Raw genomic sequence first — 51870 nt, forward strand, 5'->3', positions numbered from 1 at the left:
GGTCCCGGTCGGGTAGCCGCGGGCGGCGCGGTCGGGCAGGGTGGGCGGATGAGCACCCCGCACCAGTCCGACGAGACCTCGGTGATGGAGTTCGGGGTGATCCACGTCGAGCACGACGACCGGGTGCTCCGACCCCGCCCGTGGACCCGCCTGCAGTCCGAGTGGGCCGCGGAGCTCGCCCACGACCTGCCGGCCGGGCCGTTCCTGGAGCTCTGCACCGGCGCCGGCCAGATCGGCCTGCTGGCCGCGGTGCTGTCGGGGCGGCGCCTGGTCGCCGTCGACGCCGACTCCTCGGCCTGCGAGCTCGCGGCCCGCAACGCGGTCCGGGCCGGGGTCGCCGAGCGGGTCGAGGTGCGCGCCGGTGACATGCGCACGGCGGTCGCGGCCGGGGAGGCGTACGCGCTGGTGATCGCCGACCCGCCCTGGGTCACCACCGCCGAGGTCGGCCGCTTCCCGGAGGACCCGCTGCTGGCCATCGACGGCGGCGCGGACGGCCTGGCCGTGGCCCGGCTCTGCCTCGAGGTCGCCGGCGGCCACCTGCGGCCGGGCGGGCTGCTGCTGGTGCAGCTCGGTGACGACGCGCAGGCCGACGACCTGGCCGCCTCGGCGGGGTGGGTCGAGCGGGGCCGGCGCCACGGCGAGCGCGGCCTGGTCCTGCTCCTGGCTCCCGCCTGACCGGGCCGGCTCAGACCGGGCGGTCGGCCGCCGGCAGCAGCTTGTGCGTGGCGTCGCACCAGGGCGCGATCGCCGAGCGCCCGCAGCGGCAGAGCGCGCTGACCGGGCGGGTGGTCGCGTGCCGCACCCCGTCGCTGGTCTCCACCACGGCGGCGCCGCGCAGCAGCAGCGGCCCGCCGGCGCAGGGGAGGCGTACGGGGTCGCCCTCCACGACCCGCGCGGTCGGCTCGGCGTCGGCGCGGGTCACGCGGCGCCCCACCGGGTGAGCAGGTCGAGCGCGGTGCGGGCCTCGAGGTCCAGGCAGGTCCAGGCACCCAGCGCGACGTCGGCCAGCAGCCCCGGCTCCTCGTCGACCAGCGCCCCGCACACCCCGACGAGGGCCAGGTGCTCGTGCACGGCGTCGGCCTCGACGTGCTCGTCGTAGTAGCCCGCCATGTCCTCGCCGACCTCGAGCCGGCGCAGGCCCTGCGCGAGCTGGCGCGAGGGCACCGAGCTGGTGGCCTCGAAGGCGGCGAAGTGGCCGACCGCCGCCCCGCGCAGGCGCCGGTGCAGGCCGAACATGCTCACCGCGTTGTTCTGCTCGAGGATCGGCAGCGTCGCCTCGGCGACGTAGTGGCCGTACTCCGCCTCGAGCCCGGCAGCGGTCATGCCCCGCTCGAAGATCCGGTGGTGCAGCCGCTCGGGGTCGCCGGCGCCGTACTCGTCGGACTGCACCTCGACCAGCGCCGCCTTCGGCCGCGCGGTCAGCCGGGGGACCACCCAGCTCGTGGGGTCGGCCTCCTTGAGGTGGTAGAGCGAGCGCTGCCGCAGCAGGGCCAGGGCCTCCTCGCGCGTGCCGCGACGCTGCAGGTGGCGGGCCAGCGACGGCGCGTCGTCGGCCTCGATGATCCGCTGGACCAGGGCCGTGACGTCGTCGGCCGGGTCGACCGGCTCCCACCCGGCCTCGAAGCGGTCGCGCAGGCGCCGCTCGAGGTCCTGCTCCAGGGCGCGGCGCAGCGGCATCAGCTGCGGCGACCACTCCCAGGCGTCGTCGACCTCGGCGAAGCCGCGGTAGTGCAGCTCGTGCAGGACCCACAGGCACTGTGCCGCGTCCTCGGGGTCGGCCGCCGCCGGGTCCAGGGCGGAGGCCAGCCCGGCCGGCAGGGTGGCGTCGGCGTGCGCGGGCGCCGGGGTGAGCAGCAGCGCGTGCAGCGCGGTGCCCATCGGTCCGCGGGCGGGGGGCAGGAGCATCAGCGCGCTCCGGGTCGGGTGGTGCGGGAGGTGTGGGGCATCGCTTCCATCGTGGGGCCCCGACCCGGCGGCGGGACCCTCCGCAGGGGTTGATCTGCCCGGGTGCGCGCACCCGGCCCGGGATCCTGAGAGACTGGGCCCGTGACTGACGAGCAGCAGCCGGTGACCACGCCCGACCTGGTGGACCTCCACTGCGAGGCGACCGACCAGTCGACCGTGGTCGACGCCCTGCTGGGGCTGCTCGAGGGCGCCGGCCGCCTGCGGGACGCGGACGCCTGCCGGACCGACCTGATGGCCCGCGAGGCGATCGGCTCGACCGTGATCCCGGGCGGCGTGGCCATCCCGCACGCTCGCACCGCCGGGGTCGACGTGCCCACCGTGGCGGTGCTGCGCCTGAGCGAGCCGGTGGCGTGGTCCGCGGGCGCCGGCCCGGTCGACGTCGTGCTCGGCCTGTTCACGCCGGCCGGCGACAGCGACGGGTACCTCAAGCTGCTCGCGGCGCTGACCCGCTCCGTGGTCGCCCGGCTGCCCCGCGACCTGCGCGACGCCGGCTCGGCCCGCGAGGCCGCCGCGATGGTCCAGCGCGGGGTCGGCAAGCTCTGACCAGGTGACGCGCGCGGCCAGCCCAGATGACGCTCGCGGACAGCCGAGATGACGCTCGCGGACGGTCGAGGTGACGCTCGCGGCGCCCCGCCCTCGCCCGCATCGCCTAGGGTGAGCCGCACACGTCTCGTGGAATCAGGAACCCGGTGCGACTCCGGGGCGGTTCCGCCACTGTGACGCCCGGCCCGGCCCTCCGACGAGGACCGGACGGGCACAGCCAGACACTGGCCACGGGACTCCGCCGACCAGGGGCGAGAACCCCGAGGAGCCACCGTGAGTCGACCCGTCGACCGTCCCGCGCGCATCGCGCTGCTCTCCACCTCCGACACCGACCTGCGCTCGGCGCGGGCCTCGCGCACCGACTGGGTGTGGGCCAACCCGAGCCGCCCCGGGCACCAGTCGATGGCCGCCACGATCGAGGGCTGCGACCTGGTCGTCGGCCGGATCCTCGGTTCGCCCGACGACCTGTGCTCCGGCTTCGCACGGATCCGCGCGACCGGGATGCCGATGGTCGTCCTCGGCGGCGAGCAGCAGCCGGACGCGGCGCTGATGGAGCTCTCGTCGGTGCCGATGGGCGTCGCGGCGCAGGCCCACCGCTACCTCTCCGAGGGCGGGCCGGCCAACCTGGCGCAGCTGCACGCGTTCCTCTCCGACACCGTGCTGCTCACCGGGGAGGGGTTCGAGCCGCCGGTCGAGGTGCCCCTGTGGGGGATGCCCGCGCGGCCCGCTGCTGCGACCGACCTGCCGCGGGTCGGCATCCTCTACTACCGCGCCCACGAGGCCAGCGGCAACGCCGGCTTCGCCCACGCCCTGGCCGACGCCGTCGACGCCACCGGCGAGGCGGTCGGCGTCCCGGTCTTCGCGGGCTCCCTGCGCTCCGCGCCCGACGCGTTGTACGACGCCCTCGGCTCGCTCGACGCCCTGGTCGTCACCGTCCTCGCCGCCGGCGGCAGCGCGCCGGCCGGCGCGAGCGCGGGCGGCGACGACGAGGCCTGGGACGTCGAGCGGATGCGCGCCCTCGACATCCCCGTCCTCCAGGGCCTGTGCCTGACCTCGAGCCGCGCCGAGTGGGCGGCCAGCGACGAGGGCGTCACGCCGCTCGACTCCGCCACCCAGATCGCGATCCCGGAGTTCGACGGGCGGATCATCACCGCCCCGTTCTCCTTCAAGGAGGTCGACGAGGACGGCCTGCCGCAGTACGTCGCCGATGCCGAGCGGTGCGGCCGGGTCGCGCGAATCGCGGTCAACCACGCACGGCTGCGGCGTACGCCCCCGGCCGAGCGCAAGGTCGCGCTGATGCTCTCGGCCTACCCCACCAAGCACTCCCGCGTCGGCAACGCGGTCGGCCTGGACACCCCGGTCAGCACGATCCGGCTGCTGCGCCGGATGCGGGAGGCCGGCTACGACCTGGGCGCGCCCGGCGACGTCCCCGGCCTGGACCTGTCCGACGACACCGAGGCCGGGGACGCGCTGATCCACGCGCTGATCGACGCCGGCGGGCAGGACGAGGAGTGGCTGACCAGTGCCCAGCTGGGCGAGGCGCACGTCCGGATCCCGGCCGCGGCCTACCGCCGGTGGACCGCCGACGTGCCGGACGACCTGATGGGCGACGTGGTGGCGACGTGGGGCGAGGCGCCCGGCTCGCTGTTCGTCGCACCCCCCGCCGACGGGCGCGGCGAGGGCGAGATCGTGCTGGCCACGATCTCCGCGGGCAACGTCGTGCTGCTGATCCAGCCACCGCGCGGCTTCGGGGAGAACCCGGTCGCGATCTACCACGACCCCGCCATGGCGCCCTCCCACCACTACCTGGCGGCCTACCGCTGGCTGGCCGCGGTGCCCGACGACGGCGGCTTCGGCGCCCACGCGGTGGTGCACCTCGGCAAGCACGGGTCGATGGAGTGGCTGCCGGGCAAGAACGCGGCTCTCTCGGCGTCCTGCGCGACCGACGCCGCGATCGGCGACCTGCCACTGGTCTACCCGTTCCTGGTCAACGACCCGGGCGAGGGCGCCCAGGCCAAGCGGCGCGCGCACGCCACGATCGTGGACCACCTGATCCCGCCGATGGCGCGGGCGGAGACCTACGGCGACATCGCCCGCCTCGAGCAGCTGCTCGACGAGCACGCCAACATCGCCGCGATGGACCCGGCCAAGCTGCCGGCGGTGCGCGGGGAGATCTGGCAGCTGATGAAGGCCGCCGAGATGCACCGCGACCTCGGCCTGGACGAGCGCCCCGACGACCAGGAGTTCGACGACTTCCTGCTCCACGTCGACGGCTGGCTCTGCGAGATCAAGGACGCCCAGATCCGCGACGGGCTGCACGTGCTCGGGCAGGCCCCGGCCGGCGCGGGGCGGGTCGACCTGGTGCTGGCGATCCTGCGCGCCGCCCAGGTCTGGGGCGGGCAGACCGCCGCCGTGCCCGGGCTACGCGCCGCGCTCGGGCTCAAGGAGGGCGCCGAGGCCACCACCTCGGTCGACGAGGTCGAGGCCCGCGCCCGGGCGCTGGTCGAGCACATGGAGGCCGCCGGCTGGGACCCCGCCGCGGCCGCCGGCGCGCACGACGACCCGGAGGTGCAGCGGGTGCTGGCCTTCGCCGCCGAGCAGGTCGTGCCGCGGCTGGGCCGCACCACCGACGAGCTCGACGCGGTGCTGCACGCCCTCGATGGGGGGTTCGTCCCCGCGGGGCCGTCCGGCTCGCCGCTGCGCGGGCTGGTCAACGTGCTGCCGACCGGTCGCAACTTCTACACCGTCGACCCGCGTGCGGTGCCGTCCCGGCTGTCCTGGCAGACCGGGTCGGCGATGGCCGAGTCGCTGGTCGCGCGCTACGTCGAGGACCACGGCACGTACCCCGAGTCCGTCGGCCTCTCGGTCTGGGGCACCTCGGCCATGCGGACCTCGGGCGACGACGTCGCCGAGGTGCTCGCGCTGCTCGGGGTGCTGCCGACCTGGGACGAGGCGTCGCGCCGGGTCTCGGACCTCACCGTGGTGCCGCTCGAGGACCTCGGCCGGCCGCGGATCGACGTCACGATCCGGATCTCCGGGTTCTTCCGCGACGCCTTCCCGCACGTCGTGGCCATGCTCGACGACGCCGTCCGGATGGTCGCCGACCTCGAGGAGCCGCTCACGGAGAACTTCGTGCGCGCCCACGTGCTCGACGACCTCGCCGAGCACGGCGACCACCGCCGGGCCACGACGCGGATCTTCGGCTCCAAGCCGGGGTCGTACGGCGCGGGCATCCTGCAGCTGCTGGAGTCCGGGTCGTGGCGCGACGACGCCGACCTGGCCGAGGTCTACACGGCGTGGGGCGGGTTCGCCTACGGCCGCGGCCTCGACGGGGCGCCGGCCGCCGACGACATGCGGACCAGCTACCGCCGGATGGCGGTGGCCGCGAAGAACATCGACACTCGCGAGCACGACATCGCCGACAGCGACGACTACTACCAATACCACGGCGGGATGGTGGCCACCGTGCGCGCGCTGACCGGTGCGGAGCCGGCGGCGTACGTCGGGGACTCGACCTCGCCGGACCAGGTCCGCACCCGCACGCTCCAGGAGGAGACCAACCGCGTCTTCCGGGCCCGGGTGGTCAACCCGAAGTGGATCGGGGCGATGCAGCGCCACGGCTACAAGGGCGCCTTCGAGCTCGCCGCCACGGTCGACTACCTGTTCGGCTTCGACGCCACCACCGGCGTCGTGCACGACTGGATGTACGCCACGCTCGCCCAGGAGTACGTCCTGGACGAGACCAACCAGGAGTTCATGCGCCGCTCGAACCCGTGGGCGCTGCGCGGGATCGTGGAGAAGCTGCACGAGGCCGTGGACCGCGGGCTGTGGGAGGAGCCGGACCCGGACCTGCTGGCCCGGATGCAGGCGGTCTACCTCGACCTCGAGGGCGACCTCGAGGACCGCCACGATGGCTGACCCGGCCCCGGTGGTCGAGGAGCGGGCGCCGGCGAGCGTCCCGAGGCCCCGGCGGGTCGTCGTGGTCGGGATCGGGATGGGGCCCCAGCACGTCACGCCCGAGGCGGTCGCAGCCCTGGCCCGGGTCGACGTCGTGCTGGCCTTCGCCAAGGACGGCGAGGACGGGTCCGAGGACCCGCTGCTCGCGGTCCGGCGGGAGGTATGCGTCCAGCAGGGCCTCGACCTGGTCGTCGTGCCCGACCCGCCGCGGGATCGGCACGAGGACGTCGACTACGCCGCGGCCGTGGAGGCCTGGCACCGCGCCCGGGTGGGGGCGTACGAGCGGGTGCTGGCCGACCACGCCGGCGTGCTCGGCCTCCTGGTGTGGGGCGACCCCGGGCTCTACGACTCGACCCTGCGGCTGCTCGACGCGGTCGGCGAACGGGTGCCCCTGGAGGTGGAGGTCGTGCCCGGGATCGGCAGCCTGCCGCTGCTCGCCGCGCGGCACCGCGTGGTCCTGCACGACGTCGGCCACCCGCTGCACGTGACCACCGCGCGGCGGCTGCCCGAGGCGCTGGCCCAGGGCCAGCGCAACCTGGTGGTGATGCTCAACCGGCGCCTCGAGCTGGACGGGCTGGAGGACTGGTCGATCTGGTGGGGTGCCAACCTCGGCGGGGTCGGTGAGGCCCTGGTGGCCGGACGGGTCGGCGACGTCCTGCCCACGATCGAGGCCGCGCGGGCACGGGCCAAGGAGGAGGCCGGCTGGGTGCTGGACCTCTACCTGCTGCGGGCACCGGACGAGCAGGCAGCAGGGTGACGCGGCCGGACCGCGACGTGATGCTCTGCCGCGACTGCTGCTGCGGCGACCCCGGCAAGCACCCGGCGACCGACCACCGCGCCCAGCAGGAGGCACTGCTGGCCTGCGCCGGGGTCACGGGCCGCGGCGAGCGGGTACGGGTCCGCGTCGTCGACTGCCTCGGGCAGTGCGACCGCAGCAACGTGGTGCTCGTCCGCGACTTCACCCGCGGGCGCCGCCCGGTCGACACCTGGCTCGGCGACGTGCACGACGAGGACCTGACCTGGCGGGTGGCGGGGTGGGCCGAGCAGGGCGGCGAGCTGCCCGAGGACCTCGCCGCGCACCGGTTCGCGCCGTTCGTCCCGGGGCGCGGCTGATGGCCGGGATCCTGGTCGCCGGCACCACCTCGGACGCCGGCAAGTCGGTGGTCACCACCGGGCTGTGCCGCGCGCTGGCCAGGCGCGGGGTGCTGGTGGCGCCGTACAAGGCCCAGAACATGTCGAACAACTCCATGGTCTGCACCGCTGCCGACGGCACGGCCGCCGAGATCGGCCGGGCGCAGTGGGTGCAGGCCCTGGCCGCGCGGGTCGAGCCGGAGCCCGCGCACAACCCGGTCCTGCTCAAGCCGGGCTCGGAGCGGCGCAGCCACGTCGTGGTGATGGGACAACCGGCCGGGTCGGTCTCCTCGGCCGACTGGGAGCACGGCCGCGCGCACCTGGCGCGCGCGGCGCACGCGGCGTACGACGACCTCGCCGCACGCCACGACGTGGTGGTGGCGGAGGGGGCGGGGAGCCCGGCCGAGATCAACCTGCGCGCCGGTGACTACGTCAACCTCGGTCTCGCCCGGCACGCGGGGATGGCCACCGTCGTGGTCGGCGACATCGACCGGGGCGGGGTATTCGCGGCGATGCTCGGGACGCTGGCCCTGCTCGAGCCGGCCGACCAGGCGCTGGTCGCCGGGTGGGTGGTCAACAAGTTCCGCGGAGACCGGGCGCTGCTGGCGCCGGGCCTCGACCAGCTGCACGCGCTGACCGGGCGGCCGGTGCTCGGGGTGCTGCCCTGGCGCCCGGACGTGTGGCTGGACAGCGAGGACGCGCTGGACCTGGAGGGGCGCCGGGCGGGTGCGGGTGCTGCAGGGTCGGGGGGTCCCTGCCTGGTCGGCGGGGGCGGCGGCGGGTCGGGGGGTGCTGCTCACGGCAGGTCAGCCTACCGGTGCGTGAGCCAACCCCTCGATTCGAGCGACTCGCGCAGGTGCTCGGCCCCGACCTCCTCGACGACCAGCTCGACCAGGCCGACCGGGCGGCCGGGGTCGTGGTCGATGCGGACGTCCTCGATGTTGACCCCGCTGCGGCCCGCGTCGGCGAAGAGCCGGGCCAGCTCGCCGGGGTGGTCGGGCACGGAGACGTGCACGGTGCGCACCGGGCGGGCCGGGCCGCCGTGCTTGCCGGGGATGGCGCGGGTGCCGGCGGCCCCGCGGCCCAGGACCTCCTCCAGCCCGGGCCGGTCGGCCCCGGCCACGGCCGCGATCACCCGGTCCAGGTCGGCGCGCACCTCGCCCAGCAGCGCCACCACCGCGTCGGCGTTGGCGCTCACGATCTGGCCGTACAGCACCGGGTCGCCGGCGGCGACGCGGGTCACGTCACGCACGCCCTGGCCCGAGAGCGCCAGGTGGGAGCCCGGGGCCTCGGCCAGCCGGGCCGCCACGACGGAGGCCAGCAGGTGCGGCACGTGGGAGGTGCGGGCGACGGCCTGGTCGTGCTCCTCGGGCGTCAGCCGCACCGGGACCCCGCCGCAGAGCAGCGCGAGCGCCTCGACCACCGCGGTCGCGTCCGGCGCCGAGGCCGGGTGCGGCGCGACCGCCCACGGGCGGCCGTCGAAGAGGACCGCGGTCGCGGCCAGCGGGCCGGAGCGCTCGCTGCCGGCCATCGGGTGGCCGCCGACGTACCGGGCGAGCCCGGGGTGGGCGGCGAGCGCGTGCAGCGGGCCGGACTTCACGCTGCCGACGTCGGTCACCACCGCGCCCGGGACGTCGCGGACCCGGTCCAGCGCCCGTCCGACCTCGACGGCGAGGTGGTCCGGAGGCACCGCCACGACCACCAGGGCAGGCACGTCCCCGGGCCGGACCGCGCGGCCCGCCCCGAGGCCCGACGCGGTGCGGACGTGGTCGTCGTTGACGTCGCGCAGCAGCACCTCGAGCCCCGCCCGGCGGCAGGCCAGGCCGATCGAGGCGCCCAGCAGGCCGACGCCGACGACCTCGACGGGCCCGGGCACCCCGGCGACCACCGGCGTACGCGTGCCGGCGCCGCCGTCCTCACTCATCGGGGACGGAGCGCACCCGGCTGAGGTCACGGCGCAGGGCCGCGGCGCCGTGCAGGTAGACGTGGGTCAGGTCGGCGCGGGGCAGGTCGGTCTCGACGTGCGCCATCATCCGCACCACCCGCGGCATCGACCGCTCGATCTCGAGCTCCCGCGCGCACAGCAGCGGCACGTCGGAGAAGCCCAGCTGGCGGGCGGCGTAGGCCGGGAACTCGCTGACCAGGTCGGAGGTGGCGGTGAAGATGATCGAGATGAAGTCGTCGACCTCGAGGCCGTTGGAGGCCATCACGTCGCGCACCATCTCCTCGACCCGCTCGAGCATGTGCTCGCGCACGTCCTCCTCGAGCTGCGTGGCCCCTCGGACCGCCCTGACCGACACCGTGCCTCCTCCGCTCGCCACCTCTGGACGGGTCACAGGCTAGCGAGGGCAGGGGTCGGGGGTGGCGGGTGTCTCAGGCGCGCGGCCGGACCCGTCAGTCGTCCAGCGCGTCCAGCTCGCTCAGCGCCTGCTCCCAGCGCTCGCGCCGCTCGTCGTCGGACTGCTCCCACCACGGGTCGCCTCGCTCCCCCAGGCCGTGCTTGGCCAGGCCGGTGCGGTGACGGGCCGCGGCGACGGCCTCGTCGTCCCCCCGCTTGCGGGCGGCCCCGGTCCCGCTGCGGCCCCGGCCGAGGTGGGACTTCAGGCGCGCGGCGACGTCCTCGGGCAGCGCCGGGTCCTGGCGCCGCCACCGTCGTCCGTCGACGACCAGCCAGCGCTCCTGCTCGACCTCGTCGAGGTCCTCGGGCTCGGTCACCGCGCCCGACACCCCCGGGCCGGGGCGGCCTGCGTGAGTGCGAACCGGCCGGCCGAGACCGTGCGGTCCCGGCCGAGGTACGTGGTGGGGACGTCGACCAGCTCCCTGATGGTCAGCAGGCCCCCCGAGGGGCCCCCGTTGCAGCCCGACTCCCGCCAGACGACGTCCACCTCGACCATGAGCTCCCCGCCGGCCGCCAGGGGCCGGTCGAGCGGCACCGACGCGTCGCTCTCGTCGCGGTCGAACCCGTCGACCGCGACCTCCGTGCCGTCGACCTGCGCCGTGTCGTCGGCCCGGACGACGGCGCCTCCCTCGCGACCGAAGGACGTCAGACGCACCTGCCCGACCTGCACGTCGACGGGCCCTCGGTTCCGGATCGTCACCCGCACCCGGCAGTCCATCCCCGGGCGGGCCTCGACGACCCCGCGCGGCGTGATCGCGGTGCCCTCGCAGCGGGGAGCGCCGACGGCGACCTCGACCCGGCCGACCGCGTAGGTCGTCCAGGCGACGTAGCCCGCGCCCGCGACCAGCACGAGGACGATCAGGCCGGCGAGCACCCGCGACGCGCGGTCCACGTGGTCACATCTCCGCGCGGTCGAGCAGCGCGCCGAGCTCGTCGTGCGTGAGGTCACGCAGGGCGCCGACCGGCTGCTTGCCCAGGCGTACGGGCCCGATCGCGGTGCGGGTGAGGCGGCGTACGGGGTGCCCCACGTGGTCGAGCAGGCGGCGCACGATCCGGTTGCGGCCCTCGTGGATGGTCAGCTCGACGATGGACTTGCCCTGGGAGTCGTGCCGGGGGTCGCCACCGACCACGCGCGCGGCGCTGACGGTGACCGGGCCGTCGTCCAGCTCCACCCCGGCGATCAGCTGACGGACCGTACGGATGTGGACCTCGCCCTCGACCTCGGCGACGTAGGTCTTGTCGACCTCGTAGGACGGGTGTGCCATCCGCTGGGCGAAGTCGCCGTCGTTGGTCAGCAGCAGCAGCCCGGAGGTGTCGGTGTCGAGGCGTCCGACGTGGAAGAGCCGCTCCGGGCGGTCCTCGACGAGGTCCGAGAGGGTGCGTCGGCCCTGCGGGTCCGACATCGTCGAGACGACGCCGGTCGGCTTGTTCAGCACGAGGTAGACGTGCGGGGAGACCGGCGGCAGCCGGCGCCCCGAGACCCGGATCACTGCGGTGGTCGGGTCGACCTTCGTGCCGAGGCGGGTGACCACCTCGCCGTCGACGACGACCTCGCCCCCCAGCATCAGCTCCTCGCACTTGCGGCGCGAGGCGACCCCGGAGGCGGCCAGCAGCTTCTGCAGGCGCACCCGGCCGTCCTCGTCGACGGGCACGCCCTCGGGCAGGTCGCTCATGGGTTCTCCTGGGAGGCGTCGGGGGGCAGGTCGGGGGTGGAGGCCGGGCCGACCGGGTCCGGCGCGCGGCCGGTGAGGCCGGCAAGCTCGTCCTCCATGTCGGCCATGTCGGGCAGGTAGGGCGCCAGGTCGGGCAGGTCGTCGAGGCCGGTGACCCCGATCCGCTCGAGGAAGTAGCCGGTGGTGCGGAACAGGGTGGCCCCCGACTCGTGGTCGGCGCCGGCCTCCTCGACCAGGCCGCGGGTCAGCAGGGTGCGCATCACGCCGTCGACGTTGACCCCGCGGATCGCCGAGACGCGGGCCCGCGCGATCGGCTGGCGGTAGGCCACCACGGCGAGGGTCTCCAGCGCCGCCTGGGTCAGCCTCGCCTGCTGTCCCTCGAGGACGTAGGCCTCGACGACGGGGGCGTACTCGTCGCGGGTGTAGTAGCGCCAGCCGCCGGCGACGTTGCGCAGCTCGAAGCCGCGGCCCTGCTCGTCGTACTCGGCGGCGAGGTCGACCAGGGCCCCGGCCACGTCGTCGGCGGGGTGGCCGACAGCAGCGGCGAGCGTGGGCTCGTCGAGCGGCTGGTCGGCGATCATCAGCATCGCCTCGAGCGCGGGTCGCAGCGCGGCGACGGGGACGTCGAGCGCCGGGTCGTCGGTACGGGGGGCGTCAGTGTCCATCGGGGCCATCCTCTCGCGGGGCCGGCGGGTCCGCCTCCGGCGGGGCGCCGTCGAACTCGTCGGTGATCTCGACCTCGGCGTCCTCGGCGCCCGTCCACCGGATGCTGAGCTCGGCCAGCGCGCTGGCCTGCTCGAAGACGACCACACCCTCGCGGAAGAGCTCCAGCAGCGACAGGAAGCGGGCCACCGTGGTGAGGGTGTCCGGGGAGTCGCCGCAGAGCGTGCGGAAGGTCAGCGTGCCCTGCGCCCGGAGCCGGGAGACCACGAGCGCGCCCTGCTCGCGGACGCTGACGGTGCTGGTGTGGATGTGGTCGAGCGAGACCTCGACGACCGGCTTGGGAGCCAGCGCCCGCGCCGCCAGCGCGGCGAACTGCTCCAGGCCGATGCCGATCAGCACCTCGGGCAGCAGGGAGGCGTACCGGTCCTCGAGCCCGACGGCGCGCGGGTGGCGCCGCGACTCACCGGCGAGGCGCTCCCCCATCCGGGCCGCGACGAGCTTGAACGCCCGGTACTGCATCAGCCGCGCGAAGAGCAGGTCGCGGGCCTCGAGCAGCGCCAGGTCCTCCTCGTCCTCGACCTCGGCCTGCGGCAGCAGCCGGGCGGCCTTGAGGTCGAGCAGGGTGGCGGCGACCAGCAGGAACGACGTGGTCTGCTCGAGGTCCCAGACCGTGCCGCCGGCCTTGACGTGGGCGATGAACTCGTCGGTGACCCGGGAGAGCGAGACCTCGGTGATGTCGAGCTTGTGCTTCGAGATCAGGCTCAGCAGCAGGTCGAAGGGGCCCTCGAAGTTGTCGAGGTGCACCGCGAACGCCGGGGTGGGGTCCGGCTGCTCGCTCATCCCTCGGCGAGCCGTCGCACCAGCGCGCTGTCGGCACCGTTCGCGTCGTACTCGGCCAGCACGAGCGCCAGCGCCTCGCGCACCAGCCGGCCGCGGTCGACGGCCAGGCCGTGGCTGGCGCGCAGGGTCAGCCGGGTGTGCTCGATGCTGAGCAGCTCCTCGGCGGTGACGTAGACGGTCATCTTCTCGTCGTGACGGACCCGGCCGCTGGGGCGCCGCTGGGCGGGGGCGGTCTCGGTGGCGTCGTCGGGGACGGCGCGCACGGACCGTGGCTTGCCGGACCCCTTCGGCGCGCCCTCGGCGGCCTCCTCGGTCGGGCGGAAGAGGTCGTCGGCCGAGGGCAGGCTCACGCGTCGTGGCACCGGACCAGCACCTCCTTGGCCAGCTGGCGGTAGGCCGCCGCGCCCGGGGAGGACGAGGCGTAGGAGGTGATCGGCTCGCCGGCCACGGTGGAGTCGGAGAACTTCACCGTGCGGCGGATGACGGTGTGGAAGACGGTGTCGCCCCAGGCCTGGACCAGGCGCTCCATGACCTCGCGGCCGTGCAGGGTGCGGCCGTCGTACATCGTGCCGAGCACGCCGTCGATGGACAGCTTGGGGTTGAGCCGCTCGCGGACCTTGTCGATGGTGGTCTTGAGCAGCGCCACGCCGCGCAGCGCGAAGTACTCGCACTCGAGCGGCACGATCACGCCGTCGGAGGCGGTGAGCGCGTTGACCGTCAGCAGGCCGAGCGAGGGCTGGCAGTCGATGAGGATGACGTCGTAGGCCTCCATCGCCGGGCCGAGCACGCGCTGCAGCGTCTGCTCGCGGCCGACCTCGTGGACCAGCTGCACCTCGGCGGCCGACAGGTCGATGTTGGAGGGCAGCAGGTCCATGCCGGGCACGCCGGAGGGGACCACGACCTCCTCGAGGGTCACGTCGGACTGCATCAGCAGGTTGTAGATCGTGAGGTCCATGCCCTGGGGGTTCAGCCCGAGGCCGACCGACAGCGAGCCCTGGGGGTCGAAGTCGACCAGCAGCACGCGGCGGCCGTACTCGGCCAGCGAGGCGCCCAGGTTGATGGTCGTGGTGGTCTTGCCCACCCCGCCCTTCTGGTTGCACATCGAGATCACGCGCGCCCGGCCGCCCTCGGCGACGGGCCCGGGCTCGGGCAGGAACGGCATCGGCCGGCCGGTGGGGCCGATCTCGACCTCGTGCGCCGCCTCGGCGGGGGCGGCCGGCTCGGCAGGCTCGGCCGCCTCGGGGCGGGCCGGGCGCTCGAAGGGCAGCGGCTCGCTGGTGCCCACGGGCGCCTGCGGTGCGCGCGGCGGTGCCGGGGTGCGCACCATCGGGGGCATCTCGCCCGCAGCCGCACCGCTCTGCCAGCCACCGCCCGGGAAGGTTCCTGCGTCGGTCATCTGCCGCACCCCTGTCGTCTCGTGCCGCCCACGTGGGCCGTACCCCGACAGCATCGTTTGTCGACACGGCGACATTGCGCAGGCGCGCCGCGTGTCGGCGACCTGTCGGCGCCATGCGGGGAGCGGGGACTCGGGGCCGCGGTGCGCGCCCGTGTGACGCGTGGTGCCGGTGGTGCGGATGTGGTTCGTGCACCCGGACTTGACGGGCAAGTTTCGAGCTTGTCGGCCTTTGCAAAGGCCGACAAGTTCGGAAGTCCCCGGCCGACCGGGGACTTCGCGGCCCGGCCCCCGCCGCCCCGGCGTGTCACGGTCAGCCGGCGGCCAGTCGGCGGTCAGTCGGGGAGGACGTCCTGCTGGTCGGGGTGCCGCGCGAGCCACTCGGCGACGAACGGGCACTCGGCGACCACGCCGAACCGTCCGCCGCGGCGGACGTCGTCGAGCGCGCCGCGCACCAGCACCGAGCCGACGCCCTGGCCCTCGAAGCGGTCGGCGACCTCGGTGTGGGTGAAGGTGATCCGGTCCCCGTCGACCACGTAGGCGGCGAAGCCGGCCCGCTCGCCGGCGGCCCACACCTCGTACCGGTTGTCCTCGGGCGTGTGGCGCACCTCGAAGGCGTCCGTGGTGGGCTGTCCGGCACCGTCGGTGGGCTGCTGCGTCATGTTCCTCACCCTACGGGCGGGAATCAGACGCCGGGGGTGAGCGCTGAGGTGGTCGTACTTTCACCCATTCCCCCGACGAAAGGACATTCCGTGTCCCGTGCGTTCGAGCCCATCTCCGTGGGGTCCTGGACCCTCCCGCAGCGCTTCGTGATGGCGCCGCTGACCCGCAACCGCGCCGGCGAGGCCATGGCCCCCACCGACCTGGCGGTCACCTACTACGGCCAGCGGGCCGGGGCCGGCCTGATCATCAGCGAGGGCACCCAGCCCAGCGCCACCGGCCAGGGCTACCTGAACACCCCCGGCATCCACTCCCCCGAGCAGGTCGAGGGCTGGCGCAAGGTCGGCCAGGCCGTCCACGACGGCGGCGGGAAGATCGTCGTGCAGCTCATGCACGTCGGCCGGATCGCGCACCCGGACAACAAGCAGGGCCTGGAGACCGTCGCCCCCAGCGCGCTCACCGCGCCGGGCGAGATGGTCACCGCCGAGGGACGCGTCCCCCACGTGGAGCCCCGCGCCCTGGAGACCGACGAGATCCCCGGCATCGTCGAGGAGTTCGTGCACGCCGCGCGCTGCGCGGTCGAGGCCGGCCTGGACGGCGTCGAGGTCCACTCGGCCAACGGCTACCTGCTGCACCAGTTCCTCGCCCCGAGCAGCAACACCCGCACCGACGGGTACGGCGGCTCGCCCGAGGCCCGTGCCCGCCTCACCGTCGAGGTCACCCGCGCGGTCGCCGAGGCGATCGGCGCGGACAAGGTCGGCATCCGCATCTCCCCGGCCCACAACATCCAGGGCTGCCTCGAGGAGGACCCGGCCGACGTCGAGGCCACCTACACCTCGCTCGTCGAGGGCATCGCCGACCTCGGGCTCGCCTACCTCAGCATCCTGGCCGACCCTCGCAGCCAGCTGGTCAGCGACCTGCACAAGCGCTTCGGCGGCCCCACCATCCTGAACTCGGGCTTCGCCGACGTCACCCAGCTCGCCGACGTCGAGTCCGTGCTCGACGAGGGCCTGGGCGACCTGGTCGCCGTGGGCCGCGAGTACATCGCCAACCCCGACCTGGCCGAGCGCTGGAAGCAGGGCGCCGAGCTGAACGAGCCGAACAGCGACACGTTCTACGGCGGCGGCGCCGAGGGCTACACCGACTACCCGTTCCTCGGGGAGTCCCGCTCGGCCTGAGACCGGGCTACAGCCGGCGCATCGAGGTGGTGGCGAGCACCAGCTCGCCCACCTCGTCGCCGGCGTCCAGGTCCGCCACAGCCTCCACGACCCAGTCGTGGTGGTCGGCGGGGTCGTGGATCGTCTGGGTCACCCGCCACAGACGGGCCTCCACGTCCTCGTCGGCGCCCGCGGGCGTCCCGACCGCCTCCGTGACCCGGAGGAGGTCGGGCCCGCGGGCATCTCCGTCGGTCCGCACCTCGTCGTGCTCGGCGAAGTAGGCCTCGATCGCCTCGTCCCACCGGCTGCGGGTCATCACCACGCTCCGTGCGGGGTCCAGCCGGTCGGCGGCCGCCCGCTCCAGTGTCATCAGGCCGTCGAGGTCGTCGCGGGCCACCAGCTCGACCCGGCGCCACATCGCGTTGCGGACCATCACCTCGAAGACGCGACCCTGCTCCGACAGCGGTCGCGGCGGGCGGGCGCCGGTGGTGTCGGTGACGGTGCGGGCGACCGCGTCGGGGTCGGTCATCGCCTCCCACTCGTCGAGCAGGGAGGAGTCGGTCTGCCGCACGGTCTCGCCCAGCCATGCCTCGAGGTCCTCGAGCTCGGGGCTGCGCGCGGCCTCCGGCACGGTCTGGCGCAGGAACCGGTAGGCGTCGGTGAGGTAGCGCAGCACCAGGCCCTCGGAGCGTGCCAGCTGGTAGCGCGCGACGACGTCGGTGAAGCTCATCCCCTGCTCCCACATCTCGCGCACCACCGACGCGGGTGACAGCGCGTCCTCCGGCAGCCACGGGTGGGCGCCCCGGTAGAGCTCGTAGGCCGCCTCCAGCTCCTCGCGCAGCGGCTGCGGCCAGGTGACCTCGTCGAGCAGCGCCATCCGCTCGTCGTACTCCAGGCCGTCGGCCTTCATCTCGGCCAGCGCCTCGCCCTTGGCCCTGTTCTGCTGGGCGAAGAGGATCTGGCGGGGCACCTCGAGCACGGCCTCGGCCACCGAGACCACGTCGAGGGCGTGGTGCTCCGCGTCGGGGTCGAGCATCGCGATCGCCTCGAGCGCGAAGTGGGCCAGCGGCTGGTTCAGGGCGAAGTCCAGCGGCAGGTCGACGGTCATCACGTAGCGCCGCCCGTGCTCGTCGACCTCGTCGAGCCGGGTCAGCACGCCGGAGGCCACCAGGCTGCGGGCCAGGCGCAGCGCCCGGCGGCACAGCCGCAGCTGGCTGCGGCGGTCCTCGTGGTTGTCGGTGAGCAGCCGCCTCAGGACGACGAACGCGTCCTCCTCGCGCGACAGGACGTTGACGAGCATCGCGTTGTCGACCTTCATCCGCGACACGAGCTTCTCCGGCACGCCCGCGACGAGCTTCTCGAAGGTCTGCTCCGACCACACCACGGCGCCCTCGGGGGGCTTGCGCAGCTGGGCCTTGCTCTTGCGCTTGGCCTGCTTCTCCTCGCTCATCGCGGCGTTCTTGGCGTCGGCCTTGGCCTTGGCCTTCTCGTTGTCGATGACGTGCTCGGGCGCCTGGACGACCACGGAGCCGGCGGTGTCGAACCCGGCCCGTCCGGCCCGCCCGGCGATCTGCAGGAACTCCCGGGTACGCAGCACCCGCTGGCGGCGTCCGTCGTACTTCGCCAGGCCGGTGAACATCACGGTGCGGATCGGCACGTTGATGCCGACCCCGAGCGTGTCGGTGCCGCAGATGACGGCGAGCAGCCCGGCCTGGGCCAGCTGCTCGACCAGCCTGCGGTAGCGCGGCAGCATCCCGGCGTGGTGCACCCCGACCCCGCGGCGCAGCAGCTTGGACAGCGTCTTGCCGAACCCGGCCCCGAAGCGGAACCCGGCCAGCCGCTCGGCCCGGGTGGCGGCCTGCGCCTTGGCCTCGTCGCTGCGCGCGGTGAGCCAGGAGGCGTTCAGCAGGTTGCTGGCGTGCTCGACCGCGGCGGCCTGGGTGAAGTGGACGACGTAGACGGGGGTCTGGTGGGTCTCGACCAGCTCCTCCAGCGTCTCGGGCACGTGCGTGGTGGCCCAGGTGAAGGTCAGCGGCACCGGCCGCTCCGCGTCGTCGACGACCGCGGTCGGGCGCCCGCTGCGGCGTTCGAGGTCCAGCGCCAGGTCGGTGACGTCGCCGAGCGTGGCCGACATCAGCAGCACCTGGGCCTGGGGCAGCTCGATCAGCGGCACCTGCCAGGCCCACCCCCGCTCGGGCTCGGAGTAGAAGTGGAACTCGTCCATCACGACCAGGCCGACGTCGGCCGAGGCCCCCTCGCGCAGCGCGATGTTGGCCAGCACCTCCGCGGTGCAGCAGATGATGGGGGCGTCGGGGTTGACCGCGGCGTCGCCGGTCAGCAGCCCGACGTCGTCGGCGCCGAAGACCTCGCAGAGCTCGAAGAACTTCTCGCTGACCAGCGCCTTGATCGGGGCGGTGTAGAAGCCGACCCGGTCGTCGGCCATCGCCGCCATCAGCGCCCCGACGGCGACCAGGGACTTGCCGGAGCCGGTCGGGGTGGCCAGGACGACGTTGCTGCCCGAGAGCAGCTCGATGACGGCCTCCTCCTGGTGCGGGTAGAGCTCGAGCCCCCGCCCGGCGGCCCAGGTGACGACCTGGTCGAGGACCGCGTCGGCGTCGGCGCTCATCCGCGGGCCCGGGGGTGCGCGGTGGCGAAGACCTCGCGCAGGTTGTCGACCGTGACGAGCGTGTAGACCTGGGTGGTGGTCACCGAGGCGTGTCCGAGCAGCTCCTGGACCACGCGGACGTCGGCCCCGCCGTCGAGCAGGTGGGTGGCGAAGGAGTGCCGCAGGGTGTGCGGGGAGACCTCGCGGGTGACCCCGGCCCGTTCGGCCGCCTTGACCAGCACCGCCCAGGCGGACTGGCGCGAGAGCCGCCCGCCCCGGGCGTTGAGGAACAGTGCGGGGCCGGCCCGCTCGACGAGCGCGGGGCGCCCTCGGACGAGGTAGGCCGCCAGCGCCTCGCGGGCGTACGACCCGACGGGCACCAGGCGCTCCTTGCCGCCCTTGCCGCGCAGCAGCAGGGCACCCTCGCCGGGGGCGAGGTCGACGACCTCCTGCACGTCGTCGACGTCGAGACCCACCGCCTCGGAGATCCGGGCGCCGGTGCCGTAGAGCAGCTCGAGGAGCGCCCGGTCCCGCAGCGCCAGCGGCGTCCCCGGCGCACCGGCCGCCTCCACGATCGCCTCCACGTCCGACAGCGGCAGCGCCTTCGGCAGGCGCTTGCCCGGCGCCGGGGGTCGTACGGCCGCCGCCGGGTCGTGCGCGGCCAGCCCGTCGGCCAGGGCGAACCGGTGGAACCCGCGGACCGCGACGACCGTGCGGGCCGCCGAGGCCGCCGCCAGCGGGGGGTGCTCGGTGTCGCCCTCGCGCAGCCGCGCGAGGAAGTCGGTGACGGTGGCCTCGGTGACCGCGTCGAGGTCACCGACCCCGACGGCCTCGAGGTGGGCGAGGTAGCGCCGCAGGTCGCGGCGGTAGGAGCTCAGCGTGTTGGCCGCCAGGCCCTTCTCGACCGCGAGGTGGTCGAGGTAGGTGCGCACGGCCACCGCGGCCCGTCCGGTGACGGGGCCGGTGGCGGGGTCAGTTGCGGGGTCCGTGGTGGGGTCCGTGGCGACGGCGCTCACCTCTCGCTCAGGCCAGGACCTCGTCGAGCGGGACGGCGGGGATGTCCCACGCCTCGCCGACGGGTCCGTTGGTCAGCGCACCGGCGTGGGTGTTGAGGCCCAGCGCCAGGCTGCGGTCGGTGCGCGAGGCGTCGGCCCAGCCCTTGTTGGCCAGCGCCACGGTGTAGGGCAGCGTCGCGTTGGTCAGCGCGTAGGTCGAGGTGCTGGGCACGGCCCCGGGCATGTTGGCCACGCAGTAGAACGTCGAGCCGTGCACCGCGAAGGTGGGGTCGTCGTGCGTGGTCGGTCGGGTGTCCTCGAAGCAGCCGCCCTGGTCGACGGCGATGTCGACGAGGACCGAGCCGGGCTTCATCTGCGCCACGAGGTCGTTGCTGACCAGCGTCGGGGCCTTGGCGCCGGGGATCAGCACCGCACCGATCACCAGGTCGGCCTGCATCACCTGCTGGGCCACCGTCAGCTGCGAGGAGGCCAGGCCGTGGACCCGGTTGTCGTAGCGCCAGAACGACATCCGCAGCTTGTCCAGGTCGGTGTCGAGCAGCGTGACGTCGGCGCCCATGCCGAGCGCGATGTTCGCGGCGTTCTGGCCGGAGACGCCGGCACCGATCACGACGACCTTGGCGTTGGAGACGCCGCCGACGCCACCCATCAGCACGCCGCGCCCGCCCTGGGCCTTGAGCAGCGCGTGCGCCCCGACCTGGGGTGCCAGGCAGCCGGCGACCTCGGACATCGGGTAGAGCAGCGGCAACGAGCCCGATGGCAGCTGGACGGTCTCGTAGGCCAGCGCGGTCACCCGGCTGCTCATGAGCTCCTCGGTCAGCGGGCGGTCGGCGGCGAGGTGGAGGTAGGTGAAGAGGGTCAGGCCCTCGCGCAGGCGGTGGTACTCCTCGGCGACCGGCTCCTTGACCTTCAGCAGCAGGTCGGCGGCGCCCCAGACCTCGTCGGCGTCGGGCACCATCGTGGCGCCGGCGGCGACGTACTCGGCGTCGGGGATCGAGGACCCCTCCCCCGCGCCCTGCTGGACCTGGACGGTGTGGCCGTGGGCGACGAGCTCGTGCACGCCGATGGGCGTGATGGCCACGCGGTACTCGTGGTTCTTGACTTCCTTCGGGACGCCGACCTTCATCGTGCTCTCTCCTTCGCAGGTCCGGGTCCACCACGCTGTGGACCGGGGGCGCGACGACCCTAGCGGGACCCTCCGACGAGCCCGCGGGCGTGGGCCGCCAGCACCGCGACGACCAGCGGGCCGTCGCCCACCCGCCCGTCGAGGACGGCCTCGACGAGGTCGGCGAACGGCACCCACCCGGCGACCATCTCGGCCTCCTCGTGGGCCGGCTCGAAGTCGCCGCGCCCCACGTCGGTGAGCCCGGTGGCCAGGAAGTGGTGCATGACCTCCTCCGAGATCCCCGGGGACGACCAGGTGGTGGTCAGGTGCGTCCAGCCGGTGGCCTCCAGCCCGGTCTCCTCGCGCAGCTCGCGGCGGGCCACCTGCTCGGGGGTCTCGTCGCCCTCGTCCATCAGCCCGGCCGGGAGCTCGACGAAGAGCCGGTGGGCGGCGTGCCGGTACTGCCACAGGCACCGGACCCGGTCCCGGTCGTCGACCGCGAGGACGATCACCGCACCGGGGTGCTCGAGGACCAGGCGGCGGAACGGCTCGTCCTCCGGGTGCCCGGGCCTGCGGATCCGGTCCTCGCGCAGCGACATCACCCAGTGGTCGCGGTGGAGGTCGCGGGTGGAGTCGACCGGCCAGGACTCCGGGCTGTCGGCCAGCGGCGGGTGCTCGCTCACGCCTGCTCCGGCTCCGGCTCGCGGCGCAGGCCGCTGTCGTCGATCTCGAGGCGCAGCTCGCGCTGGCGCTCGATGGCGGCGCCGACCAGGCCCACGAACAGCGGGTGCGGCCGGGTGGGGCGCGAGCGCAGCTCGGGGTGCGCCTGGGTGGCGACGTAGTACGGGTGCACGTCGCGGGGCAGCTCAACGAACTCCACCAGGTCGAGGTCGGGGTTCACGCCCGAGAAGACCAGGCCGGCCTCCTGGAGCTGCTCGCGGTAGGCGTTGTTCACCTCGTAGCGGTGACGGTGGCGCTCCTCGACGCGGGCGGCGCCGTACGCCTCCCGCACCACCGATCCGGCCAGCAGCTCGGCCGGGTAGAGCCCCAGACGCATCGTGCCGCCCAGGTCGCCCTCGCCCTCGACGAAGGACTTCTGCTCCTCCATGGTCGCGATGACCGGCTCCGGGGTGCCGGGGTCGAACTCGGTGGACCCGGCCTTCTCCAGGCCCAGCACGGTGCGGGAGTACTCGATGACCAGGCACTGCAGGCCCAGGCACAGCCCGAGGGTGGGGATGCCGTGGGTGCGGGCGTAGGTCAGCGCGCCGAGCTTGCCCTCGATCCCGCGGATGCCGAACCCGCCGGGGACGCAGACCGCGTCGACGTCCTGGAGGCGGCGCGCCGCCCCGGCCGGGGTGGCGCACTCGTCGGAGGCCACCCACTCGAGGTTGACCTTGGCCTCGTGGGCGAAGCCGCCCGCGCGCAGCGCCTCGGCCACCGACAGGTAGGCGTCGGGCAGGTCGACGTACTTGCCGACCAGCGCGATCGTGATCTCCTCGCGCGGGTGGTGGACCCGGCGCAGCAGGTCGTCCCACAGGGTCCAGTCGACGTCGCGGAACGGCAGGTCGAGGCGGCGTACGACGTAGGCGTCGAGGCCCTCGCGGTGCAGCACCTTGGGGATGTCGTAGATCGAGGGGGCGTCCGCGGCGGTGACCACGGCGTCCTCGTCGACGTCGCACATCAGCGAGATCTTGCGCTTGATCGACTCGGGCAGCTCACGGTCGGCGCGGCACACGACCGCGTCGGGCTGGATGCCGACCTGGCGCAGCGCGGCGACGGAGTGCTGCGTCGGCTTGGTCTTCAGCTCCTTCGACGGGCCGATGTAGGGCACCAGCGAGACGTGGAGGAAGAAGCAGTTGGCGCGGCCGATGTCGTGGCGGACCTGGCGGGCGGCCTCGAGGAACGGCAGCGACTCGATGTCGCCGACCGTGCCGCCGACCTCGGTGATCACGACGTCCACCGGCTCGTCGGGCTCCTGGCCGGCGGGAGCGTGCCCGCCCATGGCCAGGATCCGCTCCTTGATCTCGTTGGTGATGTGCGGGATCACCTGGACGGTGTCGCCGAGGTAGTCACCGCGGCGCTCCTTGGCGATCACGCTCGAGTAGACCTGGCCGGTCGTGACGTTGGCGATCTGCCCGAGGTCGGTGTCGAGGAACCGCTCGTAGTGCCCGATGTCGAGGTCGGTCTCGGCCCCGTCGTTGGTCACGAACACCTCGCCGTGCTGGAACGGGTTCATCGTCCCGGGGTCCACGTTGAGGTACGGGTCGAGCTTCTGCATCGTCACCCGCAGCCCCCGCGATCGCAGGAGACGTCCGAGGCTGGAGGCCGTCAGCCCCTTCCCGAGGGAGGACGCGACACCCCCGGTCACGAACACGTGCTTGGTCGGTTCCGCTCCGTGCACCTTCACGGGACTCGATCCTATCCCAGGAGGGATGCTCAGGGTTGCAGGGCTCGTGCGGGCTGCGCGACCTCGAGCAGCTCGCGGGCGTGGGCGAGCCCGGTGTCGGACTCCGTGAGGCCGGCCAGCATGCGGGAGAGCTCGCGTTCGCGGCCGGTCTCGTCGAGCAGGGTCAGCCCCGAGCTGGTCACCGTGCCGTCGGAGGACTTGCGCACCACGACGTGCCGGTCGGCGTAGGCCGCCACCTGCGGCAGGTGCGTGACCACCACGACCTGGGAGGACCGCGCCAGCGCGGCCAGGCGTCGACCGATCTCGACGGCGGCCGTGCCGCCGACGCCGGCGTCGACCTCGTCGAAGACGAAGGTGGGCACCGGGCTGGTGCCGGCCAGGGCGACCTCGACGGCCAGCATCACCCGGGACAGCTCACCGCCGGAGGCGCCCTTGTGCAGCGGCCGGGGCTCGCTGCCGGTGTTGGCGGCCAGCAGCAGCTCGACGTCGTCGACGCCGTGGGCGCCGGCGTGGAGGTGCTCGTCGTCGACGGGGAGCCCGGCGGGGTCGTCGGCGCCGGTCGGGGTGCGCCGCACGGCGACCTCGAGGCGCGCGTGCGGCATCGCGAGGCCGCCCAGCTCGGTGGTCACGGTGGCGCCCAGCCGCAGGGCGGCGGCCGACCGCGCGGCCGAGAGGCGCCCGGCCACGTCGCCGAGCTCGTCGCGCAGGGCGTCGCGCTCGTCGCGCAGGGCGTCGATGCGTTCGTCGGTCCCGTCCAGGTCGAGCAGCCGACGGGACGCCTGCTCGGTCCAGGCCAGGACCTCCTCGACGGTCTCGCCGTACTTGCGGGTCAGCGCGGTGAGCGCGGCGCGGCGCTCCGAGACGGCGGCGAGGCGGGACGGGTCGACGTCGACGCGGCTGGCGTAGGAGGCGACGTCGGCGGCCACGTCGGAGAGCAGGTAGCTGACCTCGGCCAGCCGGTCGGCGAGGTCCGCGGCCTCACGGTCGTGGACCCGCACCTGCTCGAGCGCACCTCGGCCGGCGGCCACCGCAGCCATCGCGTCGGGGCCCCCGTTCTCGCTGGACAGGGCCTCGCGGGCCTGCTCGGCTGCGGTCAGCAGGGTGTCGCTGTTGCCCAGGCGCGACTCCTCGGCGGCCAGCGAGACGTCCTCCCCGGGCTCGGGCGAGACGGCCTCGACCTCGGCGAGGCCGAAGCGCAGCAGGTCGGCCTCACGGGCCCGCTCCCGAGCCGAGGCGACGGTCTCCTCGAGCTCCCGCTCGACCTGCTGCAGCCGGGACCAGCCCGCGCCGTGCTCGGCGGCCAGGTCCTGGACGGGCGGCCCGCCGAACCGGTCGAGCGCCTCACGCTGGGTCCGGGGCTGGAGCAGCCGGTGCTGGTCGGACTGGCCGTGCACGGCCACCAGGGGCTGCGCGATCGCGGTCAGCGTGGCGACCGGGACGCTGGCCCCGCCGACGTACGCCCGGGAGCGGCCCTCGGCGGCGACGTTGCGGGCCAGCACGACACGGTCGTCCTCGACCTCGCCGCCGGCGGCGTCGACGGCGGCCGCGAAGCCGGGAAGGGAACCGACGGCCACGACGCCCTCGACGCGGGCCTGCCGCGCGCCGGAGCGTACGGACCCGCTGTCGGCACGACCGCCGAGCAGCAGGCCCAGCGCGGTGACGACCATCGTCTTGCCGGCTCCGGTCTCGCCGGTGACGACGGTGAGGCCCGGGCCCAGCTCCAGGCTGGAGGAGTCGATAACGCCCAGGGAGCTGATCCGGATCTCCTCGATCACGGGTGCTCCCCCGACGGCACGGTCCCGAGGTGGCGTGAGCGTCGCTCGGCCGCCCCGCGCCAGCCGGCGACGGGCAGCCCGAACTTGGCCACGAGGCGGTCGGTGAACGGCGAGTCGGTCAGGCGCACCAGGCGTACGGGTGACTCACCGCGGCGGACCTCGATCCTGGCCCCCGGCGGGAGGTCGACGGCCCGTCGGCCGTCGCACCACAGCACACCGGCTCCCTCGGCGTGGTCGAGGACCTCGACGGCCAGCAGCGAGTCGGGGGCGGCGACCAGGGGCCGGGCGAAGAGCGCGTGCGCGCTGATCGGCACCATCAGGAGCGCCTCGACCGAGGGCCACACCACGGGCCCGCCGGCGCTGAAGTTGTAGGCGGTGGACCCGGTCGGGGTGGCGCACACGACGCCGTCGCAGCCCCAGCGCGACAGCGGGCGGCCGTCGATCTCGACGACCACCTCGAGCATCCGCTGCCGGGAGGCCTTCTCCACCGACGCCTCGTTCACCGCGAAGGTGTGGGCGACCTCCTCGCCGCCGCGCAGCACGCGCACGTCGAGGGTCATCCGGTCCTCGGTGGTGTAGTCGCGTGCCACGATCGCGGCGATGGTCGAGGCCACGTCGTCGTGCTCGGCCTCGGCGAGGAACCCGACGTGGCCGAGGTTGATGCCGAGGATCGGGGTTCCGCTGGCACGGGTGATCTCGGCCGCCCGCAGGATCGTGCCGTCCCCACCGACGACGAGGGTGAGCTCGCAGTCGCGGCTGGCGTCGTCCGGGGAGCTGGTCAGCTCGACGCCGGGCCGGGACGCCTCGACGTCGAGGTCCGAGGCCTCGTCGGTGAGCAGCCGGACCACCATGCCGTGGTCGGTCAGGGCGGTGAGCGCCGCGAGCGCGACCTCGCGAGCGGCCTCCCGCCCGGTGTGCGCGAGCAGCAGCACCCGGCGTGGTGCGGACGGGCTGTCCTCGGTCTGGCTCACTGCTCCACCCTCTCACCCGGTGCCGACGGCCCGGCGGGCGCCGCGGGGCCGTCCGCGACCCGGGTCTCCTGGGCGGCGACGGCCGCGGCCAGCGTCTCGTCGTCGAGCAGGGGCGGGCCGCTGCGGAGCCACACGAAGAACTCCACGTTGCCCGACGGTCCGGGCAGCTTGCTGGTGGTCACGCCGACCACGCCGCGGCCGAGGCGGGCCGCGGCCGCGCAGACCGCGACCACGGTCTCCGCGCGCAGGTCCGGGTCCCGGACCACGCCGCCCTTGCCCACACGGTCCTTGCCGACCTCGAACTGGGGCTTGACCATCAGCAGCAGGTCGCCGTCGGGCTCGGTGACGCCGACCAGGGCCTCGAGCAGCAGCCGCAGGGAGATGAAGGAGAGGTCGCCGACGACGAGGTCGACCAGACCACCCACCAGCTCGGTGGTGACGTCGCGGACGTTGGTGCGGTCGTGGACCCGGACGCGCTCGTGCTGCTGCAGGCGCCAGGCCAGCTGCCCGTAGCCCACGTCCACGGCGACCACCTCCGCGGCACCGGCGCGCAGGAGGACGTCGGTGAAGCCTCCCGTCGAGGCGCCGGCGTCGAGCACCCGGCGCCCGTCGACCCGGAGACCGTGGGGCCCGAGGTCGTCGAGGGCGCCGGCCAGCTTGTGACCACCGCGCGAGACGTAGTCCGGGCGGTCGTCGTCGACGGACACCACGAGCGCGACGTCGGTGGTCACCCCGGTCGCGGGCTTGCGGGCGACCATGCCGCCGACCTTGACCCGCCCGTCGGCGACCAGGGTGGCGGCGTGCTCGCGGCTGCGGGCGAGGCCACGGCGGACCAGCTCGGCGTCGAGGCGCAAGCGCCGTGGGGGCACCGGGTGCCGTTCAGCCGGCCGGGTGGGGCTCGTCGAGAGCCCGCCGCAGCCGGTCGTGGGCCTGCTCGACCGCCGCCGACTGCTCGGCGACGGGGAGGTCGAAGGCCGTCGCCAGGTCACCGAGCACCGCGTCGACGCCGGCGACGCCGGTGGTCGGCGGGGCCGGGACGGTGCCGGTCGCCTCGTGCTGGGTCATGACGTCAGCCTAGCGGCGGGCGGACCGCGCTCACGGCTCCTGGAGCGCGTCGGTCGCGACGGGCTCGCCGGTGGCGTCGAGATGGGCCCAGGCGGCCGCGGCGACGACCTGCCACCACGCGTCGGCCGGGCCGTCACCGTCGACCTCGAGCCGGCCGTCGGTCGTCCGGGCCTCCCACCCCTGGTGGCGCCACGTGGCCTCGCCGTCCCGGGGGGCCCGGGGCGCCTCGTGGGCCTCGTGCAGACCACCGAGGTCGGCGGAGACGTACGTCGGCCGCTGGTCGGGCGTGGCGGTGACGAGCTCGGCCAGCCCGGTGACCCCGGTGAGGACGAGCAACGTGTCGACACCGACGGCCGTACCGCCCTCGATGTCGGTGTCGAGCCGGTCGCCCACCATCAGCGGGCGCTCGCCGCCCATCCGGGCGACGGTCTCGTCGAGCAGCGGGCGAGCGGGCTTGCCGGCCACGGTCGGCTCCACCTCGGCGAAGCGCCGCAGGGTGTCGACCAGCACGCCGTGGCCCGGCGCGGTGCCGTACGAGGTGGGGATGCTCATGTCGGTGTTGCTGGCCACCCACGGCAGGCCGTCGCGCAGCAGGACGGCCGCACGCATGACCTGGCGCCACAGGACGTCCGGGCCGTAGCCGGTCACCAGGGCGACCGGCCCGCCGTCGTCGCCCGGGGAGGCGCCGTCCACGACGGTGTCGACCTCGCGCCCCTCCAGGCCCGCCGCTGCGACGGCCTGCCAGAGTCCCTCGCCCCCGAGGACGAGCACCGCAGCACCGTCTCCGTGCTCGGCGTGCAGGACCGATGCTGCCGCCTGTGCCGAGGTCACGACGTCGGCGTCGTGCAGCTCGATGCCGAGGTCACGCAGGTGCGCCACGACCGTCGCCGGTGGGCGTGAGGCGTTGTTGGTGACGTAGGCGCACCGCATGCCCGCCTCCCGCGCACGGGCCAGGTGCTCCGGCGCCCCCGGGATGGCGTCACCACTGACGTAGACGACGCCGTCGAGGTCGAGCATCGCCAGGTCGTAGGTGGAGGAGAGCGGGTCGTCGCTGCTGCCGAGCACGGACGCTCCTGCGGGTGGTGGTCGGGTACGGGCGCTGGGAACCCTACGATGCCGTGATGCAGCAGGGGGACGGTCGGGGTCGGGCGGGAGCGCTCGACCCTGCGCTGCGCGGCCCCCTGGTCCTCTCCCCCTTCCGGGCCCGCCGGCTCGATCTCGACCGGGTGGCGGGCGCCCCGGGGCAGGCCGACAAGTCCGTGTCGGGCCGGCTGGTCGACGGCTCCGGCGTGGTGCTGGACGACGCACCGGGGCTCTACGTCCACGAGTACCGCATCGGCGGACGGCTGGTCCGCGGGCTCGTCGGGCTCCTGGACCTCGGGCTCGACGCCCTGACCGACCTCGACCGTGGGCGGGCCGCGGTGCTCCCGCACGAGGCGGTCGAGCCGGACCGCGTCGACCGGCTCGCCGGCCGGATGGCCGACCTCGGCCTCGACCCCGCCCCGATCCTCCTGCTCCCGCTCCCCGGGCCCGGCCACGGGCTCGGCGTCCCGCCCGCCGACCCCCTCGACCCGCTGGTGCGCAGCATCGTCGCCGGCGCGCCGGTGGTCGCCGGGGAGGACGCCCGGCACCACGCCCACCGGGTCTGGCAGGTCTCCGCGCCCGAGGTGGTCGCGGCCACCGCGGCCGCGGTGGCGCCACGGCGCTTCCTGCTGGCCGACGGGCACCACCGGTGGGCGGCGCACCTCGCGCTGGAGCGCGCACGAGCAGCCTCCGGCGGCGCACCGGACAGCCGGCACGGCGACGGTCGCGCGCTGGTGATGCTGGTGGACACCGTGGACCAGTCCCCGGTGCTCCACGCCTTGCACCGGGTGGTGCTCGGCCTCGGCGTCGAGCGGGTCCTCGACGTCCTCGCGACTGCGGGCTACCGCACCCGCCGCAGCCGCTCGGTCGGTTCCCCCGCGCCCCCGGACGCGCCGCTCCGCCTCGCCCACGACGAGGTCGTCGTCGCCGACGGTCGCCGACGGGTGCGGGTGGTCGTGCCTCACCACGCGGAGGCCACCGTGGTCGAGCAGCTGCACGCCGCGCTCGAGCCCGTGGTGGGACCGACCGGCTTCGAGTACCACCACCGGATCGGCGCCGCGTTGCGACAGGTGCGTCGCGACCCCGGGGCGGTCGCTCTCGTCCTGCCTCCACCGTCGACCTCCGAGGTCGCGGCCTCGGCCACCTCGGGGCGGGTGCTGCCGGTCAAGGCGACGTCGTTCCAGCCGAAGCCGCCGCTCGGGGTGATCTTCCGGTCCTGGCGCGACGGATGACGCGCCCCCGCAGCACCTCGACCTCCACCCGCGACGCCCGCCCACCGGCAGCCGCGTAGAACCGGCGTCTCAGCCTGCCTTCGACCTCCACGACGTCACCCTCGTGCCAGGACCCGACGCTGCGCCGAGGACGAGCCGCCCAGGCGACGCACTCCAGGGCGTCGACCTGCCGCCGGGCACCGGTGACCTCGGGACGCGACACCACCACCCGCAGCGACCAGAGCTCGTCCCCGCTCGGCATCTCCTTGCGCTCGGGCTCCGCAGAGACCCGACCCACCAGCCGGACCTCGTTGACGAGCTCGATCCCGTCCTGCTCCATCCGCCCCACCTCCTGCACCGAGCGTGCCCGGTCCACGCGTGCGGTGGGGTCGCTCTCGGCGGCCCTGGGGAAGACGCGACGCGAACCGACCCCTGTGGAGGAAACCAGCCAAAATAGCACCAGGGGCCATGCACGAATGCATGGCCCCTGGGCTTTCTTCAAGTGTTGTCCGGCGGCGTCCTAGTCTCCCACAGCCTCGCGGTTGCAGTACCATCGGCGCTGAGAGGCTTAACTTCCGGGTTCGGGATGGGACCGGGTGTTTCCCTCTCGCTATGGCCGCCGTAACTCTATGACCCCTCCACACACACGCACCCAGCAGCTGTGCTCCTGATGGTGGTGGTGGGGGGTGGATTGTGTGGACGCGAGGACCCGGGTCACTAGGGGTGGTCACCGTCAGGGTGACCACTACCAGCGTGTGGGTCTCTCATATACGCGTAGTCGTTGTTGTCATGGTTGAGGGTTTGTGAAGACAAGCCCTCGGCCTATTAGTACCGGTCGGCTAGGCATCACTGCTGTACACCTCCGGCCTATCAACCCCATGGTCTGTGGGGGGCCTTACCCCATAACGGGTGGGAAACCTCATCTTGAAACGTGCTTCCCGCTTAGATGCATTCAGCGGTTATCACTTCCGAACGTAGCCAACCAGCCCTGCACCTGGCGGTACAACTGGCACACCAGAGGTTCGTCCATCCCGGTCCTCTCGTACTAGGGACAGCCTTTCTCAAGTTTCCTACGCGCGCGGCGGATAGGGACCGAACTGTCTCACGACGTTCTAAACCCAGCTCGCGTGCCGCTTTAATGGGCGAACAGCCCAACCCTTGGGACCTACTCCAGCCCCAGGATGCGACGAGCCGACATCGAGGTGCCAAACCATCCCGTCGATATGGACTCTTGGGGAAGATCAGCCTGTTATCCCCGGGGTACCTTTTATCCGTTGAGCGACACCCCATCCACATGGTGGTGCCGGATCACTAGTTCCGACTTTCGTCCCTGCTCGACATGTCTGTCTCACAGTCAAGCTCCCTTGTGCACTTACACTCGCCACCTGATTGCCAACCAGGCTGAGGGAACCTTTGAGCGCCTCCGTTACTCTTTAGGAGGCAACCGCCCCAGTTAAACTACCCATCAGGCACTGTCCCTGATCCAGATCATGGACCTAAGTTAGACATCTAGTACGACCAGAGTGGTATTTCAACGTTGACTCCACCCACACTGGCGTGTGGACTTCACAGTCTCCCACCTATCCTACACAAGCCGAACCAAACACCAATACCAAACTATAGTAAAGGTCCCGGGGTCTTTCCGTCCTGCCGCGCGTAACGAGCATCTTTACTCGTAGTGCAATTTCGCCGAGTCCATGGTCGAGACAGCGCCCAAGTCGTTACTCCATTCGTGCAGGTCGGAACTTACCCGACAAGGAATTTCGCTACCTTAGGATGGTTATAGTTACCACCGCCGTTTACTGGGGCTTAAGTTCTGAGCTTCACCACACAAGGTGGCTAACCCGTCCCCTTAACCTTCCAGCACCGGGCAGGAGTCAGTCCGTATACATCGTCTTACAACTTCGCACGGACCTGTGTTTTTAGTAAACAGTCGCTTGGGCCTGGTCTCTGCGGCCCTTCACGCTTCCCCAGCAAGTGGGTACACGATCCGGGCCCCCCTTCTCCCGAAGTTACGGGGGCATTTTGCCGAGTTCCTTAACCATGGTTCGCTCGATCGCCTTGGTATTCTCTACCTGATCACCTGAGTCGGTTTGGGGTACGGGCGGCGCGTAGCTCGCTAGAGGTTTTTCTCGACAGCATAGGATCACCCACTTCGGCCTAAGGCCTCGGCATCACCTCTCAGGCACGACATCGAAGTCAGCATCCCGGATTTCCCTAGGACACACCCTACGGGCTTACCCGTGGACAACCATCGCCACGGTTGGGCTACCTTCCTGCGTCACCCCATCGCTTGACTACTACCGGATCGGTTCGTGCGCTCCACCATCACGCCATCCACCCGAAGGTGGACAGTCACGCGGCTTCGGGCACTTAGCATCACCGGGCTCGTCATGGGCGCTACTTTGCCGGTACGGGAATATCAACCCGTTGTCCATCGACTACGCCTGTCGGCCTCGCCTTAGGTCCCGACTTACCCAGGGCAGATTAGCTTGACCCTGGAACCCTTGATCAATCGGCGCACGGGTTTCTCACCCGTGATTCGCTACTCATGCCTGCATTCTCACTCGTGTCGCATCCACACCTGGATCACTCCGGCGCTTCACTCGCGACACGACGCTCCCCTACCCATCCACACACCTGAACACACCTCGAGGGCGCGCTAGATCGGACACTGAAGTCCATGTGAATGCCATAGCTTCGGCGGATGACTTGAGCCCCGCTACATTGTCGGCGCGGAATCACTTGACCAGTGAGCTATTACGCACTCTTTCAAGGGTGGCTGCTTCCAAGCCAACCTCCTGGTTGTCAATGCGACTCCACATCCTTTTCCACTTAGTCACCGCTTAGGGGCCTTAGCTGATGGTCTGGGCTGTTTCCCTCTCGACTACGAACCTTATCGCCCGCAGTCTCACTGCTGCGCTCTCACTTACCGGCATTCGGAGTTTGGCTAACGTCAGTAACCTGGTCGGGCCCATCGGCTATCCAGTGCTCTACCTCCGGCAAGAAACACGCAACGCTGCACCTAAATGCATTTCGGGGAGAACCAGCTATCACGAAGTTTGATTGGCCTTTCACCCCTATCCACAGGTCATCCCCTCAGTTTTCAACCTAAGTGGGTTCGGTCCTCCACGCGGTCTTACCCGCGCTTCAACCTGCCCATGGATAGATCACTTCGCTTCGGGTCTAGATCGTGCGACTCAACCGCCCTATTAGGACTCGCTTTCGCTACGGCTTCCCCACACGGGTTAACCTCGCCACACAACGCTAACTCGCAGGCTCATTCTTCAAAAGGCACGCCATCACCCACCAGTACGCAAGCGCACTCCAGGCTCTGACGGATTGTAGGCACATGGTTTCAGGTACTATTTCACTCCCCGCCAGGGGTACTTTTCACCTTTCCCTCACGGTACTTGTCCGCTATCGGTCATCGAGAAGTATTTAGGCTTAACGGGTGGTCCCGCCAGATTCGTACAGAATTTCAGGGGTTCCGTACTACTTGGGAGTAGACCAACGGAGACACGTACGTACACCAACGGGGCTCTCACCCTCTACGGCGCTGCTTTCCAACAGACTCAGGTTTAGCAACGTGTTTTCTTACTCCGCCGCACGATGGCAGTCAATGCGAAGACCTATCCCACAACCCCGTACACGCAACCCCTGCCAGGTATCACACGCGCACGGTTTGGCCTGATCCGATTTCGCTCGCCACTACTCTCGGAATCACTCTTGTTTTCTCTTCCTACGGGTACTGAGATGTTTCACTTCCCCGCGTTCCCTCCACACACCCTATACATTCAGGTGCAGGTGACTGGACATGATTCCAGCCAGGTTTCCCCATTCGGACACCCCCGGATCACAGCTCGGTTGCCAGCTCCCCAGGGCTTATCGCAGGCTCCAACGTCCTTCATCGGCTCTCGATGCCAAGGCATCCACCATGTGCCCTTTGCAGCTTGCCAACACAAACACTCAACAAAAACAACAAAGACACAAATTAACACTACAATATGAAAACATCACAACCACACACAAACCAGCCTCCACCAACGTGGAGTACCTGTGCGGCTTTGATGCTCGCGTCCACTATCCAATAATCAAACACCATGGAGGCAACCAGCCCGCACCCCTCCACCAAGGAGGAGCCGACCAGCAGCTCCGGGTCAGAGGCGTGATGCCTCAGAACCCCAACAGCGTGCCTTGTCTCCACCCCCATACAGGTGCGGGGGAACATCGATGAGATCCACTAGTGAGCAACATCGGGGCCGAACATTCGCCGACCCACCGTGCGTGCTCCTTAGAAAGGAGGTGATCCAGCCGCACCTTCCGGTACGGCTACCTTGTTACGACTTCGTCCCAATCGCCAGCCCCACCTTCGACGGCTCCCCCCACAAGGGTTGGGCCACCGGCTTCGGGTGTTGCCGACTTTCGTGACGTGACGGGCGGTGTGTACAAGGCCCGGGAACGTATTCACCGCAGCGTTGCTGATCTGCGATTACTAGCGACTCCGACTTCATGGGGTCGAGTTGCAGACCCCAATCCGAACTGAGACCGGCTTTTTGGGATTCGCTCCGCCTTACAGCATCGCAGCCCTTTGTACCGGCCATTGTAGCATGCGTGAAGCCCTGGACATAAGGGGCATGATGACTTGACGTCATCCCCACCTTCCTCCGAGTTGACCCCGGCAGTCTCCCATGAGTCCCCAACACCCCGAAGGGCTTGCTGGCAACATAGGATAAGGGTTGCGCTCGTTGCGGGACTTAACCCAACATCTCACGACACGAGCTGACGACAGCCATGCACCACCTGTACACCGACTAAAAGGGCACCTATCTCTAGGTGTTTCCGGCGTATGTCAAACCCAGGTAAGGTTCTTCGCGTTGCATCGAATTAATCCGCATGCTCCGCCGCTTGTGCGGGCCCCCGTCAATTCCTTTGAGTTTTAGCCTTGCGGCCGTACTCCCCAGGCGGGGCGCTTAATGCGTTAGCTGCGGCACGGAACCCGTGGACGGGTCCCACACCTAGCGCCCAACGTTTACGGTGTGGACTACCAGGGTATCTAATCCTGTTCGCTCCCCACACTTTCGCTCCTCAGCGTCAGGTAATTCCCAGAGAACCGCCTTCGCCACCGGTGTTCCTCCTGATATCTGCGCATTTCACCGCTACACCAGGAATTCCGTTCTCCCCTGAATACCTCTAGTCTGCCCGTATCGGAAGCCAGCACCGAGTTAAGCCCGGTGTTTTCACTCCCGACGCGACAAACCGCCTACGAGCCCTTTACGCCCAATAATTCCGGACAACGCTCGCACCCTACGTATTACCGCGGCTGCTGGCACGTAGTTGGCCGGTGCTTCTTCTCCCCCTACCGTCACTTTCGCTTCGTCGGAGGTGAAAGAGGTTTACAACCCGAAGGCCGTCATCCCTCACGCGGCGTTGCTGGATCAGGCTTCCGCCCATTGTCCAATATTCCCCACTGCTGCCTCCCGTAGGAGTCTGGGCCGTGTCTCAGTCCCAGTGTGGCCGGTCACCCTCTCAGGCCGGCTACCCGTCGAAGCCTTGGTAGGCCATTACCCCACCAACAAGCTGATAGGCCGCGAGCACATCCCCCACCGAAAAACTTTCCAACAAACCACATGCGTGGAATGCTCATATCCGGTATTAGACCCCGTTTCCGAGGCTTATCCCAAAGTGGAGGGCAGATTACTCACGTGTTACTCACCCGTTCGCCGCTCGTGTACCCCCGAAAGGGCCTTACCGCTCGACTTGCATGTGTTAAGCACGCCGCCAGCGTTCGTCCTGAGCCAGGATCAAACTCTCCATTGAAAGCCAAACCCGACAAAAAACAAACCCTGACCAAATTGCTTTGACCAGAATCATTGCCGAAAAAACAAACCCAAACACGAATGTGAGGGCATACAAACTAATTCTCATCGACTAAACAAGACACACTGTTGAGTTCTCAAACATCACGCGCACACAGGCTCCACCATCTCTGGTTCGGTCCTTTGACCGTTGCCTCCGCGGCTCGCTCCGGTGACCTGGACTGACGTCCTGGTCGCATCCGGTGCTGCTGGTGCGAAGATGTCTACCTCAGGGCCGGAAACCCGATCCGGACTGGATCTTGTTTCCCGCCGCTCCCTGGCGACAGGTGAAACATTAGATGACGTCTGGCCGTCATGCCAACTCGGGGTCTGGTGACCCGGACCACATCGGGCACCTGAGCTGTATCACTGCAGGTCAGCGGCCTGATCGAGACTTCGCAACCCCGCCGGCGAGGCGATCCCCCGTGCGTCGGACACCGACGAGCAGCCTGCGAGGCGCAGGGTCTCGGTCGTCTGGACACGCAGCTCCCGGTGCATCCGGGCCACTCCTGGCTCCCCGTCGACCAGCGCCCACATCACCGGACGTCCCAGGAAGACCGTGTCGGCACCGAGTGCCAGGGCGGTGACCACGTCGATCCCGCTGCGCACTCCCCCGTCGACGTAGACCTGTGCCCGGCCGCCCACGGCCGCCACCACGTCGGGCAGGGCGGCCGCCGTCGCCACGGCGCGGTCGAGCTGGCGTCCCCCGTGGTTGCTGACCCACACCGCGGCAGCCCCGGCCTGGACGCACCGCTGCGCGTCGTCGGCCCGCAGGACCCCCTTCACCACCACCGGCAGCCCGGTCAGCTCCCGGAGCCAGTCGAGGTCGTGCGGACCGAGGTCGAGCGCCTTCTCGGCGTTCGGCGCGGCGAGGTCGAGGTTCGCGCCGACGAGGTCCGGGTGCCGGCGCTCGACGGCGGCGCGCTCCGCGGCGTACTTGGTGGCGACCACGGGTGTGTCCACCGTCAGCACCACCGCACCCGCGCCGGCGGCGACCGCTCGTCGCAGCAGCGGCACCGCGAGCGTGCGGTCCGAGGGCAGGTAGCCCTGCAGCCACCACCGGACCCCGGTCGCCGCCACCTCCTCCACCGTCACCCCGGCGTTGCTGGAGACCACCATCAGGCCGTCGACCGCAGCCGTCGCCCGGGCGACGGCCAGCTCGCCGTCGGGGTGCACCGCACCCTGCAGCGTCGTCGGCGCGACACCCCACGGCACGCTCGCCCCGCCCTCGAGGAGCGGGACCGACAGGTCGATGTCGGTCACGTCGCGGAGCACGTGCGGGTGCAGCCGGTGCCCGTGCCAGGCCCAGGCGGCCTCTCCTGCGGTGACGCCCTCCCGCGACCCCTGTGCCACGTAGTCGTAGACCTCGCGGGGCAGACGGGCCCGGGCGTGCTCCCCCAGCGCCGCCAGCCAGCGCGCGTCCTCACTCATGCGCCGACCCCGACCTCCACGCCGGCGAACCGCTTCTTGCCACGCCGCAGCACCATCCAGCGCCCGGCCAGCAGGTCGGCGGCACCCGGTACGGCGTCGGCGTCGTCCACCCGCACGTTGTTCAGGTAGGCGCCTCCCTCACCGACGGTGCGCCTCGCCTCGCCCTTGCTCTTGGCCAGACCGGACTGCACGAGCAGGTCGGCCACGGTGGGCACCTCCCCCTCGACGGTCACCACGCCCGTTCCCCGCAGCGCCGCCGCCAGGGTCGCCTCGTCGAGGTCGGCGAGGTCACCGGACCCGAACAGCGCCGCCGCGGCCGCCGTCGCCTGCTCCACCGCGCGGGAACCGTGCACGGTCGCGGTGACCTCGTCGGCCAGCGTCCGCTGCCCCTCCCGGCGGTACGGCGCCTCGGCATGACGCGCCTCAAGCGCCTCGATCTCGTCGCGGGGCAGGAAGGTGAAGATCCGCAGCAGCTCGCCGACCTTCTCGTCCTCGACGTTCAGCCAGAACTGGTGGAAGGCGTAGGGCGACATCATCTCCGCGTCCAGCCACAGCGCCCCGCCCTCGGTCTTGCCGTACTTGGTCCCGTCGGGCCGGGTGATCAGCGGTGTGGCGAACGCGTGCACCGTGGCGCCGTCCGAGCGGCGGACGAGCTCGGCGCCGCTGGTGATGTTCCCCCACTGGTCCGACCCGCCGAACTGGAGCCGTACGTCGTGACGGCGGAACAGCTCGCGGTAGTCCATCGACTGCAGCAGCACGTAGCTGAACTCGGTGAAGGAGATCCCGCCCTCCTCCAGGCGGCGCTTCACCGTCTCGCGCGCCAGCATCCGGTTCACCGGGAAGTGCTTCCCCACGTCGCGCAGGAACTCGATGGTGGACACCTCGCGCGTCCAGTCCAGGTTGTCGACCATCGTGGCGGCGTTGTCGCCGTCGAAGGAGACGAACCGCTCGACCTGGCGTCGTACGCGCCCGACCCACTCACGCACGGTCTCCTCCGGGTTCAGGGTCCGCTCACCGCTGTCCCGGGGGTCCCCGATCATCCCGGTCGCCCCGCCCACGAGCAGGTACGGCACGTGGCCGGCCTCCTGGAGCCGCCGCGCGGTCAGCACCTGCACCAGGTTGCCCAGGTGCAGGCTCGGCGCGGTCGGGTCGAAGCCCACGTAGAACCGGACGCTGCCCCCTGCCAGGGCGGCGCCGAGCGCCTCGCGATCCGTGGAGTGGGCGATCAGGCCGCGCCACTCGAGGTCCTCGAGCAGGGTGGGGTCGACGGGCAAGGCACTACCTTTCGTCTTCTCTCCCGGTCCACGGGGCCGCAGTCCGGGCGTCCAGTGTCGCGCACCGCGCGGCCGCCACCCGCAGGCGTGGCCCCCGGCAGCCGTCGGGCCCCTAGGGTGGCCGGTGGCCACGGAGGTCGGCGGACACTCGGTCCGTCCGGGTCCTGACCGGGACGGACGAGGTGTGATCGCGAACAGGTACTCCCTCGAGCGGGAGATCGGGCGCGGCGGCATGGGTGCCGTCTGGCTGGGGCGCGACGAGCTCCTCGGCCGCGCCGTGGCCATCAAGCGGGTCGGACGGGCACCCGGGCTCGACAACGACCCCGAGGCCGACCTGAAGCGCGCCGAGCGCGAGGCCCGGATCGCGGCCAGCCTGAACCACCGCCACGTCGTCGCCGTCTTCGACCTCGTCGAGGAGCACGAGGAGCAGTGGCTCGTCATGGAGTACGTCGAGGGACGCAGCCTGTCCCAGACGGTGCGCGACGACGGCCCCCTCGACGTCGACCGCGCCGGCGCCATCCTGGCCGACGCCGCCGGCGCCCTGGCCACCGCGCACGCGGCCGGGATCGTGCACCGCGACGTCAAGCCGTCCAACATCCTGCTCACCGCCCTCGGTGAGGCCAAGCTGCTCGACTTCGGCATCGCCCGTGCCCAGGGCGACCTCACGCTCACCCAGACCGGGCTGGTCAGCGGGTCGCCGGCGTACCTGGCCCCGGAGGTCGCCTCCGGTGCCCCCGCGACCACGGCCAGCGACGTGTGGTCCCTCGGGGCCACCCTGTTCCACCTGCTCGCAGGGCACCCGCCGTACGACGTCGGCGACAACATCGTGGGCGGGCTCTACCGGATCGTCCACGAGGAGCCGCCGACCGTCGAGGACGCCGGCTGGCTCACCCCGCTGCTCGCCGCCACCATGGTCCGCGACCCCGACCGGCGCTGGAGCATGGCCCACGTCGCCTCCTACCTGCAGGCAGGGCCCCGGGACGTGGGGCCGGTCGACCAGGACCGCACCCGCCTCGTCGCTGCGGTGCCGCCGGTCGACGCCACGCAGGTCACCGCGCCGGTCCAGGACGCCACCGCACCCCGGACCGCGGTCGTCCCACCCGTCGTCCCGCCCGGCGGGTCCGCCGCCGCCGGCCACGACGGGGCGCCCGGGCGTACCGGACGCCGCCGCCCGCTGCTCGTGCTGGGTGCCCTGGTCCTGCTGCTGCTCGCCGCGATCGTGTTCTTCCTGCTGCTGCCCGACGAGCAGCAGGACGCGCCGACCGCCGACCCGGCACCGTCCGTCTCCTCGTCCCCGTCGGAGACGGACGACCCGTCACCCTCGGCCGACCCCTCCGACGAGCCGTCGCCGGCCGCGCCCACGGCGGAGGGCATGCAGTCGTTCGTCTCCGGCTACCTCCAGACCGCGGCCTCCGACCCCGACGGCGGGTTCGCCATGCTCACGCCGTCGTTCCAGCAGGCGAGCGGCGGCCTGTCGGGCTACACCGGGTTCTGGGGCCAGGTCACCTCGGTGGAGCCCCCCGAGTTCGTCGAAGTCGACCCGGAGAGCCTGACGGTCCGGTATACCTACACCTACCGCACCGCGAACGGGGGCGCGCCCACCGACACCGTGGGGCTCCGGCTCGCGTACGACCCTGCGACGGACCGATACCTGATCGCTGACGAGGCCTGACCCCCCACGGGCCGGAGAGGCGACACCCGCCATGCAGCTCCCTCCGACCCCTGCCATCGCCGGGCTCGACGTCGAACGCCTCGACGAGCTCCGGGACCTCGACCCCGGGAACACGACCTACCTCGACCGGGCCCTGGCGAACTTCGTCCGCAACTCCCTCGAGGCGCCGGCGAAGTTCCGCGAGATCATCGCGGACGGGGACGCGGCGCAGCTGCGAGCCAGTGCCCACCGGCTGCTGGGCAGCGCCCTCAACCTCGGCACGGTGGTGGCCGTCGAGCCGCTGCGGGCTCTCGAGGCCCACGCCGACAGCGGCACCACCGCCGGCGCCGAGCTGCTCGTCCCGGCCGCCGACGGCGCCCTGCGGCGTGGCCGCGCCCAGCTCGCGCTCTACCAGGCCACCTACCAGGCCATGGGCGTGGACCCGGCGCACAGCGCTTGAGGCCCGCCAGGGCGACCCCGAGGGGTGAGCGACCCCGTCGTACGGTGTCCTCATGAGCGATTCGAACACAGGAGCGAACCCGACCGACTCGTCCACGGACGAGGTGCTCGGCGCCGAGAACCCCAGCCCCTCCAACGCCGAGAAGGACACCGACGACTGGGTCACCGGTGACGAGCCGATGACGGGTGCGCAGAAGTCGTACCTCGACACCCTGGCCCGCGAGGCCGGCGAGACGCTGCCCGCCGACCTCACCAAGGCCGCCGCCTCTGACCACATCGAGCGGCTCCAGTCCTCCACCGGCCGCGGCGCCTGACGGAGGTCCCGCCGGGCCCACCGGGCCCGACGTCAGGTGAACGGATCGGGTGGCATCTCGACGGCTCGCGCCGTGAGCTGCCACCCGCCGTCACCCCGGTCCAACCAGCCGTCACCCTCGAAGCTCCCGCTGACCGCGACGACGTAGAAGCGTTCGCGCGCCCACTGCTCGAAGGTCTCGCGCTCCGTCGACGACACGTCCGAACGCACGACGCCCATCAGCTGCCACCCCTCGTCGCGCGGCAGCGCCAGCACCTGCCCGACGTGGTCGGGCGCGAACCGGTTCAGCGCGTCGGGGCTCGTCTCGAGGATCGGGGCCCCGGAGGCCACCTGGCGGGCCGTCTGCTCGTCCATGCCGCCCACCGTGCCAGACCGCCCCAGGGCCGTTCTCAGCCCTCCGGGTCCGGCTCGACGTAGACCCAGCGGCCGCGGCGTCGCTCGAAGCGGCTGAGCTCGCGCAGCACGCCCCGCTCCCCCGTCGTGGTCGAGCGCCACCGCGCCTCGAAGGCGACCAGCCCCGCGTCGTCCTCCGGCCCACCGTCCACCGCCTGCGTTACGGTGAGGCCCTCCCACGCCAGGTCCGGCACGCCGCGCACCTCGGGCGGGCGGGTCCGGGGGTGCCAGGTGCGGAACAGGTGGCCCGCCTGACCGAGGGCGTAGGCGCTGTAGCGCGAGCGCATCAGCGCCTCCGCGGTCGGCGACGCCTCGCCGAGGTGCGCCCGCCGGCAGCAGGAGGCGTACGGGGACCCGCTCCCGCACGGACAGGGTTGCAGCACGTCCATGCCCGCACTGTGCCAGCAGCGCCGCCGCGCGCGCTCGGGGCGTGGCCCTGCGTGAGCGGCGTCATGCTGCCCGCGGTTCGGTCGCGGGGCGCCGCCCGCCGTACCCTGCTCCCAGGCCGGTGAGGACCCCATGCCCCCGTGGTGCAGCCCCACCCCCAACGCGCGGCACAGGTTCGCCGGGCCGCGGGCCAGCTCGTGGTCGGGGCGGTCGCCCCGGCGTACCCGGGCGTCGTCGACCCCCGCGACCACGACTCCCCCACGGAGCAGCACCGCCGAGGCGCGCCCCTCGCTCCCCGTCACCACGTTGGCGCAGACGTGCATCCCGTAGGAGAGGTAGCAGTAGAGCCGGCCGGCGGGACCAAACATCACCGCCGTGCGAGGGGTCCGACCCCGGTGGGCGTGGGAGCCGGCGTCGTCCGCGCCGCCGTAGGCCTCCACCTCGGTCAGCCTCACCACGACGTGGCCCACGGTGACCGTGGCACCGAGCAGACGCGGGGCGACCTCCTCGACCGGGCCGCCCAAAAGGACAGCGGCCTCCCCCGGTGTCACGCGCCGGGGTCAGGCGAGCGCGTCGCGCAGCGTGGCCGCGCGGGTCTCGACCTCGACCAGCTGCTCGCCCACGCGGACCGCGGCCGTGCCGCCGCGACCCGACCTGGAGGACACCGATCCCTCGACGGTCAGCACGTCACGCACCCCGGGCGTCAGCAGCGGCGAGATCCCGGCCAGCTGCTCCTCGGTGAGGTCGGCGAGCCCGACGCCGAGCTCCTCGCACCGGCGCACGCACGCGCCGGCCAGCTCGTGGGCCGTGCGGAACGCGACTCCCTCCCGTACCAGCCACTCCGCGACGTCGGTGGCGAGCGAGAACCCCTCGGGCGCCAGCTCGGCGAGCCGCTCGGTGTCGAAGACCAGGGTCGCGACCATCCCGCTCATCGCCGGCAGCAGCACCTCGAGGGTGTCGACGGAGTCGAAGACCGGCTCCTTGTCCTCCTGGAGGTCCCGGTTGTACGCCAGCGGCAGCGCCTTCAGCGTGGCCATCAGCCCGGTCAGGTTGCCGATCAGCCGGCCGGCCTTGCCCCGGGCGAGCTCGGCGATGTCGGGGTTCTTCTTCTGCGGCATGATGCTCGAGCCCGTCGACCAGGAGTCGTGGAGCGTCACGAACGCGAACTCCCTGGTCGCCCAGAGGATGACCTCCTCGGCGAGCCGTGACAGGTCGACCCCGACCTGGGCGGTGACGTAGGCCAGCTCGGCGACGAAGTCGCGGGCGGCCGTGCCGTCGATCGAGTTGGCGCTCGAGCCGGTGAAGCCGAGGTCCAGGGCGACCGCCACCGGGTCCAGCCCGAGGCTCGAGCCGGCCAGGGCTCCGGAGCCGTACGGCGAGTCGCCCGCCACCCGGCGGTCCCAGTCGGCCAGCCGGTCGACGTCGCGGAGCAGCGGCCAGGCGTGCGCGAGCAGGTGGTGCGAGAGCAGCACCGGCTGGGCGTGCTGCAGGTGCGTCCGTCCCGGCATCACGGTCGGCTGGTCCCCCAGGTGCTCACGCGCCTGGCCGACGAGGACGTCGACGAGGTCGAGCAGCAGCGACGAGACGACCCGGGCGTGGTCACGCAGGAACACCTTGAACAGGGTCGCGATCTGGTCGTTGCGGCTCCGGCCCGCCCGCAGCCGCCCGCCGACCTCGGGACCGACCTCCTCCAGCAGCAGCCGCTCGAGGGCGCCGTGGACGTCCTCGTCGGAGGGCGCGGGGTGCAGGTCGCCGGCGGCGTACCGCTCCCCCAACGTGTCGAGCCCGGCCACGAGCGTCGCCAGCGCGGCGTCGTCGAGCAGGCCGGCGCGGTGCAGGGCCCGGGCGTGCGCCCGGGACCCCGCGAGGTCGTACGGCGTGAGCCGCCAGTCGAAGTGCGTCGAGCGCGACAGCGCCTCGAGCTCGGGACTCGGGCCGTCGGCGAAGCGCCCGCCCCAGAGGGCTCCACGCACGGTCGGGCTGGTCGGGCTGGTCACGCCACCCACCCTGTCAGTCCAAGGCGCGACCGACGGCACGGGCCCGGATGTCGGGCGCCGCCAGCCGCTCGGCGTTGGCCGTCAGGTCGTCGCCCTCCGACTGCGACTCGCGCTCGGCGGCCACGCGGGCCTCGTACGCCGCGACCTCGTCGGAGATCCGGGCGGCGTCCCAGCCCAGCACGGGTGCCACCAGCTCGGCGGTGTCCCGGGCCGCGACGATCCCCCGGTCGGGGCTCTCGATCGAGATCCGGGTGCGGCGCGCCAGGAGGTCGTCGAGGTGCAGCGCCCCCTCGTGGCTGACGGCGTAGACGAGCTCGGCGCGCAGGTACTCCTCGGCGCCGGGCACCGGCTGCAGCAGCGACGGGTCGTCCGCACCGAGGTCGAGCACCTCGGTGAGCAGCGAGCCGTACCGGTCGAGCAGGTGCTGGACGCGCCAGGCGGGCACGCCGCGCTCGCGGGCCAGCCGCTCGACCTGGTTGGCGAGCGCCTGGTAGCCCTCGGCGCCGACCAGCGGCACGTTCTCGGTGACGCTGTCGACCACGCCGGGGCCCAGGTCCTCCTTGGCGGCGTCGACGGCGTCGGCCGCCATCACCCGGTAGGTCGTGTACTTGCCGCCGGCGATCGAGATCAGCCCGGGCTGCGGGCGGGCGACGGCGTGCTCGCGGGAGAGCTGCGAGCTGGCCTCCGACTCCCCGGCGAGCAGCGGACGCAGACCGGCGTAGACGCCCTCGATGTCGTCGTGGGTCAACGGCGTCGAGAGCACCTCGTTGACGTGGTCGAGGATGTAGTCGATGTCCTCGCGGCTGGCCGCGGGGTGGGCCTTGTCCAGGTCCCAGTCCGTGTCGGTGGTGCCGATGATCCAGTGGGTCCCCCACGGGATCACGAACAGCACCGACTTCTCGGTGCGCAGGATCATCCCGGCCTCGGCGTTGATCCGGTCGCGCGGCACGACGATGTGCACGCCCTTCGAGGCGCGCACCCGGAAGCGGCCGCGGCCGCCGGCCATCTCCTGGACCTCGTCGGTCCAGACGCCGGTGCAGTTGATGACGACGCGGGCGCTGACCTCGTGGCTCTCGCCGGTCTCGACGTCGGTGACCCGCGCGCCCACGACGCGCTCGCCGGCGCGGAGCAGCTCCTCGACCTTCGCCGAGGTCAGCACCGTGGCGCCGTAGGACGCGGCGGTGCGCGCGACCATCATCGTGTGCCGGGCGTCGTCGGCCTGGGCGTCGTAGTAGAGCAGCGCGCCGGTCAGCGCGTCCTTCTTCAGCGCCGGGACGATGCGTCGGGCCATCGTGCGGGTCAGCTGGCGGTGACCGGGCACCGAGCGGGCGCCGCCCATCCGGTCGTACAGCGTGAGACCGGCGGTGACGTAGGGCCGCTCCCAGATGCGGTGCTTGAGCGGGTAGAGGAACTTGACCGGCTTGACCAGGTGCGGGGCGATCCGGGTCAGCATCAGCTCGCGCTCCTTGAGCGCCTCGCGCACCAGCACGAAGTTCAGCTGCTCGAGGTAGCGCAGCCCTCCGTGGAACAGCTTGGAGCTGCGGGAGGACGTCCCGGAGGCCAGGTCGCGCTGCTCGACCATCGCCACCCGCAGACCGCGGGTCGCGGCGTCGAGCGCGACGCCGGCCCCGGTGACGCCGCCGCCCACGACGAGGACGTCCACACCACGGGAGTCGAGGTCCTGCCAGGCGCGGGCGCGCTCCTCGGGTCCGAGACGGGCTGCTGTGACCATGGGGACGTCCTTCTCTCCGTACGAGTGGTGCCGGACTTTCCAGGGTAAGCGCGTGGCGAGCCTGGCGCTCCCCCGCCAGGGTGTCTAGCGTGACCCCGGTCACGCCACGTCGACACCGTCGACGACGTCCCGGGCGCCGGCGGCACCACCAACGAGAGGGTCAGTCTTGTTCACCGACATCTTCATCCCAGAACTCCTGGGCACCGCCACGCTGCTGCTGCTCGGCTGCGGCGTCGTCGCCAACGCCGTGCTCCCGAAGACCAACGGCAACGCCGGTGGCTTCTTGATGATCAACTTCGGGTGGGGGCTGGCGGTCTTCGCCGGCGTCTTCGTCGCGGTGAAGTCGGGCGCCCACCTCAACCCCGCCGTCACCATCGGCCTGGTGACCGCCGGTGACTCGGGCCTGTCCTTCGCCGACGTGCTGACCTACTTCGCCGCCCAGCTGCTCGGCGCCTTCATCGGTGCCGTGCTCTGCTGGGTGGCCTACAAGAAGCACTTCGACGAGGCCGACGCCCTGCCCGCGGACAAGCTCGGCGTCTTCAGCACCGCACCCGGGATCAACGCCCCCGTCTGGAACGTCGCCACCGAGGTCATCGGCACCTTCGTGCTGGTGTTCGTCATCGTGGCCTTCGGTGCGACCCCCTCGGGCCTCGGCCCGCTGGCCGTGGCGCTGCTCGTCGTCGGCATCGGCGCCAGCCTCGGTGGCCCCACCGGCTACGCCATCAACCCCGCCCGTGACCTCGGCCCCCGCATCGCCCACGCCCTGCTGCCGATCTCGGGCAAGGGCGCCAGCGGCTGGGGCTACGCCTGGGTGCCGATCGTCGGCCCCCTCGTCGGCGGCGCGCTCGGCGGCTACGTCGGCCAGCTGATGGACTACGCCTCCATGGTCTGAGGCCGGCACCACCACCCGTACCCCACCGCACGCACACACCGGAGGCACCCGCATGGCAGACAAGACGTACGTCCTCGCGATCGACCAGGGCACCACGAGCACCCGGGCGATGATCTTCGACCACGCCGGCCAGGTCGTCGCCAGCGACCAGGTCGAGCACGAGCAGATCTTCCCGCGCGCCGGGTGGGTCGAGCACGACGGCCTGGAGATCTGGGGCAACACCCGCAAGGTCATCGGCGGCGCGCTGTCGAAGGCCAACCTGAACTCCGGCAACATCGCCGCCGTCGGCATCACCAACCAGCGCGAGACCGCGATCGTGTGGGACAGGCACACCGGTCAGCCGGTCTACAACGCCATCGTCTGGCAGGACGTCCGCACGCAGAAGATCGTCGACAAGCTCGCCGCCGACGGCGGCGAGGAGCGCTATAAGGACGTCTGCGGCCTGCCCCTGGCGACCTACTTCTCCGGGCCCAAGATCACCTGGATCCTCGACAACGTGGAGGGGGCGCGGGAGAAGGCCGAGGCCGGCGACCTGATCTTCGGCAACACCGACACCTGGGTGCTGTGGAACCTCACCGGCGGCGCCGAGAACGACGGCGAGCACGTCACCGACGTCACCAACGCCAGCCGCACCATGCTGATGGACCTCTCGACGCTGGCGTGGGACGAGTCGATCGCCGCCGACATGGGCATCCCGATGTCGATGCTGCCGACGATCAAGTCGTCCTCCGAGATCTACGGCGAGTGCAAGCCCGGCGTCCTCAAGGGCGTCCCGGTCGCCGGCATCCTCGGCGACCAGCAGGCCGCCACCTTCGGCCAGGCCTGCCTGGAGAAGGGGATGGCCAAGAACACCTACGGCACCGGCAACTTCATGTTGCTCAACACCGGCACCGAGCAGGTCCCCAGCGAGAACGGCCTGCTCACCACGATCTGCTACAAGCTCGGCGACGAGCCGGTGGTCTACGCCCTCGAAGGCTCCATCGCGGTGACCGGGTCGCTGGTGCAGTGGGTGCGCGACAACCTCGGGATGATCTCCTCGGCGGCCGAGATCGAGGACCTGGCCAAGAAGGTCGACGACAACGGCGGCGCGTACTTCGTCCCGGCGTTCTCCGGCCTCTTCGCCCCGCACTGGCGCCCCGACGCCCGCGGCGCCCTGGTGGGGCTGACCCGCTACGTCAACAAGGGCCACATCGCCCGGGCAGTGCTCGAGTCGACCGCCTTCCAGACCCGGGAGGTCTCCGACGCGATGGACGCCGACTCCGGGGTCCCGCTGACCGAGCTCAAGGTCGACGGCGGCATGGTCGTCAACGAGACGCTGATGCAGTTCCAGGCCGACATCCTCGGCGTGGACGTGGTGCGGCCGAAGGTCGCGGAGACCACCGCGCTCGGGGCGGCGTACGCCGCGGGGCTCGCCGTCGGCTACTGGGCCAACACCGACGACATCACTAAGAACTGGGGCGAGGACAAGCGCTGGAGCCCCTCGATGGAGGACGCCGAGCGTGAGCGGCTGATGCGCAACTGGAAGAAGGCCGTCACCAAGACCCTCGACTGGGTCGACGACGACGTGGAGTGAGCCCGGGGGGACTCCCCCGCCACCTCACGCAGGACAGCAGCGGATCACTGCCATCAGGTGGCAGTGATCCGCTGCTGTGTTGACCGCCGCACGGGTCCGGGTGCGTCCCGGAGGACACGTCGTACGGCGGAGCGGCACAGCAGCAGGACGACCACGAGCCCGGTCACCGAGAAGAACCCTCCGAGGCTGACCGCGTCACCGAAGAGCAGGTCGACCGCCTCGAGCACCACGACCTTGCTGCCGACGGCCAGCAGCCACAGGGACAGCGCGGCGGCGAGCCTGCCCCGGGGAGTCTCGCTCGACCTCATCAGGGTGCGTACTCGTCGCTTGACGAGGACGACCACCTCGAGGACGACCTTGAGCAGGAGCGCGGTCAGCAGCGACAGGGTGAACCCTTCACTGATCACCGACGGGACGTGCTCCACTGCCAGGTTGAGCACCACGACGTAGACGAACAGGTCGACGACGTCGACCGCCCCCACCGGGGCGCGGTCCACGAGGCCCCGCCGCCCCTGGTCGCCGTCCCCTGTCCTCATCGCAGGGCGGTGTCACCGACACTGCTGCTCGACGGCACGCTCCGTTGGCGGCGCACGAGGAGCGCGAGGCCGACGTGGGCGACGCCCCACAGCGCCGTCGAGAGGCCGAACCAGAACGCCAGGGCGATCGCACTGCGTCCCGGGTTCGTGACCAGCAGCACGCCCACCAGCACCGAGAGGACGCCACTGAGGACCAGCAGCCCGCGCGAGGTGTCCCCCGCGGCGCCGAGGGCGCCGGCCAGCTCGACACCGCCGCGGACCAGCAGCCACAGCCCGACGGCCCAGGTGGCGGCGACCGCCGTCATCGCGGGCGTCACGATCGCGAGGAAGGCCGCCACGAGGCCGAGCACGCCGAGCAGACCGAGCCACATCCGGCCGGTCGCGTCCGAGCGCAGCGTCTGGCTGAGTGATCCCAGCGAGTCCACCAGCACCCAGAAGCCCCAGAGCATCACGAACGCCAGCGCCGAGGTGATCGGCCACACCATCACCACCACGCCGAAGACGACGCCCAGCGCGCCACGCGCCAGCAGGCCAGAGGGGCTCAGGGTGTACCAGTCCTTCGACATCTCGTCTCCTCGCCGTGACCGAGACCGTGGGCGGCGTGGTCCACCGCCGTGGACCGACGTTAGGACCGGCACCTCCGGCACCGACAGAGCACAACGTCGCACTCGGGGGCCGCGGACGTCTCTGCCGGGACAGGTCCCGGGTCCCCGCGGCCGAGGACCGGTGGCCCCACCGGCGCGGGGCGCGGTTGCCGGAGAGTCGGTGGGCCGGGAGCACCCGGGCACCACCACCACTCACAGGATCGACACCGCCATGGACAGCTTCTGGGACTTCTTCTGGCTCCTGCTCTCGGCGTTCTTCTTCCTCGCCTACCTCGTGGTCCTCGTCCAGGTCCTCGGGGACCTCCTGCGCGACCGTGGGTTGTCGGGGTGGTGGAAGGCGGTCTGAGTGGTGTTCCTGATCGTCGTCCCTGCCCTCACGGCGCTGGTCTACCTCGTCGTGCGGGGTCGTGGGATGGCCGAGCGCGGGGACGAGAACGCGGCCCGGGCCCGGCGGGACCACCAGGGGCTGTCGTCGGAGCGGACCCCGGTCGACCAGATCGCCACGGCCAGGACGCTGCTGGACAGCGGCGCGATCGACGAGGCGGAGTACCGCACGCTCAAGGAACGGGCCCTGCGCTGAGGGGGTGCACCCGGTCGTGCCGCTGCCGTCAGGGCAGGACGACGATCTTGCCCACGTGGTCGCGGCGCTCGAGCGCCGCGTGGGCCGCGTGGAGCTCCTCCAACGGGTAGGTCGCGGCCACCCGGGGGCGGAACCCGCCGGCCAGGGCCTGGTCCACGAGCACGGCGAAGTGGGCCGGGGTGTGCATCGTCGAGCCGACCAGGCGCAGGTCGTGCAGGTAGAGCCGGCGCAGGTCGAGCTGCACGACCGGCCCGGCGACCGCGCCGGCCACGATCCACCGTCCGCCGGGTCGCAGCCGTGGCAGCAGGCGGTCGACCTGGGGGCCGGCGACCACGTCGACGACGGCGTCGAGGCCGTCCGGCGCGAGGTCCTCCAGCCCGCCCGCGTCGCGGTCGACCACCGAGGTGGCGCCGGCCGCCCGGACCAGGTCGGCCTTGTCCGGCGTGGTCTGGGCGACCACGCGCGCACCGCGGGCCGCGGCGAGCTGCACCGCGGCCAGGCCGACGCCGCCCGAGGCGCCGGTCACGAGCACCAGCTCGTCGGCCACCACGCCGCCCCGCTCGAGCATCCCGGTGGCGGTCCCGTAGGCGATCGGCAGGCACGCCAGCTCGGGGTCGCTCAGCGGGGAGGCGGTCACGTCGTAGACCCGCCCGAGCGGCACCACGACGAGCTCCGCGAACCCGCCGTCCTCCTCGCTGCCCAGCACCGCGGTCAGCCGCGGCGGGTCGGTGGCGAGGTCGAAGGTGCCGGGGTCGACCAGCACCCGCCGACCGACCCACCCGGGGTCGACACCGTCCCCGACGAGGTCGACCCGGCCGACCACGTCGGCGCCCTGGATGCGCGGGAAGGCGACCGGCCCGAGCCAGCCGGCCAGCGCGCCGGGGTCGCCGGGCAGGCCGTAGGCGCCCTCCCGCGTCCAGACGTCGGTGTTGTTGACGGCCGCGGCGGTGACCCGCAGGCGTACGTCGCCGGGGCCCGGGAGCGGGTCGGCCACGTCGCGCAGCTCGACCGCGTCGGGCCCGCCGAACCTGGTCAGCACGGCTGCGCGCACGAGGGACCCCTCTCTGTCCGGGCGTCGTCCGGCACCGGTTCAGTCGGTGCCGGACTCCATCGCGACGTCGTCGAGCCAGCGGTCGCTGGCGTCACCCTCGGCGGCGGGGTTGCGCGAGATCCGCTCGGCTCCCCCGCGCTCCAGCTCGCCGTACAGCGTGCCGTTCTCGACCAGCACCTGGCCCTGGTCGAGCGGCTGGGCGGCGTACAGCTCGAGCTTGGCGCGCGAGTCGGCGATGTCGAGGTTGCGCATCGTCAGCTGCCCGATCCGGTCCACGGGGCCGAACGCGGCGTTGTCGGTGCGCTCCATCGACAGCTTGTCGGGGTGGTAGGAGAACGCCGGGCCGTCGGTGCGCAGGACGGTGTAGTCCTCGCCGCGGCGCAGCCGCAGGGTGACCTCGCCGGTGACCAGCGAGGCGATCCAGCGCTGGATCGACTCGCGCACCATCAGCGCCTGCGGGTCGAGCCAGCGGCCCTCGTAGAGCAGCCGACCGAGCTGGCGGCCCTGGTCGTGGTAGGAGGCGATGGTGTCCTCGTTGTGGATCGCGTTGAGCAGGCGCTCGTAGGCGATGTGCAGCAGCGCGATGGCCGGCGCCTCGTAGATCCCGCGCGACTTGGCCTCGATGATCCGGTTCTCGATCTGGTCCGACATGCCCAGGCCGTGGCGCCCGCCGATCGCGTTGGCCTCCATCACCAGCCGGACCGCGTCGGGGAAGGTCTGCCCGTTGATCGCGACCGGGCGGCCCGCCTCGAAGCGCACGGTGACGTCCTCGGTCTCGATGGCCACCGAGGGGTCCCAGAACTTCACGCCCATGATCGGCTCGACGGTCTCCAGCGAGACGTCGAGGTGCTCGAGGGTCTTCGCCTCGTGGGTCGCGCCCCAGATGTTGGCGTCGGTCGAGTACGCCTTCTCCTTGCTGTCGCGGTAGGGCAGCTCGTGCTCGGTGAGCCACTGGCTCATCTCGTCGCGACCGCCGAGCTCGGAGACGAAGTCGGCGTCAAGCCAGGGCTTGTAGATCCGCAGCTCGGGGTTGGCCAGCAGGCCGTAGCGGTAGAACCGCTCGATGTCGTTGCCCTTGAAGGTCGACCCGTCGCCCCAGATGTCGACGTCGTCCTCGTGCATCGCGCGGACCAGCATCGTGCCGGTGACCGCCCGGCCGAGCGGGGTGGTGTTGAAGTAGGCGCGGCCGCCGGAACGGATGTGGAAGGCGCCGCAGGCGATCGCGGCCAGGCCCTCCTCGACCAGCTGGGTGCGGCAGTCGACGGCGCGGGCGATCTCGGCGCCGTAGAGCAGCGCACGGTCGGGGACACCGGAGATGTCGGGCTCGTCGTACTGGCCGATGTCGGCGGTGTAGGTGCACGGGACGGCACCCTTCTCGCGCATCCAGGCCACGGCGACCGAGGTGTCGAGTCCTCCGGAGAATGCGATCCCGACGCGCTTGCCGGTCGGGAGGGAGGTCAGAACCTTGCTCACTTTAGTTAGCCGTCCTTCGTGGGGTGGGGGTCTCGGGCGGGGTGTGGAGG

47 protein-coding genes, 3 rRNA genes, 1 pseudogene and 1 riboswitch are annotated in these 51870 nt (G+C 72.1%); of the genes and pseudogenes, 15 read left to right on the forward strand and 36 right to left on the reverse strand.

Translation table 11 applies throughout. The features are described 5' to 3' along the window. Nucleotides 1–48 precede the first annotated feature (48 nt). Nucleotides 49–675, forward strand: coding sequence for a methyltransferase (locus tag GV155_RS10905; protein WP_160007889.1), 627 nt, complete (start codon nucleotides 49–51; stop codon nucleotides 673–675). A gap of 10 nt (nucleotides 676–685) precedes the next feature. Here GV155_RS10905 and GV155_RS10910 read toward each other — a convergent pair whose 3' ends face one another. Beyond that, nucleotides 686–922, reverse strand: a complete 237-nt coding sequence (locus tag GV155_RS10910) for a CDGSH iron-sulfur domain-containing protein (RefSeq protein WP_236554257.1) — start codon at nucleotides 920–922, stop codon at nucleotides 686–688. Next, on the reverse strand, nucleotides 919–1905 hold the full coding sequence (locus GV155_RS10915) for an iron-containing redox enzyme family protein (RefSeq protein ID WP_236554258.1): 987 nt from the start codon (nucleotides 1903–1905) through the stop codon (nucleotides 919–921). The genes GV155_RS10910 and GV155_RS10915 overlap by 4 nt, the downstream gene beginning before the upstream one ends. Before the next feature lie 141 nt (nucleotides 1906–2046). On the opposite strand from GV155_RS10915, the gene GV155_RS10920 reads away from it, so the two are divergent. From GV155_RS10920 to GV155_RS10940, 5 genes and pseudogenes are all read left to right on the forward strand, one after another. After that, nucleotides 2047–2508, forward strand: a complete 462-nt coding sequence (locus tag GV155_RS10920) for a PTS sugar transporter subunit IIA (protein ID WP_160007891.1) — start codon at nucleotides 2047–2049, stop codon at nucleotides 2506–2508. Nucleotides 2509–2618: 110 nt separating this feature from the next. Continuing rightward, nucleotides 2619–2738: riboswitch (cobalamin riboswitch) on the forward strand. Nucleotides 2739–2781: 43 nt separating this feature from the next. Beyond that, the gene (gene cobN / locus GV155_RS10925) at nucleotides 2782–6426 is read left to right on the forward strand and encodes a cobaltochelatase subunit CobN (protein WP_160007893.1); all 3645 of its coding nucleotides are present in this window, start codon (nucleotides 2782–2784) and stop codon (nucleotides 6424–6426) included. Further along, the gene (gene cobF / locus GV155_RS10930) at nucleotides 6419–7222 is read left to right on the forward strand and encodes a precorrin-6A synthase (deacetylating) (RefSeq protein WP_160007895.1); all 804 of its coding nucleotides are present in this window, start codon (nucleotides 6419–6421) and stop codon (nucleotides 7220–7222) included. The genes cobN and cobF overlap by 8 nt, the downstream gene beginning before the upstream one ends. Then, complete coding sequence (locus GV155_RS10935) at nucleotides 7219–7578, forward strand: (2Fe-2S) ferredoxin domain-containing protein (protein WP_160007897.1); 360 nt, start codon at nucleotides 7219–7221, stop codon at nucleotides 7576–7578. The genes cobF and GV155_RS10935 overlap by 4 nt, the downstream gene beginning before the upstream one ends. After that, a pseudogene (locus tag GV155_RS10940) lies at nucleotides 7578–8318 on the forward strand (cobyric acid synthase); the annotation flags it as partial. The gene GV155_RS10935 and the pseudogene GV155_RS10940, both read left to right, overlap by 1 nt. Nucleotides 8319–8407: 89 nt before the next feature. Here the strand turns inward: GV155_RS10940 and GV155_RS10945 are convergent. The 10 genes from GV155_RS10945 to GV155_RS10990 all read right to left on the reverse strand — a co-directional run bounded on the left by GV155_RS10945 (nucleotide 8408) and on the right by GV155_RS10990 (nucleotide 15225). Further along, nucleotides 8408–9520, reverse strand: a complete 1113-nt coding sequence (locus GV155_RS10945; RefSeq protein ID WP_160007899.1) for a prephenate dehydrogenase — start codon at nucleotides 9518–9520, stop codon at nucleotides 8408–8410. Beyond that, on the reverse strand, nucleotides 9513–9896 hold the full coding sequence (aroH, locus tag GV155_RS10950) for a chorismate mutase (protein WP_160007901.1): 384 nt from the start codon (nucleotides 9894–9896) through the stop codon (nucleotides 9513–9515). Before aroH ends, GV155_RS10945 begins: the two co-directional genes overlap by 8 nt. A gap of 94 nt (nucleotides 9897–9990) precedes the next feature. Continuing rightward, a complete protein-coding gene (locus GV155_RS10955; protein WP_160007903.1) occupies nucleotides 9991–10311 on the reverse strand; it encodes a biopolymer transporter Tol in 321 nt (106 codons plus the stop codon). Beyond that, nucleotides 10308–10886, reverse strand: a complete 579-nt coding sequence (locus GV155_RS10960; RefSeq protein ID WP_160007905.1) for a hypothetical protein — start codon at nucleotides 10884–10886, stop codon at nucleotides 10308–10310. Before GV155_RS10960 ends, GV155_RS10955 begins: the two co-directional genes overlap by 4 nt. Nucleotides 10887–10890: 4 nt before the next feature. Then, complete coding sequence (locus GV155_RS10965; RefSeq protein ID WP_160007907.1) at nucleotides 10891–11667, reverse strand: pseudouridine synthase; 777 nt, start codon at nucleotides 11665–11667, stop codon at nucleotides 10891–10893. Then, a complete protein-coding gene (gene scpB / locus GV155_RS10970; protein ID WP_160007909.1) occupies nucleotides 11664–12332 on the reverse strand; it encodes an SMC-Scp complex subunit ScpB in 669 nt (222 codons plus the stop codon). The genes GV155_RS10965 and scpB overlap by 4 nt, the downstream gene beginning before the upstream one ends. After that, nucleotides 12322–13170, reverse strand: coding sequence for a segregation and condensation protein A (locus tag GV155_RS10975; protein ID WP_160007911.1), 849 nt, complete (start codon nucleotides 13168–13170; stop codon nucleotides 12322–12324). The genes scpB and GV155_RS10975 overlap by 11 nt, the downstream gene beginning before the upstream one ends. Then, the gene (locus tag GV155_RS10980; protein ID WP_160007913.1) at nucleotides 13167–13532 is read right to left on the reverse strand and encodes a hypothetical protein; all 366 of its coding nucleotides are present in this window, start codon (nucleotides 13530–13532) and stop codon (nucleotides 13167–13169) included. The genes GV155_RS10975 and GV155_RS10980 overlap by 4 nt, the downstream gene beginning before the upstream one ends. Beyond that, on the reverse strand, nucleotides 13517–14566 hold the full coding sequence (locus GV155_RS10985; protein ID WP_328820799.1) for a ParA family protein: 1050 nt from the start codon (nucleotides 14564–14566) through the stop codon (nucleotides 13517–13519). The genes GV155_RS10980 and GV155_RS10985 overlap by 16 nt, the downstream gene beginning before the upstream one ends. Before the next feature lie 332 nt (nucleotides 14567–14898). Further along, the gene (locus GV155_RS10990) at nucleotides 14899–15225 is read right to left on the reverse strand and encodes a GNAT family N-acetyltransferase (RefSeq protein WP_160007915.1); all 327 of its coding nucleotides are present in this window, start codon (nucleotides 15223–15225) and stop codon (nucleotides 14899–14901) included. 90 nt (nucleotides 15226–15315) lie between these two features. Between GV155_RS10990 and GV155_RS10995 the strand changes: the two genes are divergently transcribed. Then, complete coding sequence (locus tag GV155_RS10995) at nucleotides 15316–16401, forward strand: alkene reductase (RefSeq protein WP_160007917.1); 1086 nt, start codon at nucleotides 15316–15318, stop codon at nucleotides 16399–16401. Nucleotides 16402–16408: 7 nt separating this feature from the next. Here the strand turns inward: GV155_RS10995 and GV155_RS11000 are convergent, their stop codons facing one another. From GV155_RS11000 to GV155_RS11045, 10 genes are all read right to left on the reverse strand, one after another. Continuing rightward, nucleotides 16409–19006 carry a DEAD/DEAH box helicase gene (locus GV155_RS11000; protein WP_160007919.1) on the reverse strand — a complete coding sequence of 866 codons (2598 nt, stop codon included), beginning with the start codon at nucleotides 19004–19006 and terminating at the stop codon, nucleotides 16409–16411. Further along, nucleotides 19003–19917, reverse strand: coding sequence for a site-specific tyrosine recombinase XerD (locus GV155_RS11005; RefSeq protein WP_160011176.1), 915 nt, complete (start codon nucleotides 19915–19917; stop codon nucleotides 19003–19005). The genes GV155_RS11000 and GV155_RS11005 overlap by 4 nt, the downstream gene beginning before the upstream one ends. A gap of 91 nt (nucleotides 19918–20008) precedes the next feature. Beyond that, the gene (gene ald, locus GV155_RS11010; protein WP_160007921.1) at nucleotides 20009–21124 is read right to left on the reverse strand and encodes an alanine dehydrogenase; all 1116 of its coding nucleotides are present in this window, start codon (nucleotides 21122–21124) and stop codon (nucleotides 20009–20011) included. A 59-nt stretch (nucleotides 21125–21183) separates the two neighbouring features. Next, nucleotides 21184–21786, reverse strand: a complete 603-nt coding sequence (locus GV155_RS11015) for an NUDIX domain-containing protein (protein ID WP_236554259.1) — start codon at nucleotides 21784–21786, stop codon at nucleotides 21184–21186. After that, entirely contained in the window at nucleotides 21783–23504 is a 1722-nt protein-coding gene (locus GV155_RS11020; protein ID WP_160011180.1) for a CTP synthase, read from the reverse strand. The genes GV155_RS11015 and GV155_RS11020 overlap by 4 nt, the downstream gene beginning before the upstream one ends. A 35-nt stretch (nucleotides 23505–23539) precedes the next feature. Further along, nucleotides 23540–25285, reverse strand: coding sequence for a DNA repair protein RecN (gene recN / locus GV155_RS11025; protein ID WP_160007923.1), 1746 nt, complete (start codon nucleotides 25283–25285; stop codon nucleotides 23540–23542). Further along, on the reverse strand, nucleotides 25282–26256 hold the full coding sequence (locus GV155_RS11030; RefSeq protein ID WP_201300141.1) for an NAD kinase: 975 nt from the start codon (nucleotides 26254–26256) through the stop codon (nucleotides 25282–25284). The genes recN and GV155_RS11030 overlap by 4 nt, the downstream gene beginning before the upstream one ends. After that, nucleotides 26253–27125, reverse strand: a complete 873-nt coding sequence (locus GV155_RS11035) for a TlyA family RNA methyltransferase (RefSeq protein WP_160007925.1) — start codon at nucleotides 27123–27125, stop codon at nucleotides 26253–26255. Before GV155_RS11035 ends, GV155_RS11030 begins: the two co-directional genes overlap by 4 nt. Before the next feature lie 10 nt (nucleotides 27126–27135). Further along, nucleotides 27136–27321, reverse strand: a complete 186-nt coding sequence (locus GV155_RS11040; protein WP_160007927.1) for a hypothetical protein — start codon at nucleotides 27319–27321, stop codon at nucleotides 27136–27138. Between the two features lie 30 nt (nucleotides 27322–27351). Beyond that, complete coding sequence (locus GV155_RS11045; protein WP_236554260.1) at nucleotides 27352–28386, reverse strand: HAD-IIA family hydrolase; 1035 nt, start codon at nucleotides 28384–28386, stop codon at nucleotides 27352–27354. A 56-nt stretch (nucleotides 28387–28442) separates the two neighbouring features. On the opposite strand from GV155_RS11045, the gene GV155_RS11050 reads away from it, so the two are divergent. Beyond that, nucleotides 28443–29636: a DUF1015 family protein gene (locus GV155_RS11050; RefSeq protein WP_160007929.1), complete on the forward strand. Its 1194-nt coding sequence runs from the start codon at nucleotides 28443–28445 to the stop codon at nucleotides 29634–29636. Here the strand turns inward: GV155_RS11050 and GV155_RS11055 are convergent. From GV155_RS11055 to tyrS, 6 genes are all read right to left on the reverse strand, one after another. After that, nucleotides 29569–29955, reverse strand: coding sequence for a single-stranded DNA-binding protein (locus GV155_RS11055; protein WP_160011186.1), 387 nt, complete (start codon nucleotides 29953–29955; stop codon nucleotides 29569–29571). The two genes, GV155_RS11050 and GV155_RS11055, sit on opposite strands and share 68 nt — an antisense overlap. Nucleotides 29956–30122: 167 nt before the next feature. Next, nucleotides 30123–30239 (reverse strand): 5S ribosomal RNA (rrf, locus tag GV155_RS11060). 181 nt (nucleotides 30240–30420) lie between these two features. After that, a 23S ribosomal RNA gene (locus GV155_RS11065) occupies nucleotides 30421–33574 on the reverse strand. 339 nt (nucleotides 33575–33913) lie between these two features. Beyond that, a 16S ribosomal RNA gene (locus tag GV155_RS11070) occupies nucleotides 33914–35435 on the reverse strand. The 16S, 23S and 5S rRNA genes sit together here, the layout of an rRNA operon. A 404-nt stretch (nucleotides 35436–35839) precedes the next feature. Further along, entirely contained in the window at nucleotides 35840–36904 is a 1065-nt protein-coding gene (locus GV155_RS11075) for an alpha-hydroxy-acid oxidizing protein (RefSeq protein WP_160007931.1), read from the reverse strand. Next, nucleotides 36901–38178: a tyrosine--tRNA ligase gene (tyrS, locus tag GV155_RS11080; RefSeq protein ID WP_160007933.1), complete on the reverse strand. Its 1278-nt coding sequence runs from the start codon at nucleotides 38176–38178 to the stop codon at nucleotides 36901–36903. Before tyrS ends, GV155_RS11075 begins: the two co-directional genes overlap by 4 nt. Before the next feature lie 184 nt (nucleotides 38179–38362). Between tyrS and GV155_RS11085 the strand changes: the two genes are divergently transcribed. From GV155_RS11085 to GV155_RS11095, 3 genes are read left to right on the forward strand one after another with little or no spacing between them, the layout of a single operon-like run. Further along, on the forward strand, nucleotides 38363–39850 hold the full coding sequence (locus tag GV155_RS11085; protein WP_160007935.1) for a serine/threonine-protein kinase: 1488 nt from the start codon (nucleotides 38363–38365) through the stop codon (nucleotides 39848–39850). 31 nt (nucleotides 39851–39881) lie between these two features. Continuing rightward, entirely contained in the window at nucleotides 39882–40289 is a 408-nt protein-coding gene (locus tag GV155_RS11090; RefSeq protein WP_160007937.1) for a hypothetical protein, read from the forward strand. Nucleotides 40290–40341: 52 nt separating this feature from the next. Further along, nucleotides 40342–40602: a DUF3072 domain-containing protein gene (locus GV155_RS11095; protein WP_160007939.1), complete on the forward strand. Its 261-nt coding sequence runs from the start codon at nucleotides 40342–40344 to the stop codon at nucleotides 40600–40602. Nucleotides 40603–40634: 32 nt separating this feature from the next. On the opposite strand, the gene GV155_RS11100 is transcribed toward GV155_RS11095, so the two are convergent. From GV155_RS11100 to glpD, 4 genes are read right to left on the reverse strand one after another with little or no spacing between them, the layout of a single operon-like run. After that, nucleotides 40635–40955 carry a hypothetical protein gene (locus GV155_RS11100; RefSeq protein ID WP_160007941.1) on the reverse strand — a complete coding sequence of 107 codons (321 nt, stop codon included), beginning with the start codon at nucleotides 40953–40955 and terminating at the stop codon, nucleotides 40635–40637. Between the two features lie 35 nt (nucleotides 40956–40990). After that, on the reverse strand, nucleotides 40991–41932 hold the full coding sequence (locus GV155_RS21135) for a DNA-3-methyladenine glycosylase (RefSeq protein ID WP_442938840.1): 942 nt from the start codon (nucleotides 41930–41932) through the stop codon (nucleotides 40991–40993). A gap of 9 nt (nucleotides 41933–41941) precedes the next feature. Continuing rightward, on the reverse strand, nucleotides 41942–43378 hold the full coding sequence (gene argH, locus GV155_RS11115) for an argininosuccinate lyase (RefSeq protein WP_160007943.1): 1437 nt from the start codon (nucleotides 43376–43378) through the stop codon (nucleotides 41942–41944). A 13-nt stretch (nucleotides 43379–43391) separates the two neighbouring features. Then, entirely contained in the window at nucleotides 43392–45110 is a 1719-nt protein-coding gene (gene glpD, locus GV155_RS11120; protein WP_160007945.1) for a glycerol-3-phosphate dehydrogenase, read from the reverse strand. A gap of 166 nt (nucleotides 45111–45276) precedes the next feature. Here glpD and GV155_RS11125 point away from each other — a divergent pair, with 166 nt between their 5' ends. Both GV155_RS11125 and glpK read left to right on the forward strand, forming a co-directional pair. Beyond that, a complete protein-coding gene (locus GV155_RS11125; RefSeq protein ID WP_201300143.1) occupies nucleotides 45277–46002 on the forward strand; it encodes an MIP/aquaporin family protein in 726 nt (241 codons plus the stop codon). Nucleotides 46003–46054: 52 nt separating this feature from the next. Further along, a complete protein-coding gene (gene glpK / locus GV155_RS11130; RefSeq protein ID WP_160007947.1) occupies nucleotides 46055–47575 on the forward strand; it encodes a glycerol kinase GlpK in 1521 nt (506 codons plus the stop codon). A gap of 53 nt (nucleotides 47576–47628) precedes the next feature. On the opposite strand, the gene GV155_RS11135 is transcribed toward glpK, so the two are convergent. Next, nucleotides 47629–48111, reverse strand: coding sequence for a hypothetical protein (locus tag GV155_RS11135; RefSeq protein WP_160007949.1), 483 nt, complete (start codon nucleotides 48109–48111; stop codon nucleotides 47629–47631). Continuing rightward, a complete protein-coding gene (locus GV155_RS11140) occupies nucleotides 48108–48677 on the reverse strand; it encodes a DUF308 domain-containing protein (RefSeq protein WP_160007951.1) in 570 nt (189 codons plus the stop codon). The genes GV155_RS11135 and GV155_RS11140 overlap by 4 nt, the downstream gene beginning before the upstream one ends. A 250-nt stretch (nucleotides 48678–48927) precedes the next feature. On the opposite strand from GV155_RS11140, the gene GV155_RS20990 reads away from it, so the two are divergent. Together GV155_RS20990 and GV155_RS20455 are read left to right on the forward strand one after the other, a co-directional pair. Further along, on the forward strand, nucleotides 48928–49062 hold the full coding sequence (locus GV155_RS20990) for a hypothetical protein (protein ID WP_268892602.1): 135 nt from the start codon (nucleotides 48928–48930) through the stop codon (nucleotides 49060–49062). Further along, nucleotides 49063–49296: an SHOCT domain-containing protein gene (locus tag GV155_RS20455; protein ID WP_201300144.1), complete on the forward strand. Its 234-nt coding sequence runs from the start codon at nucleotides 49063–49065 to the stop codon at nucleotides 49294–49296. Nucleotides 49297–49324: 28 nt separating this feature from the next. On the opposite strand, the gene GV155_RS11150 is transcribed toward GV155_RS20455, so the two are convergent. Both GV155_RS11150 and argG read right to left on the reverse strand, forming a co-directional pair. After that, nucleotides 49325–50347 carry a zinc-binding dehydrogenase gene (locus GV155_RS11150; RefSeq protein WP_160007953.1) on the reverse strand — a complete coding sequence of 341 codons (1023 nt, stop codon included), beginning with the start codon at nucleotides 50345–50347 and terminating at the stop codon, nucleotides 49325–49327. Between the two features lie 39 nt (nucleotides 50348–50386). Further along, complete coding sequence (argG, locus tag GV155_RS11155; RefSeq protein WP_160007955.1) at nucleotides 50387–51820, reverse strand: argininosuccinate synthase; 1434 nt, start codon at nucleotides 51818–51820, stop codon at nucleotides 50387–50389. Nucleotides 51821–51870 lie beyond the last annotated feature (50 nt).

The organism is Nocardioides sp. AX2bis, from assembly GCF_902506435.1.
In the GTDB taxonomy this organism is placed as follows: domain Bacteria; phylum Actinomycetota; class Actinomycetes; order Propionibacteriales; family Nocardioidaceae; genus Nocardioides.

Excerpts from the sequence above, each read along its gene's own strand:
- GV155_RS11095 (WP_160007939.1), top strand. The coding sequence starts at position 40,342 with ATGAGCGATTCGAACACAGGAGCGAACCCGACCGACTCGTCCACGGAC.
- GV155_RS11075 (WP_160007931.1), bottom strand. The coding sequence starts at position 36,904 with ATGAGTGAGGACGCGCGCTGGCTGGCGGCGCTGGGGGAGCACGCCCGG.
- GV155_RS10945 (WP_160007899.1), bottom strand. The coding sequence starts at position 9,520 with ATGAGTGAGGACGGCGGCGCCGGCACGCGTACGCCGGTGGTCGCCGGG.
- GV155_RS11140 (WP_160007951.1), bottom strand. The coding sequence starts at position 48,677 with ATGTCGAAGGACTGGTACACCCTGAGCCCCTCTGGCCTGCTGGCGCGT.
- GV155_RS10965 (WP_160007907.1), bottom strand. The coding sequence starts at position 11,667 with ATGAGCGACCTGCCCGAGGGCGTGCCCGTCGACGAGGACGGCCGGGTG.
- GV155_RS11100 (WP_160007941.1), bottom strand. The coding sequence starts at position 40,955 with ATGGACGAGCAGACGGCCCGCCAGGTGGCCTCCGGGGCCCCGATCCTC.
- ald (WP_160007921.1), bottom strand. The coding sequence starts at position 21,124 with ATGAAGGTCGGCGTCCCGAAGGAAGTCAAGAACCACGAGTACCGCGTG.
- GV155_RS11050 (WP_160007929.1), top strand. The coding sequence starts at position 28,443 with ATGCAGCAGGGGGACGGTCGGGGTCGGGCGGGAGCGCTCGACCCTGCG.
- GV155_RS10975 (WP_160007911.1), bottom strand. The coding sequence starts at position 13,170 with ATGAGCGAGCAGCCGGACCCCACCCCGGCGTTCGCGGTGCACCTCGAC.
- GV155_RS20990 (WP_268892602.1), top strand. The coding sequence starts at position 48,928 with ATGGACAGCTTCTGGGACTTCTTCTGGCTCCTGCTCTCGGCGTTCTTC.
- GV155_RS11055 (WP_160011186.1), bottom strand. The coding sequence starts at position 29,955 with ATGGAGCAGGACGGGATCGAGCTCGTCAACGAGGTCCGGCTGGTGGGT.
- cobF (WP_160007895.1), top strand. The coding sequence starts at position 6,419 with ATGGCTGACCCGGCCCCGGTGGTCGAGGAGCGGGCGCCGGCGAGCGTC.
- GV155_RS10985 (WP_328820799.1), bottom strand. The coding sequence starts at position 14,566 with ATGACCGACGCAGGAACCTTCCCGGGCGGTGGCTGGCAGAGCGGTGCG.
- GV155_RS11135 (WP_160007949.1), bottom strand. The coding sequence starts at position 48,111 with ATGAGGACAGGGGACGGCGACCAGGGGCGGCGGGGCCTCGTGGACCGC.
- glpK (WP_160007947.1), top strand. The coding sequence starts at position 46,055 with ATGGCAGACAAGACGTACGTCCTCGCGATCGACCAGGGCACCACGAGC.
- GV155_RS11040 (WP_160007927.1), bottom strand. The coding sequence starts at position 27,321 with ATGACCCAGCACGAGGCGACCGGCACCGTCCCGGCCCCGCCGACCACC.
- scpB (WP_160007909.1), bottom strand. The coding sequence starts at position 12,332 with ATGGACACTGACGCCCCCCGTACCGACGACCCGGCGCTCGACGTCCCC.
- GV155_RS11000 (WP_160007919.1), bottom strand. The coding sequence starts at position 19,006 with ATGAGCGCCGACGCCGACGCGGTCCTCGACCAGGTCGTCACCTGGGCC.
- GV155_RS10905 (WP_160007889.1), top strand. The coding sequence starts at position 49 with ATGAGCACCCCGCACCAGTCCGACGAGACCTCGGTGATGGAGTTCGGG.
- GV155_RS11090 (WP_160007937.1), top strand. The coding sequence starts at position 39,882 with ATGCAGCTCCCTCCGACCCCTGCCATCGCCGGGCTCGACGTCGAACGC.
- glpD (WP_160007945.1), bottom strand. The coding sequence starts at position 45,110 with ATGGTCACAGCAGCCCGTCTCGGACCCGAGGAGCGCGCCCGCGCCTGG.
- GV155_RS10990 (WP_160007915.1), bottom strand. The coding sequence starts at position 15,225 with ATGACGCAGCAGCCCACCGACGGTGCCGGACAGCCCACCACGGACGCC.
- GV155_RS10915 (WP_236554258.1), bottom strand. The coding sequence starts at position 1,905 with ATGCTCCTGCCCCCCGCCCGCGGACCGATGGGCACCGCGCTGCACGCG.